Source organism: Duganella callida, assembly GCF_004614165.1.
Taxonomy (GTDB): domain Bacteria; phylum Pseudomonadota; class Gammaproteobacteria; order Burkholderiales; family Burkholderiaceae_D; genus Rugamonas; species Rugamonas callida.
Window position 1 is genome coordinate 1 of the sequence record NZ_SPVG01000180.1, and the last position, 57,671, is coordinate 57,671.

Consider the following 57,671-nt stretch of genomic DNA (forward strand, 5'->3'; position numbering starts at 1 on the left):
GCCGCCGCCTTCCACGAAGTGCCGGCCGGCTGGGCCGACGCCAACGCCGCCGCGCCGGTGCTGCCGGCCGACTGGTGGAAGATGTACCAGGACGCCCAGCTCGACCAGCTGGAGCAGCAGCTGATCGCCAACAGCCCGGACCTGGCCAGCGCGCTGGCGCGCTACCATCAGGCGCAGGCCGCCACCGGCGTGCTGCGCGCGGCCGAGTCGCCGACCTTGAACGCCTCGCTGAACGCCCAGCGCGACCGCCAGTCGGACCTGAAGCCGCTGCGCGGCGCCACCTCGCCGGCCGAGTACAACAGCGGCACGCTGGGCTTCGATCTCGGTTACGAGGTCGACCTGTGGGGCCGCATCAGCAAGCAGGTCAGCGCCGGCGTGGCGCAGGAACAGGCCAGTTACGCCGATCTGGCCGCGGCGCGGCTGTCGCTGCAGATCCAGCTGGCCGATACCCTGCTGGCCCTGCGCGGCGCCGATGCCGACATCAGGCTGCTGCGCGAAACCGAGCAGGCGTATCAACGCCAGGCCGATCTGATCAAGCAGCGCCATGATGGCGGTTCCGCCTCCGGCCTGGACCTGGCGCGCGCCGAAAACCAGGTGGAATCGACCCGCTCGCTGCTGCGCCAGCGCATCGCCCAGCGCAGCGTGCAGGAGCATGCGATTGCCGCGCTGGTCGGCGCCAGCGCGTCCGACTTCCGGCTCGACGCCGGCGTCCAGCAGTTCGTCACGCCGGCGGTGCCGGTGGGCGTGCCGTCGTTGCTGCTGCAGCGCCGTCCCGACATCTCGGCCGCACGGCTGCGCGTGGCGGCTGCCAGCGACCAGGTCGGCGTGGCGCGCACCGCGCTGTTCCCGTCGCTGACCCTGGGCGCCTCGGCCGGCTACCAGAGCAGCGAATTCGGCCGGCTGGCCCAGGCCGGCAACCTGTTCTGGGCGGTCGGACCAACGCTGGCCGTGAGCCTGCTGGATGGCGGCCGCCGCAAGGCGCAGATCGCCAATGCCGAGGCGGTGCTGGACGAAGCCGGCCAGCGTTACCGCTCGGTGGTGCTGACTGCGTTCCAGCAGGTCGAAGACCAGCTGACCCTGCTGACCAACTACGACGAGGCGGCCAAGTCCGACCATCTGGCCGCTGACGCCGCCGGCCGCGCGCTGGACCTGGCGAAGAAGCGCTACGACCAGGGCGCGGCCAGCTATCTGGAAGTGGTAACGGCGCAGACCGCGTATTTGCAGTCGCGTCGCAGCGAACTGGACCTGACCACGCGCTACCGTCAGGCCGGCGTGCAGCTGGTCAAGGCGCTGGGTGGCGGCTGGGCGGAAAGCGCGCCGACGGCCGGCTGAGCGGCCCCTCCCCATCGGGACAGGCAGACCTGTCCCGATGGCGCTACAATGGTCGGGTCTAGTTGATAAGGAGCTGCAAAATGGGCGACAAAGCCATCAAGATCGACATCGGCCTGTCCGAGGAAAGCCGCAAGACCATCGCCGACGGCCTGTCCGGGCTGCTGGCCGACAGCTACACGCTGTACCTGATGACCCACAACTTCCACTGGAACGTCAAGGGTCCGATGTTCAATTCCCTGCACCAGATGTTCATGACCCAGTACAGCGAGCAATGGGCCGCGCTGGACCTGATCGCCGAGCGCATCCGCGCGCTGGGCTACCCGGCGCCGGGCACCTATGCCCAGTTCGTCAAGCTGGCGACCATCAAGGAAGTGGAAGGCGTGCCGGCCGCGCTGGACATGGTGCGTCACCTGGTGGCCGCCCAGGAAGCCACCGCCCGCACCGCGCGCAAGCTGCTGCCGGTGGTCGACGAAGCCAACGACCAGCCGACCGCCGACCTGCTGACCCAGCGTCTGGACGTCCACGAAAAAACCGCGTGGATGCTGCGCAGCCTGCTGGAAGAGTAAGTCAGCAGCAGACAACCGGCGGCGCGGCGCACGCTTAACTGATGACCTGTTTCAGCGACTGCGCCTCCGGCAGGGCATCACACCAAGCCGCCGGTGATCCATTCGATGTTGCGCTCCTCCTCCAGCTTCAGAGGAGCCTGCCAGTAGCGTTCCTGTAACGGCGCAGGCAGGTCATCATCCAGTTGATCACTTTGAATAACACGATTATCCGCTGCTTACGTCCACTTGGCTGCGAACAGCTGTTCCGGGTCATGCCGGTTCCGCTGCGCGCGCAAATGGGCCAGCGTGATCCAGGCGAACGGATTGTCCGAAACCAGTAAATCGTCTTCGCGCGCCGCATAATCCATCAACTTGGCAGTGGGGAATGTAATGCCCATCACTGTACCCAGCACCTCGTGGCGGAAGCCGTTCGGAGGAAACGCAAATCCCGCTACAATACGCGCCATGCATACGATCCACATCACCCAAGACCTGCTGCGCGGCGCCGCCGAGCTGGAAGCCACCGCCGACGGCCTGCTGCCGCACCGCCTGCCCGCCTGGGCGCGCGCGCAGTGCGCCGATCCGCAACTCATGATGGTGGAGGCACAGCCGTCCGGCGTGCGCCTGGCGTTCCGCAGTGCGGCCAGCACCATCGAACTGGATGCGGTGCGCACCCGGCGCCTGTACGTGGGCGCGCCGGCGCGGCCCGACGGCGTCTACGACCTGCTGGTGGACGGCCGGCTGACGGCGCAAGCCAGCATCGGCGGCGGCAAGGTGATGACCATCGACATGGCCACCGGCAAGGTGAGCACCGAGGCCGGCCCGGCCGGCACGCTGCGCTTCGACGGGCTGCCGGCCGGCGACAAGGACATCGAACTCTGGCTGCCGTATAACGAGACCACGGAACTGGTGGCGTTGCGCGCCGATGCCTCGCTGACGCCGCTGCCGGCGCGCGCCGGACGGCAATGGCTGCATTATGGCAGCTCGATCAGCCACGGCTCCGACGCGGCCAGCCCGACCACCATCTGGCCGGCGCTGGCGGCCGCGCTGGCCGGCCTGGAACTGACCAACCTGGGCCTGGGCGGCAGCGCCCTGCTCGACCCGTTCGTGGCGCGCCTGATCCGCGACACACCGGCCGACTTCATCAGCCTGAAGATCGGCATCAACCTGGTCAACACCGACCTGATGCGCCTGCGCGCGCTGGGGCCGGCGATGCATGGCTTCCTCGACACCATCCGCGAACGACACGCGCACACGCCGCTGCTGCTGATCTCGCCCATCCTGTGTCCGCTGCACGAAGACACGCCGGGGCCGACGCTGCTGGACATGACCGCGGTCGGCGACGGTCAGCTACGATTCCGCGCGGCCGGCAAGCCGGCCGAACGCGCCGCCGGCAAACTGACGCTGAACGTCATCCGCGCCGAGCTGGAGAAAATCGTGCGCCAGCGCGCCGACGCCAACCTGCACTACCTCGATGGCCGCGCGCTTTACGGCGAGGCCGACGCCGCTGCGCTACCGCTGCCGGACCTGCTGCACCCCGACGCCGCCACCCACCGCCTGATGGGCGAACGCTTCGCCACCGTGGTCAGGTCCGGCAACTGGACACGAGCACAACCGTAACTCCGGGGTCAGGTCTTCCATTGCGTCACGACCTCAACCGTAAGCAGGCTTACGGTTGAGGTCGTGACGCAATGGAAGACCTGACCCCGGAGTTAGATGGCGTTCAGCGCGGCGATGGTGGCGGGGTCCAGTTGCAGCGCGCCGGCGGCCAGATTTTCGCGCAGGTGGGCCAGCGAGGAGGTGCCGGGAATGACCAGGATGTTCGGCGCGCGTTGCAGCAGCCACGCCAGCGCCACCTGTATCGTCGTGGCCCCCAGCGCCGCCGCGGTCCGCGTCAACGCCTCCGATTGCAGCGGCGAAAAGCCACCCAGCGGAAAGAACGGCACGTAGGCGATGCCTTGCGCGGCCAGCGTGTCGATCAGCGCGTCATCGCCGCGGTGCGCCAGGTTGTACTGGTTTTGCACACAAACGATGTCGGTCAGTTGCTGCGCCTCTTTCACCTGTTCGGCGGTGACGTTGCTGAGGCCGATGTGGCGTATCAGTCCTTCCTTTTTCATGCGCAACAGCACCGACAGCGGTTCGGCCAGCGGCTGGCCGTCCGGCGCCGCCGCGCCCGGGGCGCGGTAGTTGACCACGTCCAGCACCTCCAGTCCCAGGTTGCGCAGGTTGTCGTGCACCGCCGCGCGCAGTTCCTGCGCCGATGCCGCCGGCAGCCAGGATTGATCGTCGCCACGGCGGTAGCCGATCTTGGTGACGATGGTCAGGTCGTCGCGGTAGGGATGCAGCGCTTCGCGGATGATCTGGTTGGTCACGTGCGGACCGTAGAAGTCGGAGGTGTCGATGTGGTTGACGCCCCGCTCCACCGCCTCGCGCAGCACCGCCAGTGCCGCGGCGCGGTCTTTCGGCGGGCCCCAGACGTGCGGGCCGGCCAGTTGCATGGCGCCGTAGCCGATGCGGTTAAAGACGATATCGGCATGTTTGGGCTGGTATTGCTGGTTCATGTGAGCTCCTGTGTTGGGGTGTGGAGACATGATAGGCAGGAAGCGATTGTGTGATAATCGGGTCAATCACGCACAGGCTGTACGAAATTACGCACAATGACACCGACAACTCCTTCCATGGCCGATCTGGCCACCTTCGCGCTGGTGGTGCAGCATCGCGGCTTCCGCCAGGCGGCGCGCGCCAGCGGTCAGTCGGCGTCGGCGCTGAGCGAGGCGCTGCGCCGGCTCGAAAGTCAGCTCGGCATCCGCCTGCTGCTGCGCACCACCCGCAGCGTCACGCCTACCGAGGCCGGCACGCTGCTGCTCACCCGTCTGCAGCCGGCGCTGAACGAGGTGGCCGGCGCGCTCGATGTGCTGAACGAATTGCGCGAGCGCCCGCGCGGCACGCTCAAGCTGAATGTGCCGGTCAGCGCGGCGCGCTTTTTCCTGCAAGGGCTGGTGAACCGCTTCATGCAGGCGTACCCGGAAATCGTGGTGGAGATCGTGGTGGACAATAATTTTGTCGATATCGTCGCCAGCGGCTGCGATGCCGGCATCCGCTACGGCGAGCGCATGGAGCAGGACATGATCGCCCTGCCGATCGGCCCGCGCCGCGAGCGCTTTGCGGTGGCGGCGTCGCCCGATTATCTGCGCCGGCGCGGGGTGCCGGAGCATCCGCGCGACCTGCTGCGGCATGCCTGTCTGCGCGGCCGTTTTCTCAGCGGCGCGATGACCACCTGGGAATTTGAAAAGGATGGGCAGACGCTGACGGTGGAGCCCAGCGGCCCGCTGATCGTCACGCCCACCGTGTCCGACCTGGCGATCAGCGCCGCGGTGGCCGGGCATGGCGTGATCTATCTGTTCGAGCAATGGTTACAGCCGTACCTGGAAGCGGGCCAGCTGCAGCCGGTGCTCCAGGACTGGTGGCTGAGCTTTCCCGGCCCGTTCCTGTACTACTCGGGACGGCGCCATCTGCCGGCGCCGCTGCGCGCCTTCGTCGACTTCATCAAGGCTGCCTGAGGAAGGCGTCCATCGCCTTGGTCGGGCGGCCGTCGGCACCCCAGGCGCTCAGCGCGTAGTGACTCCAGCTGCGCGCGCCCTGCGGCTCCCAGTAGATCACGCCCAGCCCTTTCCCGCCCGGCACCGCGCGCACCTTGGCCTGCACGGCCACCAGCATATCGTAAGTGTTCTGCGGCCGGTCATCCTCGCCGCCGACCTCCACCACCATCACTTCGCTGCCGTAGCGCGCCGCCATGTCGTTCAGGTTGCGTCCCAGATCATCGATGGAGGCGGTGTAGTCCGGCCGCCCCGGCAGCCAGTAAGGATAATAGGACATGCCGATCACGTCCCACTTGGCGCCATTGGCTTTGGCGTTATCGAACCAGGTGCGGAACCACTGGTTGTCGTTGCCGCGGTCCAGGTGCAGCACCACCTTGGACGACGGACTGACCGCCTTGACCGCCGCATAGCCCTGGTTGATCAGCTTTGCCAGCTGCGGCCAGTTGTCGGTGTGCCCTTCCGGGTAGATCATGCCGGTGCGGGTCTCGTTCCCGACCTGCACCCACTCGGGCGCTACGCCCGCGCTTTGCAGCGCGCGCATGACGTCATAGGTGTAGTCGTAGACGTCCTTCTGCAGCTGCGCGAAGTCGTGGCCCCGCCAGGCCGCCGGCTTGACCTGCTTTTCCGGATCGGCCCAGCTGTCGCTGTAGTGGAAATCGATCATGATGCGCATGCCCATCCGCTGCGCGCGCACCGCCATGGCGACGGTTTCGTCGCGGCTGTTATGGCCACTGCCCTTGTCCTGCGACGGGTTGACCCAGGTGCGCAAGCGGATGGTGTTGATGCCGTAGTCCTTGAGGATCCGCAGCGCATCCTGCCGCTTGCCGTCGCGGTTGCGGAACTGGTAACCGCTGGCTTCCATCTGCGGCAGCCAGCCGACGTCGGCGCCCTTGACGAAGCTCTCGGTCGTGGTACAAGCCGACAACGAGGCGGCCGTCAGCAATGCGATCAGGAGTTTTTTCATGCCTGCATGCTAGCCCAAAGGCCGGCCGTGCAGGCATGAGAAAAATGCACCAAGCTATGCGCTTTCGATATGGCCTCAGAAGCGCGCCTTGACACGCAGGCCCACGGTGCGCGGACGGATCATGTACAGATTGTCGCCCGGCTGGATGGCGATGGTGTTGGTGGTCACATCGCTGATCTTGGCGCCATTGGTCAGGTTGGTGCCGAACAGGCCGAATTCATATGGCCCGGTCTTGTAGACCACCGTCGCATTCAGGGTATTCGAGGACGGAATGCGCGAATAGCTGCCCTGAGAAGCGGCGAAGTTGGTGTACGACTCGCCGCGGTGCGCGAAGTTGGCCGACAGGTCGATCGCCTGGCTGCCCTGCAACGGGATGCTGTAATTGGCCGTCACCACGCCGGAGAATTTGGGTGAATATGGCACCCGCGCGTCGGCCGGGATGTTCTGCGCCGGAATGCCGGTGACCACCGTGTCGACCGCGTAGGCGTGGTTGTACGACGCGCTGACGCCGACCGAGGCCTGGCGCGACAGCTTGATGGCCGTTTCCAGCTCCAGCCCTTCGCTGCGGATCTTGCCGGCGTTCTGGGTGAAGTAGTAGGTGCACGGCAGCTTGTCGAACACCTGCACGTCCTTCCAGTTGATCAGGTAGGCGCTGGCGTTGAATACCACGCGACGATCCAGCAGCGTGTTTTTCGAGCCCACCTCGAAGTTCCACAAACTGTCCGGCGAGAAGGTGGACGGCGCGTTGACGCCGCAGAACGCGTAGGGCACCGGCTGATTGTTGCCACCGTAGCGGAAGCCCTTGCCGGCCGAAGTGTACACGGTGTGGTCGTCATCGATGTGATAGGCCGCCGCGAAGCGCGGATTGCCGCCGCGCGAAGTCTGGCTGCTGGTGCTGACTTCCGGCTGGGCACTGCGCGGCGCCGCCGGGGTCGAGTTGACCAGGTTGCCGAACAGGCCCGTGAACTTCAGGTCGAAATCCTGGGTGCCGCGGAACAGGCGCAGGCCGGCCGTCAGGTCCAGCTTCTCGTACACGGTGTAGGTCGCCTCGGCGAACAGCGCTGCCTCGCGTGACTTGATGTTCTGGGTGCCGGAGAAGTAATCGTCCGGCGTGAAAGCGTTGTCGTTCAGCTGCGAGTTATAGCCGGGGAAGTTGTGGGTGGCGGCGAAGCGCGCGTCGAAGCCCGGCGTCGGCTGGTCCTGGCGCAGATCGCGCTTGCCCGACTCGAAGAAGGCGCCGGCGGTCCATTTCAGCGGTCCGCCCGGCTTGGACTGGAAGCGGAATTCCTGGGCGAAGTCCTTGATCGCGTTGCCGATCACGTAGGATGAGCCGATCAGCGGCGCCTGGCCGCCGAAGATGAAGGCGGTGGCCTTGTACTGGCCCGAATTCACATACAGCGTGTCGCGGTCCAGGTAGGAAGTCGACGACACCAGCTGGGCGAAGCCGGCATCGTAATTCAGCGTCAGGTTGTACAGCTGCAGATTGTCGTTGCTGTTTTGCGGCGTCAGCGAGGTGGTGGTGTAAGGCGCCAGTCCGGAGTAGGCGTCGTTGATGCCGCCCTTGATGTTGGAGGCGGTGATGCTGGCATCGATCAGCAAGTCCGGCGACGCCTTCAGGCGCGCGGCCACCCGGCCCTGGTTGGTGGAGACGGCGTTGGCGGTGGCGCCGGTCTGCTGGTTGCGCACATAGCCCGAGTCGTTGCCGGTATAGCCGGTGACGCGCAGCGCCAGCACATCGTTCTTGACCGGCACGTTGACCGTGCCGCGCAGATTATGGTTGTCGCCGCCGAAACCGGAAGTGCGTGAGCCCACCGCTTCCACCGAGCCGAAGAAGTCGTTGAACTCGGGTTTCTGCGTAATCTGGCGCACCGTGCCGGCCATGGCGCCGGCGCCGAACAGCGTGCCCTGCGGACCTTGCAGCACTTCCACGCGCTCCAGGTCCAGCACCTTCAGATCCGGATTGGCGGATTTCAAGGTCACCGGCATCTCGTCGATGTACACCGCCACCAGCGAAGCGTCCTGCACCTCGGACGGCACGATGCCGCGCACCACCAGGCCGCGCATGGTGATGTTGTTGACGCCCGGCCCCTGCTCCTGCACCGACATGGCCGGCACCAGATTGGCGATGTCGCTCAACGTGCCCTGTCCATATCTGGTCAGGCTGTCCGGCTTGAGCACCGTGATCGCGGCCGGCACCTGCTGCACGTCGACCGCGCCGGTGCGGGTGGCGGTCACTTCGACTTTTTCGATCTTGTCGGAAGCGCTGTCCTGCGCATGCGCCACCAGCGCACCGGCCGACAGCATCAATCCCATTAAATGTTTACTCATCACCGTCCTGGTTGTTTTTATAAAATTATATAGAAGCCAAAAAATGCTGCACACGAAGATAAATGTGCTTGGTTATGAAGGCAGCGACTAAAGGGACAGGCCCCCGCCCGGCTCCGCGGGTAAGATAGCCCCCCATGAACACCCCGCTCACCACCGATCCGCACCAGCGTCTGGGCAAACCGGCCGCCGGCTGGCGCGCGCAACTGTACGCCATCATCTTCGAATCCGATACCCCAAAAGGAAGGGCCTTCGATCTGACCCTGATCGGCGCCATCCTGTTGAGCGTGCTGGTGGTGGTGCTGGCCAGCGTGCGGCCGCTGGCGCAGCAGTACGGCGGCTGGCTGGAAACCGGCGAGTGGTTTTTCACCGTGCTGTTCACCATCGAATATGTGGCGCGCCTGCTGTGCGTGCAGCGGCCGGTGGTGTATGCGCGCAGCTTCTTTGGCGTGATCGACCTGCTGTCCATCCTGCCCAGCTATGTGTCGCTGTTCATTCCGGCCGCGCACGTGGTGCTGACCGTGCGCATCCTGCGCCTGCTGCGCATCTTCCGGATACTGAAACTGACGCTGTACATCCAGGAATACAGCATGCTGGGCGACGCATTGCTGGCCAGCCGCCGCAAGATCTTCGTATTCCTGTCGGTGGTGTTTCTGATCGTGTTCCTGCTGGGGACGGTGATGTATGTGGTGGAGGGGCCGGAGAATGGCTATACCAGCATTCCAGTGGCCGTGTACTGGGCCATTTCGACCATGACCACGGTCGGCTTCGGCGACCTGGTGCCCAAGACCGACATCGGCCGCACGATCGCGTCCTTCATGATGTTGCTGGGCTGGGGCATCCTGGCGGTGCCGACCGGCATCATCAGTTCGGAAATCAGTTACCAGCGCGGCCGGCCCACGCTCAAGCTGCGCGCCTGCCCCAGCTGCGGCAGCGACGGCCACGACGACAGCGCCACCTATTGCAAGGATTGCGGCGCGGCGCTTCCGGCAACAGCCGCGGCCGACAGGTAGGCGGCGCGCGTCCGCGCCGCCTCACTGCTGCGCCAGGACGTCCCCGCGCATGCCCGGCCAGTCGGCGTAGCCGGTGGCGTCGCCGCCATACCAGTATTCCCTGGGCGCCTCGGCCAGCGGCGCGCCGTCGCGCAAGCGGCTGACCAGGTCCGGATTGGCGATGAACCGACGGCCGATGCTGAACAGGTCGGCGTCGCCGGCCGCCAGCGTCTGCTCGGCCAGCGCCAGCGTGTACTGGTTGTTGGCGATGTAGGCGCCGTGGAAGCGCGCGCGCAGCGCGCTGAAGCTGACGCCATCCGTGGCCTCACGGTTGAGCTGGGTCACGCCTTCGATGTCGTGAATGTACAGCAGGCCCAGCGCCGACAAGGCATCCACGTATGCGCCAAAGGTGGCCATGGTGTCGCTGTCGAGCGGGGTGTTGCCCGGCGCGGTGGTCAGCGGCGAGATGCGGATGCCGACACGGTCGGCGCCCCACACGTCCACCACCGCCTTGACCACTTCCAGCGGAAAGCGCAAGCGGTTTTCCAGCGAGCCGCCGTACTGGTCGGTGCGATGGTTGGTGCTGTCGCGTACGAACTGCTCCAGCAGGTAGTTGTTGGCCGAGTGCACCTCGACGCCGTCGAAGCCGGCCAGCTTGGCGTTCTCGGCCGCGCGACGGTAATCCGCGATGATGGCGGAGAGCTCGTGCGTCTCCAGCGCGCGCGGCGTGACGAAATCCTTCATGCCATCGTGCACGCGGATCTGGCCCTCGGGCTTGATGGCCGACGGCGCCACCGGCAGTGCGCCACCCGCATGCAGGTCCGGATGCGACATGCGCCCGGTGTGCCACAGCTGCAGGAAGATCTTGCCGTCGCGGCGGTGCACGGCGGCCGTGACCTGCCGCCAGGCGGCGATCTGCTCGCCGGTCCAGATGCCCGGGGTGCGCGGGTAGCCGCGCGCCTGGGCCGAGATGTTGGTGGCTTCGGTGACGATCAGGCCGGCCTCGGCGCGCTGGGCATAGTAGTCGGCCGCATAGTCCGGCGGCACGCCGGCGTCATCCGCCCGGCTGCGGGTCATGGGCGCCATGACGATACGGTTTTTCAGCTGCAGCCGGCCGATGGTCACCGGTTGCAGGACGGGGCTGTTGACGTTCTTGCTCATGATCCGCTCCTTAAACTTGTTTGACCCACACTGCCTGGGCATTGGTGAATTCGCGCAGGCCGAAGTGCGACAGCTCGCGGCCATAACCGCTTTTCTTCACGCCGCCGGTCGGGATGCGCGGATCGGTCAGCGAGAAGCCGTTGACGAACACGCCACCGGTTTCCAGCCGTCGCGCCAGACGCTGGGCGCGGGCGGTATCGCCGGTCCACAGCGCGCCGCCCAGACCGTATTCGCTGGTGTTGGCCAGAGCGATCGCCTGTTCGACGCTGTCGGCAACCGTGATCGCCGCCACCGGACCAAAGGTTTCCTCGTCAAACGCGGCCATGCCGGGCGTGACGCCGGTCAGCACCGTCGGCGCATAGAAATAGCCGGGACCATCGATTTTCCGGCCGCCCAGCAGCAGCGTGGCGCCGGCTTGCAGCGTGCGTTCGACCTGGTGGTGCAGCTCGTCACGCAGATCGGCGCGCGCCATCGGCCCGACCACGGTGGCCGGATCGGTGGGATCGCCGACCTTGATCTGGCGCGCCGCCTGCACGAACTTGCGGGTGAATGCTTCGGCGATCGGCCGTTCCAGAATGAAGCGCTTGGCGGCCAGGCAGACCTGGCCGGCGTTCTGGAAGCGCGCGTGGATCGCCGTCTTCACCGCCGCATCGATATCGGCGTCGGCCAGCACGATGAAGGCGTCGGCGCCACCCAGCTCCAGCAGGCTCTTTTTCAGCGCCTTGCCGGCGATGGCCGCCACCGCCGAACCGGCGCGCGCGCTGCCGGTCAGCGTGACGGCGGCGATGCGCGGATCTTCGATGACCTGCGCCACCACCTCATTGCCGGCGTTCAGATTGGCAAACAAGCCCTTGGGAAAACCGGCCGTCTCAAAGATCTGCTGCAGCGCATAGGCCGAGCCCATCACGTTGGGCGCATGCTTGAGCACGAAGCCGTTGCCGGAAAACATGATCGGACCGGCCGCGCGGATCACCTGCCACAGCGGGAAATTCCACGGCATCACGGCCAGGATGCTGCCGAGCGGCAGATACGAGATGTAGATCTGGTCATCGCCATCGATGGGCGCCGGTTCGTCGGCCAGCACGCCCGGACCGTTATCGGCCACCCATTCGATGCTGCTGGCGCACTTTTCCACCTCGGCGCGCGCGGCGGCCAGGGTCTTGCCCATTTCCGCCGTCATCAGGGCCGCCAGCGATTCGGCGTTCTCGCGCAGCGCTGCGGCCAGCCGGCGGTAGGCGGCGATGCGCTCGCCCACCGGCGTGGCGCGCCACAGGCGCTGGGCGGCGGCGTTATCGGCCAGCAGACGGTCGACCTGCCCGGGAGTCTGGAACGGGTAATCGGCGATCAGTGCGCCGGTGGCGGGATTGCGCGATACCGCGCCAGTGGTGTTCAGTTGCGACATATTGCCTCCGTGAGTGGTCAAGTAAGACTGCTTGACCACCACTGTAGGCAATTCATCGCAAGGCAAGAAGGCGTCTTGTTATCCTATGAGTGGCGCTCATAGTCAGAATGTTCAGGGATGTACGTGACCAGCGACAGGTCCGGCCGACCGACCGGCGTCAGCGCCATGTAGGTATAGCGGATCTGGCCGCCCGTGGGCAGGCGCAAGCTCTTGCCGCCTTCGTCGAACACGGCCACGTCGGTGTCCTGCCACCAGGCGCGGAATTCGGGACTGAGGTCGCGCAATTCCTCGATCAGACTATCGAACGGCGCCTTGTCGTCCGCCTGCGCGCGGGCCGCGCGGAAGATCGACACCATGCCGCGCGCATGCTGTTCCCAGTCGATGATCTGGCTGCGGTAGGGCTGGTGGGTGAACAGCAGACGCAGCGTGTTGCGCTCGTGCGGCCGCAGCTCGGCGTAGTCGATCAGCATGTCGACCACGGCGTCGTTCCAGACCAGGATGTCGAGCCGGGTATTGCGTACATAGGCCGGCAGGTCGATGGCGCGCACCAGCAGTTCCAGGCCGTCGCTGACCTGGCCGTTGCCGGTCACCAGCGGCGCCTCGCGCGCCGACAGCGCGAACAGGTGCGCCGACTCGGTGCCATCCAGCTTGAGCACCTTGCTGATGCGGCGCAGCGCGTCGGCCGAGGGCTGGATTTCGCGTCCCTGCTCCAGCCAGGTGTACCAGCTGACGCTGACGCCGGCCAGCATGGCCACTTCCTCGCGGCGCAGGCCGGGCGTGCGGCGCGGACCGGCCGGCAGTCCGTATTCAGCCGGCTGCAGGCGCGCGCGCCGGCTGCTGAGGAAGGCGCCCAGTTCGCGCCGCTGTTCGGGGGTGGGTCGTTTAGGCATGGGGCTGGGACGATGACTGTCGATCCGGCGGTTATAACCCATATCGGCCCCGGCCACAACCGCTGCAGCCGCCAGGACCTGGCGACTCTGCGCCACCACCGCCGCGCCCCTCGCCCACGGCGGCCACCCGCCCGGTCGAACGGGCGCCCACGTCGCCGATGGCGAACACGAGGAACACCGCGCCCTGTCCGGCCGAATTGCCGCCGCCGACCGGCACGATTGCCTCGCCCTTGCACAGCGGACAACATCGCCAGGGCCGTAACCGCGCCTGCCGCCCGAGGTCAGCGATGACAGCGGCGCACTGGCCATGCCACGCCGCCCGCTAGGGACACTCGCGCGCGCAGCTCAGGGCCCGTCCCGCAGCCGATGTTCCAGCGTGGCCAGATCGACCGCGCCCGGCAACAACTGGCCTTGAGGCAGCACCAGGGTCGGCGTGGCCCTGACGCCGAGCGCCTCACCCAGCTTGCGGTTGGCCGCCAGCGGCGGCAGGCAGACGCCGGCCTGCGGCAATTGCCCGTCGCGCATCCAGCGATCCCAGGCACCCGCCCGGTCGGGCGCGCACCAGATCAGGCGGGCCTTGCGTGCCGCATCGTCATGCTGGTCCAGCGGGAACAGAAACACGTAAATGGTGACGTCATCCAGTCTGCTCAGCGTGTCGCGCTCCAGCCGCTGGCAGTAGCGGCAGTCGGGATCGGAGAACAGGGCCAAGCGGCGCCTGCCATTGCCGTGCACCAGCTTGATCGCCTGCTGCAGCGGCAGACTGGCGAAATCGAGGTCAGCGGCGGGCCGCGGTTCGCTCGCGCCGGCCGCGCCGGCAAGGCACAGCGTTGCCGCGAGCAGGCAGCGCATGAGTACGGTGCGGAAAGGCATACGGTTCCTTGTGTCCGTGGTCAGAGCGGAACAGTATGCGTGGCGCGAACGGGCGGGTCCATCGACATTTTGTGCACGATTGCTTGGCCTCAATCGAACAGTCCAGCCGACGCGAATTCTCCTGCCGGGCGGCGAAAGCGGTAAAATGACGGGTTAATCAATGCATCATTTTTTCAGAACCAATGACCACCGTCCCGAACGAAATCAACGCCGCCGCAGTCAAGAATAGCGCTACCGAGAAGCTTACGCCCATGATGCAGCAGTATTCGCGACAATTAAAGTAAGCCTTATGGAATAAGGACGTCTGCGAATTAATGGGGACGTAGTCCCCTTATGGGTCACTTGGAAGAAATTTTGTCGCACTTCGTGGAATGCCGGCATTCCGAAGATGGAACAGTCACAGCACTCTACAGATCATAGATGGCCGTTGCAATATTTTTTATGAGACGGCTTTCTCTAACGGTCAATGACAGCGCTACGCAAGCCACCTGCGATTAAGAATTCTGCTATCGCATGATCGGTCGCTTCAGTTTGCGGGGAAGGCAGTGTTGCGAGCGCAGTGCTACCTACCCCACACATTTCACATGTTTAGCTTGCGGAGAACTTCGCTCCGTCAACTTCGATCAGCTGATCAAGCCGGATGGTCTCTCCTGTACTGAGCGTCAGGTAGTCAGCGCCGCTTCTGGCGTAGACGTCCGTGACGATGGCGTCGCGCGTTTGTACCTTTCCGTCGGTCTCGCGGAACTGGATAACTATAGATTGACGCTTTATTGCAAGAGCTTCCAGCCGGTCGTGGTAGTCGCAACTAATTGGTTGGTACATTTCGGTAGTCATAACATCGCCTTATTGCTGCTTTTCTCAAATGCCAGATCAGACTGATTTAACTTCACCACCGTCGAAACGCACTACAGAACCTGTCATCCATTTCGCCTTCTGCGAAACCATAAACGCCATTAGTTCAGCGATTTCCTCTGGCTCGCCGAAACGCCGTATGCCAGCCTGAGCCAAGAATGACTGCTTTGCCTGTTCGAGCGTTACTCCCTTCGCCGCTGCCGCCTTTTCTAACATTCCCACCCGCCTGCTCGTAATAATGGCTCCCGGCGATACACTGTTTACCTGCACCCCGTCTTCTACTCCACGTTCAGCAAATGCTTTTGCTAGCGCTTCTATCGCTGCGTTAATTGCGCCAACCGCTGCCGCCCCTGGTTTGGGATTAATTGCTGCAGTTCCAGAGACGAACACCACCGCACCTGTTGATGCTTTCAGCGCATCCCATGCATGTATCGTCAGCCGCCGTGCGCCATGAAATTTTAATTCCATGCCGGCGGCCCATTGCTCGTCCGTCATTTGGAACACGTCGATTCCTGGTACAGCACCCGCAATGTTAACCAAGGCATCTATTCGACCAAACCGCGCCATCGTTGCGCTAACGATGGTCTCCGCCGCCTTCGACGCCGATAAATCCAACTCAAGTACTAACGGCTCGGCTCCGATCGCTCTGACCTGTTCAGCAACCTCCGCCAAACGCTCTCCGTCCCGCGCGACCAGCACGACGCCCCCGAAGTCACGCGCGAACCGCAACGCAGTTGCTCTGCCAATTCCCGAACTAGCGCCCGTTACAATAGATACAGATTTCATGTTCTCTCCTGATAATTAGATCCAGTGACTAACGCTTCACTGCTTTGATGGCTTCAAAAATAATGTCGGTCACCACATCCGGTTCAGTGACTGCGGGGGTGTGGTCAACGCTGCGAGACCAAACTTGCGCCTGCATTCGCTCACTCATAAATCGCTGAGTTTCGAACGGGATCATTCGATCTTCTTCTGCGATCAAGAACCAAGAAGGAACCTTCTTCCACAGCGGGCTATCAACAGGACTCGTGATACATGCGGGAGCGATCGGCCGCTGTACCGCAGCCAGCACTGCCAGCTCATCATCCGAAGCGTTCTGAGCAAACGCTCGCGCAAACGCCCCATCTGGCAACCAAATTAGCCCGTGAATGTCTGGGGCCAACTGCGGAGACATTGGATGTGGCGGCGAGCGATAAAAAACATCAGTAACTTTTTCGCCAAGGTCGGGAGCCAACGCTGCGACATACACCAGCGCACTAACTTTGCTTGATGTGCATGCTCCTATGACGGCACCACCATACGCATGCCCAACCAGTACAACCGGACCTTTCGCTCGTTCGATAACTTGCTCGACCACGTCAACATCGTTAGAAAGCGACATCAACGGTAGCTGCGGGGCTGCGACTGCTATTCCCTTTGCACTAAGCGCACTGATCACTTTACTCCAGCTAGAACCGTCGGCCCACGCTCCATGAACCAACACTACACTAACCCCATCACCCGACATAATTTCTCCAATAAAAATAGATATACCAAACCACTTTACGCAAAGTTAAGTAACCGGTCAAGATATTTTTAATAGGCTACCCTGAGTGTAACGTCTTACCTGGCGTAATCTGATAGGTCTAACAGGACATCCAGAGCCTTAACGCAAAAAATGCCTCACAATGAATCGGCTGATCAAGCACAGAAGTGACTACGTTTTTATTCTTTGCGGCGGCGCCAATAGAAGGAGCTGCGTAGCTGAGAGAGTGTTACAGCCATTAAAGGTCGAGCTCAACATTACCACTTGGCTTCGCGCAGCAGATTAGTGCGGTCCCCATAGCAGGAGGCGAAAGTGGTTCAGGTCCATATGTGAACTGCCCCTCCAAAACATTGGTTTGGCAGCTGTGGCAGACTCCAGATCTACAAGACCATTGAGTTGGAACATTACAAGCTTCAGCTAAATCAAGAAGACTTGCGAAGCGCTCGCTCCAGCTAACGACAAGTCCGCTGCGAGCGAAAGTAACAAGCGCCCCCTCTGCTACAGCGTCGGCTGATGCATCTATTGCTTCCAAAGTAGATTTGGTGCCGGCTATTACGCTCGCGCGGGAACCGAAGGATTCGGTATGTATGCGGGAGGCGATAATACCGAGTTGACCGAGCAAGTGCTGCATTGCTGAGAGAAAGCCCGCAGGTCCGCACACGTAGAAATCTGCGTCAACGGGCAAGGCTAAAGTCCGCAACAATCTGGAATCGAACCTGCCTACAGACTGTGAGAAAGTCGGTAACCGATCAGCGTCGAGAGGTCGGGTATAAACAATGTGTGATTTTCCGCCAGGTATGCTCTTGAGAAGATCCTGTACCTCGGACTGGAATGGATGATGCTTCCCATCCCGCGCACTATGAAGCCACCAAACTTCACGCGGCTTGCCGTCGACGAGCGAATGCAACATTGAGACCATCGGCGTCACTCCAATACCCCCACTGAGCAAAACAATAGGCCGCTGACCATCCTCAAGCGTGAACTGCCCTTGGGGCGCAGACACCTCTAAAACTGCTCCAATCGTTGCCCAATGATGCAGGTACGCGCTCGCAGAGCCGTCATGCTCGCGCTTTATGCTAATCCGATATCTTCCGCTCTTCAATCCTCCTGAGATTGAATAAAACCTCGTCGCATACCTTTTCCCCGGCCCTATGAACTTTATAGCAATGTGCTGCCCAGGTTTTGGACTCGGCAATAGTGAATCGTCCAACGTTCCCAATTCGAACGATTTAACGTCGTCACTTTCCTGGTGTATCGCGATAATACGGAGCGGCCTGAAACCAACCCATTCTTTCGAATCCCTCGACTGTCTGAGCCCTGCATTGCCAGTCGTCACGCCATCACGCTGAGCATTAAGCAGCTCCCGGAACGATCCCTTCCACCCGGGACTGAGCGCAGAGATCTTCAACGCTCTCGTTAGCTTATCGATCGGACGATCATTTTTATACAGCAACCCATCAATTTCGGTCACGGTCATTTGTTCATTTCCAGACGCAATTTTCACGATCGCATCCCCTTCACCTATCTCTCCTTCATGCACCACACGCATGTAAAAGCCGGGTTTGCCGTGCGCGACCAATAGACCTGCCAGCCCAGGGCTATTCAGGCGCATCCCGAGTTTGAAGCAGGTAACGCGCGGCTGAGAAACCTCGAAGACGGCGGTGCCAATCTGGTACCGATCACCTATGCACACTTCATCGTCCGCCAAACCCTCGACCGTCAAATTTTCGCCAAATTGGCCATACTCAAATCCGTCTCGTTTAAGGATCCGGTTCCAATACTCGTATGAAGCCATCTGGTAGACCAAGACTGCTCGAACTTCTCCACCATGGCCTACAAAGTCCGCCACTCCATCCCCTTCTAAGCCGAGCCGAGACGCCCATACTCGTCCTTTTCTAGATGTCTTCCAGATAGCAGAAAGGATGGCTCTGCCGTTCCGTTTGATCATTCGAGGGAGACCGACATTAACTGACAACAGCGTTGGCATGGGACATTCCTTTCTGGCTAAAAAGCCATAACGTAGCGACAACTGATAGGTTGGCGATCACTAACAGGCTTTGCGATTGATCCGGTTTGGGAATCGAGGTGAAGCCTACGCCTATGTACTCAGAGACATACTCTCACTAATTGCTTGACGTCAAAGCCCTCATTATATAACCTATGTATTACCATCACACAGGTTACTTAGTGTAAATTCCTCGTGTGACTCAACGGCATCAATTCTTGGGAGATCACGAATGCTGGCACTTGAAGTCATCTCAGTAGCAGTTAGCGACATTGACCGTTCTCTGGAGTTCTACACCAAGAACGTTGGGTTTGGATTGGATGTTGACTATCGCCCAACACCAAGTTTTCGCGTCGTTCAACTCACGCCTCCCGGCTCTGCCTGTTCGATTCACCTTATAAAGTCTGGCGACGCAGGACGGATTAGAAACCTGACGTTAGTCACGACGGACTTAGTAACGGAACGAGACAGGTTGTTGAAGTCCGGAGTCAATGTAGAAAAAATTCGTCATAAAACTCCGTTGGCAACATGGGCTGGTGAATGGGCTGATGGTGTGGATCCGGAGAGGCATGACTATGCGAGCTTTGCGAATTTCCTGGACCCGGACGGCAATGAGTGGACACTGCAAGAGCGCGGATTTCAGTCGATTTACTAAATAAATTGGAGGATGAAATGGGACTTTCGTGGCAACAAGGCCCACTGGGTGCAACAGTGGGACGATTCTTAATCCCTGATTGGCAGCCTCAGCGATTATTGTTCGCAGAGCCGGCGAGACGCCGCATGCGGGTAGAGTTAGCTGGTGAATGGATCGCCGATAGTGAAGAAGTGATTCTGCTCCATGAACCGGGACGTTACCCGGTGGCCTACTTTCCGATTTCAAGCATAAGTTCGACGGCTCTGATCCCCGAAGAGCGCAAGACACAACATAAGGATCTCGGGGAGACTTCTTGGTTCACTGTAAGTGTGGGCGGGAAAGAGAGCCGACACGCGGCCTGGCAACATACTGGGCTTCCAGAACATGCGTCAATCCTGGACGGATTTGTAGCCTTTGCATGGCGTGCTATGGATGGGTTTTACGAAGAGGATGAAAGAATCTTTGGACACGCGGCAGATCCATATCACCGTATCGATATTCGGCAGACCTCTCGCCACTTGGTTGTCCAAGATAGCGGCCAGACTATTGCGGAAACCAGACGCCCTCTAGTGCTATATGAGTCTGGATTTGCACCACGTTGGTATGTACCTCGTGCAGATGTCGATGAATCTTTTCTGCGCATGGTCGAAGGACAGACATTCTGTCCTTACAAGGGCTTGGCGAGCTACTACGATATTGGCGAACGTCACAAAGCCGCATGGTCATACCAAGAAGCATGGCCTGAGGCGGCAAGAATTTCTGACTACATTTCATTCGAGGCCGACAAAATTGATGTCTTCATTGATGAGAAAAAATTGGATTTGGAACCTGGTCAGAAAGTGACCCCGCACGGTATTGACCGGGGACTCGATCCTGCTGAGTTGATGGAGCGGGCGAAGGATCGACAGTGAGGCACCGCCGACGCAGAGTACGTGGTTCGAACGGCCGAGCCATAGAGACATCAGGCTAGCCGATAAAACAATTGGCAGGTGGGCGAACTTAACAGCCGGCGGAGAGGTGTTTTGGGGGTTCACCTGTCCCGCCTCTTCCCAAGTAAGGCAAGTAATAATTTCTTGGAACAGAATGTGCCAACTTCCAGAAAAACAACAAGAAAATTACGCGAAGCGATAGTCACTTTACGTTACCTACCGGTTGGGCTATTTGGAGGCGTAATGGGATTGGTCGCTTTATCCACAGCGTGGAAATTGGCTAACCAGAATTTCGGTTTGCCACTTGTCGTTAGTGAGACGATAGGTGGTGCTGCAATTCTGCTATTTTTCGCACTGCTTATTTCTTATTGCATAAAAATAAAATTTAATATAATTTCGGTGCGCGCAGAACTCAATCATTCTGTATCCAGAAACTTGTTCGCTACGCCATCGATCTGCTTTTTATTGATTCCAACCTTGACCGCACACTATAGCTTGCACATCTCCAGAATATTGTGGGCATTTGGTGCAGTCTCTACAACGATATTTACGCTAGTCACTATTAAGCGATGGTTAAGCGTACGACAAAAATTAGCGTGCATAACCCCAGCTTTGATGATACCGGCAGTTGGAATGTTGGATATACCGTTAGCGGTCCCGCAACTTCAATGGAACGTAGCAAACGAATTAATGGCATTCGGTTTATCTATTGGTTTATTTTTTTCGATCCCTTTATTTAGTTTGATATTTGAAAGAATACTTTTAGAAGAGCCATTACCACCCTCGCTACAGCCAACCTTACTAATATTACTTACCCCTTTTTCTGTTGGATTTAGCGCATACATAACCACTGTCGGAAGCATCGACTTTTTTGCCGAAATTCTTTACATGATAATGATCTTTCTCCTATGCGTCCTGTTAGGGAAACTAAGGTACTTGCCCCGATGCTCACCTTTTCACATATCGTGGTGGGCAGCGAGTCTGCCCCTAGCCTCCTCTGCGGTCGCGGCCATACGGTTCGCTGCGCACGACCACAACCCAGCAACAGATCTAATTGCCTTAACAACACTTGCAATAGCAACTCTTTCTATTTTATTTTTACTGTTTCAAACATTACACGGAATTACAAAGGGAGAATTTAAAAACCTGACTTAAAAACCAATCGGCAAAAACCCTACTATCTCTTCATATTTAAAAATGAGGCAGTGGAGGCAAAAGCATTTCTAATGTTATCGCATCAGTTGCGAAGCAAACATTCAGTTAATAATAGGAACCAAATGAAAACAATAAAACAAAATTTTTCTGCGATGGCATTATTTGCCGCGAGCGCATTATTCATTATTGATGCGGGCGCTCAACAATCGCCTCAGATTACACAAGAGCGACTCAAGGAAGCGCCAATTTCACGCGGACTCGTGGTAACTCCCGTACTCAAAGCTTCAACAACAGTTTTAGGACAACCAATTGAATATACCAAGACGGATAGCCCGGAAGTCGTTTCCGTCACTCAGTCTTTCGAAAAAGGTGGTGAGACCGGCTGGCATTACCATATCCATTCGAGCCATATTTATGTACTTGAAGGAACTTTAGAACTGGAAATGCTCGATGGCACAAAAAAGAGTTTCACAACCGGACAAGCGTACATGGAGAGCGTTAACACCTGGCATAACGGGCGAAACAAAGGCAGTGGCCCCTTGAAACTTCTTGTCGTCAGCTTTATCGAGAAGGGTAAATCAAACAACGTGTTTGGGGAAGTCAAATAGCCTGAACCGCTTCCGAGAAAGCAAAGGAGATTTGCCCGGCGCCTTGCACTTCAGCGTACCGACCGGTGTGGACGGCGCCAGATGCTGCTTTCTGATGATGGCTCGTTGTTGGAGTTGGCAGCTCGCGGGGCGAACGACTGAGCGGCTCTTCCGTCATTCTCTGAACCAATAGCTCCGGTTTGTCTTCCAGGAACATTCGATCACGCAGGGCGGCTCCGCGACCACAGTGCATTTGACTGAGTTCCGGAGCTCATCGCGAGACCAATGCCGGGGGACTGCCGCCGCCACGGGTGCGTTGATGGAAACGTACCAGCGGTTCGGGTCACAGCGCTGCTGGAGCCATTGCGCGTTTACGCCACCAGTATCAACTTATCAAATGGCCGTCAATCTCGGCTTGATGACAACGTGAACAACCCTCGAGCATAGCGGACTATGTGCCTAGCTAAGTCAGGTATATCAAGGCGAACGAAAAACAAGCTCTTTCAATGAGACCTTCGAGCACGAAGTTGAGGATATTCGAACTGAGCAACATGCTCGGGTTGCTTTAAAGTGGAACGCTGATCCCCAGTAAGGCGCTAAATCATGAGTCATTTCATCGTTGCCGTTGTGTCGCTACAAGAGCTAGCGTGAAGTAGTAGCGGGACTCAGACGAACCAACAATCACTGTAACCTCAAAATTACAAACATGACGGTTACTATAAATGTATATTTGACCTTGAAATTTATTATGTTGCCTCCGGATATTGCAGGCCATCCTGCGCTAGATTTGTTGAACACGTATGACACGACAAACGATTTCCTAAGAACAGATGAGGACGTGATAGCGTGGCTGCGGCGAAAGAAGTTTTTGGGTGACGCCCCTGTCCCGGACTATGCCGAAGGTACATTGGTTAATGCTGCAATTCAATTACGGGAAATCACGCAAGCTGTCGTACGCTCATTGTTGGAGCGATCGGTACCCGACGTGCTGGCTTTAAACAGGTTTCTAGCGTGCGGTACACGGCATCTGCAGATTATTTGCGACCACAGTGGACTACGTGCAGAGGACTGTTATGACGCGAAAACACCAGAACAATTGTTGGCACGCGTCGGTCAAACTGTGGCGGACCTGGTGATTCATTGCGAGCCATCGGCAATACTGCAGTGCGCAAATGAGGGATGTCGGCTATTTTTCTATAACTGGAGCGACAGCGGAAGAGACCGATGTGGGTGGAGTGGTTGTAACAGCCGGGGAACCGTGTAGCACCCGGCCGTGAAAACCCATTAATACATATTACTGCGAACAGTTAGACGGCTATAGGGGCGACGTTACCGAAGAGTGGCCCAAGTCCTTCTGCCACCGTCAAGTGTGCGAAAACAGCGTCGCGTAGTTTGGTGTACGGGAGCCCCGCCAACATCGCGGTTTGGATGACGGCCATAACTTCGCCTGCTTCCGACCCAATCATCGTAAAGCCGAGAATGCTGTCGTCATGTGCGCTGACCAGCACTTTCATAAAGCCCAGAGTTTCGTCCGTCGCTGCAGTACGCAAAACATTCCCCATAGGCAGCTGAGCTACTCGAACTTCTATACTCCGTTGACGCGCTTCGGTCTCAGACAGGCCAACGCGAGCGAGCGGCGGATCCGTGAACATAACATACGGTATCAATCGCTCATCGGTACGTCGGTTTCCACCGGACATATTCTCTCTAACAATCCGGAAATCATCAACCGACACGTGTGTGAACTGAGGGCTTCCGGCACACTCACCAATTGCCCACACACCTTCTGCTGATGTTTGCAACTTTTCGCTAACGCGAATAAACCCGCGTGCATTGGTATCGATATTGGCTGTCTCTAAACCGATTCCAGCAGTATTGGGCACTCGACCTGCGGCGACCAGCAGATCACTGCCCTCAATTTTGCGCTCTCCGACAGGTGTCGTCAGGACCACAACAATCTTGTCTCCCGATGTTCCTGACACGCTGCTTACCTGAGCATTCAGCAGCACCTCGATACCTTCATCTTGCAAAACACGTTGCATGCCGTCGGCAACATCTTGGTCTTCGCGCCCCATCAATTGGCTACCTGACTCCAGGATAGTGACTTTGCTGCCAAAGCGACGGTAGGCTTGTGCCATCTCGATCCCGACGTATCCACCTCCCAGCACCACCAAATGCTGTGGCAAGTAACTTAGCTCCAGCGCTTCGATATGCGTTAATGGCTTCGCAGCCGCTAGCCCTGGGACATCCGGTATCGCGGCTCGGCTTCCAACATTGATTACGATTTCTGCACCTTTGAGAACCCGACTACCACCGTCGTTTAGCGCAACCTCAATAGTCTTCGGCGCAATAAAACGCCCACTCCCCGAAATCAGCTCGGCTCCGCTATTTTTATAGGCGCCAACATGGAAGTCGATCTCTCGATCAATCATACTCTGCTTGCGAGCGCGGACTCTTGCCATGTCGGTACTAACGCTACCGGTCATGGTGCCGAATTGCTCCGCATGTTGCACCAAGTGCGCCACACGTGCACTCCAAAGCTCGTTTTTCGATGGCAGACAAGCCACAGCCGGGCATGACCCGCCAACCCATTGGCGCTCCACGACCGCTACCTTTTTGCCAGTACGGCCAAGGTGCCAGGCAAGTAATTTTCCGCCTTGACCGCTACCAAGGATCACAACATCGAAATTTTCGGTCTGAGACATGATGTTCCTTTGCTTTCAGAAATGTTTTTATAAAGACAACCTACTCGGTATGCCATCAAATACACCATCCATTTAGTAACCTACCGAAATAAGTTTTATAGGTTATCTCATAGGTATCGAAAACATGTCAATACGTTTTTACCAACACCCCTCAAGGGCATCAGAAAAAGTCGAAAAGCGCGGCATGACGAACGGTCTAAGATCCGTCAATTGGCGAAGCCACGTTCTTCCTCAACCGAAAAGCCGCGACCTTGGCACGATTACCACAGGCACGTGAACTGCAATACTGGCGACGATGTGCTCTGGTTTTATCTTCGAACCAGAGGACACATGAGGGGTTCGCGCATTTTTTTATGAGTCCGAGATCGTTGCGGTTAAATAGGAGAGCAATGTTTTCTGCCAATACGGACAACACCTGCTCGGCGTTTTCCCAAACTCTACGCGAGCACACATGCGTCGTGCCGTTAAACAGCTCTACCGCCAAGTAACGCGCATCTTTTGACAGGATCAGGTTCAATTGCTGGACAAGGGAGTCTAGTACGAGATCTCCATCGCCAACCTTGCGCTGCTCCAATGCGACCCGGAAAGACTCACGCAATCTTCGAGTATGGCTGGCTAGGAGGTCTATTTCTGCGATACCAAAGCGCCGCTTCAGAGCATCAGATTCGACTTGCGTGAGCACACCTCCAGCGACAAGCCAGTGGAGCAAGGATTCGCCATCGGGAATGCATTCAACGGTTTGGCCGCGTGACGCAACAATCGTGTTTAGCAAGTTAAGACTGACGTTGTCAGCCAGGAAGGGAGCTTTGGAAGTCACGGGCGCACCTGATCAAGAAGAAGTGCGAGCACTTTAGCACGATTCCGATTTTGAAACCTATAAAAAACGCTTTAACTGGTTACTCATACAACATCGATCCGCCTCCTTTTTGGACAGAAATGACAAAAAGAGCTTTACACCTGCAATAACTTTGAGTAACCTGTTATTTGCTTTTTGATAGGTTACCAACTTAACTGAACGGAGTTCTTATGAAGATCGATATGCGCACCGCATCGTTTGATGGACATGACATTTTTTATCGCCAAGCTGGCGATGTCAAAGCACCAACCGTCCTGCTCTTGCACGGATTCCCGACATCTAGCCATATGTTTAGAAATCTCATTCCCGAACTTGCCGGTAGATTCAACGTTATCGCGCCAGATCTACCAGGCTTCGGATTTACGAAATCGCCAGCTGGTTTTGTACATACTTTCGATAACCTTGCTACAGTGATAGGGAAGTTCACAGAGGTCTTGGGACTTGATGCTTATGCTGTGTACTTCTTTGATTACGGCGCCCCAGTTGGACTACGCCTTGCCGTTAATCACCCTGAGCGCATCACTGCCCTCATCAGTCAGAATGGGAATGCATATGTTGCGGGTCTGAGCGAGGGCTGGAACCCAATTCAGAAGTATTGGGAAGAACCGAGCGCAGCGAATCGCGAAGCGTTGCGTGGCTTTTTGACGCCTGAAACGACGCAATGGCAATATACTCATGGCGTGACGGACCCAAGCATGGTGGCTCCAGAGAGCTACACGCTGGATAGCGCGCTCATGGCTCGTCCAGGCAACGATGAGATACAGCTCGACTTATTTGGCGACTATAAATCGAATGTCGCGCTGTATCCAACATTCCAGAAGTATTTCCGGGACCATCAGCCGCCGCTGTTGGCCGTGTGGGGTAAGAATGATCCGTTCTTCTTGCCAGCTGGAGCTGAGGCGTTCCAGCGAGATCTACCTAAAGCGAAAGTGCGTTTTTATGAAACAGGACACTTTGCACTTGAGACGCACCTCGCCGAGATAGGAAAAGAGATCAACGAATTTTTGGTCGCCAATCTCGCAGAATCCTAATATGTTCCATTCGTAGGACGAGTGATAGCGACTAAGGTGTTGGGGCGTCACGCTAATGCGTGGCGTCGCCATTTCAAGCTCCGCCCTTTTGCTTACGAGCTCGGTGAGCGGCTTGCTTGGCACGATTGCCGCATGTGGCCATGCTGCACCACCGGCGCGCGCGGCGGCTAGTGCGGTCGACGAACAATAACGAGCAAGTTGGATTTTCGCATTGTTTGACATAGGTAAAATCTGCTGTGCAAACAAGTTCCGCCAATGCCCGAGCGATCGGCAATAATAAGGTCTCAGGCGAACGCCAGTGACGTTGCAGGCGCCACTCCAAGTGCGGACCACCGGCATCATCCTTGTCCAGCTTATTGACTACGATTTGACCAAACTGCTCTTCCCGCTCAAGCATCTTGTTCAACGGTGCCAGCTGCTTAATTACATGCGCTCCCAATGGCTTGCCACGATGTGATTGCACGAAACCTCGAAACCATTCGCGGAAGGCGCGAGCCTGGGCAGCAACTGCATCAAGTTCGCCAGGCACAGTTCCAGTCTTAAACGACTTCAGGATATCTGGTGACACGAGTTTCGTCTGGTCTAGCCAACGCAACAACCCCGGGCCATCACTGAGCCATTCGATAGGGGTATCTACCGGAGTGGCAATGGTATTTAAAAAGTCGAGACCCAAGTCATCTGCGATCAAGAATGCGGGCATGAAATTATCGGTCATTTTTTTTCCAACCTTCCGAAGACGTTCCCCACGCTGGAGCAGAGTTCAATAACCTCCACTTGCGGAGTTGACAAGTTATCTCGCCTTCAATAAAATGGTATTAGCCAAGTGTAATTCAATACAACACTGGGGGAAGGCCGCATCCGGCCTTCCCGTGGCAACTGATAATTATAGCATTCCTAGAAACTCACATCCGCACTGCGCCCAACATGCTGCATCGCCCTCTGTTCAGGTTGGTATGTTCCTGTACAAGTATGTGTGTAGACGACCGGCTCAGGTCAACGCCCTAACCTGTCCGATTAGCTCCACTAGTTATCAGCCGGGGTATGATCAACTCATGTTTCTACTTTCTGGCAGAGACAACATTGGTCTCGACGATCTTAACCGGCCGCCGGTTGGCAGGACAGACGCACCACGTCTCGTCGCAAAGCGACCCGGCCTAGAAGTGTCGTGGTTTTATCTATACGCCTGACTAACCGCGCGCCCCGTAGGCTAACGCTGCCGGCCGCCACCATCATTAGCGCCCAAGTGGAACGTACAGACGAGTTTAGTCAGCTCGGCTGCCTGACCGGTGAGAGACGTAGCGGCGGCAGCGGCTTCTTCAACCAATGCCGCGTTCTGCTGAGTCACATTGTCGATCTGCTTGATGGCTTCGTTGATGAGTTCGATGCCTGTGGCCTGCTGCTCAGTTGCACCTGCTATGTCGGCCATTATCTGGGCAACCCGTCGAATGCAGCTTGTAATCTCTTGCATTGCGTCGCCTGCCTCATTCACCTGCTTGCACCCGCCTCTCGCTTCAGAAACTGAATCGACGATCAACGTCTTGATTTCTTTTGCTGCCAACGCCGCTCGTTGCGCCAGCGTTCTTACCTCCGTGGCGACGACAGCGAAACCCCTACCTTGCTCGCCTGCTCGAGCGGCCTCTACCGCTGCATTCAGCGCCAATATATTCGTTTGAAAAGCGATCCCGTCGATGACACCAATAATGTCGGAGATTTTGCTGGACATAGAATTTATTCGATTCATCCTCTCGATCACTTGATCTACCACGATCTGCCCCTTCTCCGCAGCGACAGAAGCTACCGTTGCCAGCTCTCGAGCATGTCGGCCATCCTCAGCATTCTTCCGCACTACCGACGTCAGCTCCTCCATTGCAGACGCTGTCTCTTCCAGCGAACCCGCTTGCTGCTCGGTGCGCGACGACAAATCCATATTGCCAGATGCAATCTGCCCGGAGGCTGCCGCGATGCTGTTGGCGCTCAGGCGAACCTGCGAGACAATTCCAGCCAACCCATAGCGCATTTTCTTGATAGCGTTCATTAAGCTGGCGTTGTCACCTTGATCGACATAAGGCTCAATACTTAAGTCGCCTGCTGCAATGCGCTCTGCGACCATAACCGCGACCCTCGGTTCCCCGCCAAGCTCCTCTATCAGACTATGGGTAATCGCCCAAGAGGCCAGTCCTCCAACTATCGCGGCAATACAGCCGAAGATAATCATTGAACTGCGGGCGCTAACGTACGCCTCCTCGGCCTCAGAGACCGCATGCTGACTCGCCTGCGCCTCAAGCTCGCTCATTTGATTTAACAACGTCCACCATTCACGCTGCAGAGGACGTAGTTCGTCCATCAATACCGTCAATGCAGCGTCAACTTTTCTTTGCTGACCAAGAGCTAATACCCGCTCCAGCACGGGCTCGGTGCGTCGTGCCTGTTCCCTGATCCTCTCGAAAAGCACCAGTTTTTCTTTAGCATCTGGATCAGTCATTAATAGCCGGGCCAATTTCTCATCGGCCTCAGCGTACCTTTTTGCTTGTGCTGGAAAACGTGCGTACTCGGCCTCAAGCTGACTTGGCGCAGACACCAGCAAAATATTGCGCGCCGCCAGGGCCCGTTCAACAGTAGATAGGTACATTGACGACACAAGCCCGACCTCCACGTTGTTGACATTGGTAATTTCATTTGTACGCGACTGCATCAGGGACATATGTCGCAGGGACAGCGCAATGACCGCAAACATCATTAGGGACACCAAAGCAAAGCCTGATACCAAACGGGTTGATACCTTGAATCTGCCCATGTTCATTCGAACTCCTCTCATTGTTTATTGTTATTCGCTCCGAATGCAGCAACGCAACCACCACAATCGCAGCTGATGATTGCATGCAATAAGTAACTTGTCAAACACCATTTATCAGGTTATTGTTGCGACTTGGTGACTAAGAAATCACGAGATAAATTATGGAAGACTTGAATCTAACCACCGCTGAAACAAAGGCAATCGGCAACTCCATTGAAAGATCGCGCACAGCATTAATGTCCCAGTTCGTCCGAGTCCGAGCACTCACAACAGCGTTGGCTATGCCCCTTTCTGATGCCGACGCAAGTGCACAGTCGATGCCGGACGCATCTCCAGCGAAATGGCACCTGGCGCATACAACCTGGTTCTTTGAATCTTTTGTACTTCAAGAGTTCGTCTCTGGCTATGTGCCCTATGACACAGCATTCAGTTACCTGTTCAATAGCTACTACGAGGGCAAAGGCGAGCGTATTGCCCGCCACATGCGTGGGCTACTAACGAGGCCCTCATTAGAAGAGGTGCTGCAATATCGGGAACACGTAGACGCTGCAATCGTTGCGGCGGCCGCGTCGATGTCCAATGAGGTGATGGAATTAGTTAAATTAGGATGCAATCATGAGCAGCAGCATCAAGAACTACTGATAACGGACGTACTACACCTCTTTTACCAAAACCCGCTTCTGCCTGCCGCATATAGCACAGAGCCGCTGAACAACGAAGGCCGACCGCAGCCCATGGCATGGGTGAAAATCGATGGCGGTATGAAGGTACTGGGCCATGGCGGCGAGGGGTTCTCTTTCGATTGCGAAAGACCTCGACACTCCGTATGGTTACCGCCGTACTTGTTGGCGGATCGTCTCGTCACCAACCATGAGTGGTTAGCGTTCATCAATTCCGGCGGTTATGAAAAGTCTGAATATTGGCTGTCAGACGGATGGGCTTGGGTCCAACAAAATCAGATACGCGCACCACTGTACTGGATTTACTCGGAGGGGGAAGGATGGCCCCACCGATTCGGGTTGGCTGGCCCGGAGAAATTAGCTCTTACCGCACCAGTCAGTCATATTTGTTTTTACGAGGCTGATGCGTACGCGCGATGGGCGGGTGCTCGGCTGCCTACCGAGGCCGAATGGGAAAACGCAGCGGCAGGATATGTTCCTGAACAAGGTGTATTTCTGGACGACGCACTTTCTGTGCGGCCAATGCCTGCGTCGGCAGGTGATGGGCTTAAGCAGCTATTCGGTGATCTCTGGGAATGGACGGGATCCGCGTTTCTACCCCATCCAGGGTTCCGGCCCGAGGCGGGAGCTGTTGGGGAGTACAACGGAAAATTCATGTCGGGACAATTCGTCCTCAAAGGCGGCAGTTGTGCAACTCCTCGCAATCACATTCGTGCCAGCTATCGGAACTTTTTTTACCCTCATCAACGCTGGCAATTTACCGGCGTAAGACTCGCAAAGGATATCTGATGTCAACTTCCTATGAAATTGATGTAGCACCTGTCGCTCCTTCGTACAACTCTGCATTTGCTGCAGACGTGCTGGCGGGACTGGGAGCCTCGCAACGTCAAATTCCGGCGCGCTGGTTCTACGACAAAAGGGGGTCTGAATTGTTCGAGCAGATTACCCAATTGCCGGAGTATTACCCCACTCGGACAGAGCGTCGGATTTTGCGGCAATATGCGAAAGCGATTGCCGCGAAGACCGGTCTGGGCCGTGCAGTTGTGGAATTCGGATCAGGCTCTTCCGCGAAGACACCTCTGTTATTGTCGGCTGTTGCGCCCTCGGCTTACGTGCCTGTCGACATCTCGGGTGAATTCCTTTATGAGTCCGCCGCAGCGCTTGGAACGGTATTTCCTAAGCTACCCATCTATCCGGTTGAAGGCGATTTCATGCACCCACTTGTCATGCCTGAGGTTGTTGAGGGTATGCCTCGACTAGGCTTTTTCCCAGGATCTACTATAGGCAATCTCTTGGCAACGGAAGCCGTGGATTTATTGCGAACAATGGCGTCGACGCTCGGGTCAGATGGCATGCTGCTTATTGGTATAGACCGAGTAAAGAGCGCTGACGTTCTAGTTCCAGCGTATGACGACGCACAGGGCGTAACGGCTGCATTCAACCTAAATATGATAAGGCGGATCAATCGGGAGTTGGCCGGCACTATACCGTTGAGTGACTTCAGGCATGTGGCACGCTGGAATGCTGAATTCTCGCGAATAGAAATGCACCTAGAGGCAAAGCGTGACCTCCGCTTCACGGTGAAAGGCTATGAATTTTCAATGCTTGCCGGCGAAACGATCCACACTGAAAACAGTCACAAGTACAGCTTACAGGGGGCAGAACTTTTGCTGCGAGCCGGTGGATGGTCTCCCATAGAAAATTGGACCGACGAAAATGCTCTCTTCTCAGTGATACTCGCGTCGGTCTCAGAATCTCCATTGTTTCGTTAGTGCTGTGTTTTCCCAAACAGCAGCAATAGCTCAACACTTAACCATTCCAAGAATACGCCATCAAAAATGCCGGTAACATTAAGTCGGGCCACATCGGTTAGGAGAGATTTATGAATGCAGGTAACGACGTAACCGGCATGAGGAAGCAAGTCATCCTCGGGAAACTACTCCATCCAGGAAAAGGGTCTCGACGTTTTTTGGTGGAGTCGAGATCGGTAGTTTATGGGTTTCTAGTCGTCCTGATGGCGTTAAGCGTAGGACTGTCGTGGACGTTCGAGCGGACGGCAAATACCATCAGGAAAAATGCCGATCCGGCTATACACGAAGACATTCCGCAGCTGCGTTTTTTGCTCGACATGGACAGCGCAATTCTGCGTTATGAGCAGGTCTTGGATGGGTACTACAGCCAGACGATAAACGTCGCGCAATATCTCTACGCTGGCACAATTGCGCGTAAAGAGATGGAGAGCGCTCTAGAAGGGCTACGTCGCCTGCAGAGGGGGGATCCTAGCATCGATGCATTGTACTTGGGTTACCTGTCGCTGGAGCGTGCAGCGAGCAAACTCGAACGGACGGCTACCAACGACGGGTCTCCGAGAGCGGCAAGTGTTCAGAAATTAATTTTTGACCATAATGAAAATGCTAAAGCTCTGCGCCTGCAGATTAATTCTCTAAAGAACTCAGCTCAGCAAGCACTTTCCGGAAGTGGCGACAAAGTCGACTCGAACATCAAGGGTTTAGCTTACCTCGTGCATTGGTATGATGCCTTCGCCTTACTTAGTTGTGGCCTGATGATTTATCACATTCGGGAGAAATTTCGAGTGGAAAAAGAACTGCACCACCAGGCGGGCCATGACCCGTTGACGGGACTACCGCATCGCAGAGCGTTCGTCGCCAGGCTGAAGTCTATGTCGTGCGAGCCGTCTATCGTCGTATTAGGAACCATAGATGGCTATTCGAGGTTGGTAGGTGGCTATGGCCATGCCTTCGCCGACCAGGTAATGGTAAATATCGCATTACTTATAGAACGGGCGGCTAAGTTGCATGGTGGGGAAGTGTATCGTCTCGATGGCGCGAATTTCGCTATCCTCTACGGAGTCGGTTCGAGTGGGGATGAACTCGGCGACTCCACGGAGCGTTTAAGGGAGACGGTGCGATATGCAAACTGCCACGAGGGCAAGGAACTCCACGTTACTTTAAGTCTGGGTACCGCGCGATATCCAGAAGATGGGTTGGAGCCTGACGTTCTTTTACGCAATGCCGATGCCGCTTTGCAGGCTGCAAGCAAAGCAGGTGGCGATGTGACTATCGAATACGGAAAAAAACTTAACGAACAACTGTTGAGCCGTCTGCAGTTAGAGACTGACCTGAGGCATGCGATTGAACGTGGCGAGCTGGAGCTTTACTATCAGCCACAACAGTCAATGAACGACGAAGGTTTGATTGGATTTGAAGCATTGATCCGTTGGCGCCGAAATGGTGAGCTGGTCTCACCAGCCAGCTTCATACCGTTAGCGGAAGAAACAGGACTGATCGTCACAATCGGAGATTGGGTATTAGAACAAAGCTGTTTGCAGTTGCAAAAATGGATGACTGATGCCAAGTGCCGTATCACGGTCGCAGTGAACATATCGCCCTTGCAGTTTGCAGATCCGTTTTTCGTCAATAAGGTCGAGCGCATCATCACGGCTAGCGGCGTAAACCCAGCCTGTATTGAGCTGGAAATCACGGAAGGCGTCATGGTCAATGATATTGGTGCGACCACGAAAATGTTGAAAGCCTTACAGAATATAGGAGTAAGGCTGGCGATCGATGATTTCGGTACCGGATATTCCAGCCTTTCCTACCTGACCCAACTGCCCGTTGAAAAACTGAAAATTGATCAGTCTTTTGTAAGAGATATCACGGTCGCCTCCCCTCAACAGACCGTCGTACAAGCGACCATTGGCCTAGCTCACAATTTAGGGATGATAGTTATCGCCGAAGGTGTCGAAACCGAAGTTCAACAGCGACTGCTAAAAAGCTGGGGCTGCGATGAAATCCAAGGCTATTACTATAGCCGGCCCCTGCAGGCATCGGCCGCATCAGTTTTTCTCTACTCTAGGAAAATCACCACGATCGTAGACACAGCTTAACTAATCCGCAGTTCATGCGCAGGCGTATAGCGGTAAGTAAGCATCAACACCACCGCCAAAGACACCTAACAGAATAGTCTTTATAGGTTATCTTCTTGTTTTAGATAGATTGCCATCCGTTATACTCACATCGGCTACCATCCGACGGCGCGCACCTAACGAAGCCTAACCCTTTAACTTAGTCAAAGGATAGTGACATGGCAATCTCCCCTCTCAACTCTAGAACTTCATACCCCCCAAGTGCACTGGCGCTCAGCAAAGAGGCACAAAGCATCTCGAGCCTAGCTTCAAAGGGCATAACCTTTACCACTATCTATAACGGTCGGGAAGTATCGCAGTCTCTGATAAACGGCACACGCCCTCCAGCCGGGAGTATCCCGCTTGGGCTCGGCGGGTCGATGTCTACATCAGATTTCGATGAAATAATGCTACAGATTGGAGCATCACAGTCGCAAGCCGATGCGATCAAAAATGGATTCGATTCAAACAAAGATGGTTCGATCACTAATGATGAAATCTTGCAGGGACTTGCGAGCCTTGGCTCAGCTACAAATAGCGCAAATGCGCAGTTGCTGATGGGTTTAATGGACGCCAGAGGAAACCGTGATGGTGTTGTACAGCAGGAGGAGTTCGCAAGCGTAGAGACATCGCTGGCGTCAGGACTGAAAAAATAAACACAACTTCATATAAACGCTCGAATCTCTTGCAGCAAGCTGGCGCGTAAGCTTCCGCGCCGGCATTACAAACTTATACGTGCGCTGACAAAGTCAATGATCTCGATTCCGTGCGCTGGCAGTTCAGGACTATCGCGGCCCTCCTGCCGTACGCCTTATCAGATCGATTACGCTTCATGCACAACAACCATCTTTCCCCTTGCCTCACCTGCCTCCATGATGCGTTGCGCCTCCGGCACCCCATCGAAGGAGAAAACTCGCCACGGCTTTGCCACATATTTGCCAGCTTCTACGTCGTCAACAATTTCTTGCAGTGGCACTTCCGATAATGGGAAGCCAGGAGTTCCAAACACGAAACTGCCAAAAAAGGTCAAGTCGACGCCGCTAGGCATTTGTAACAACGGATTGAAGTCAACAATCGGTGCCAAGCCGCCGAGCCATCCCGCCAAGCACACTTTGCCATCTCGGCGCACCATTTTTAAAGAATCCAACATAGTGCTATTACCGACGAGGTCCAATACTGCATCAATTTTTTTGCTCTCAACGATATGTTGAGCCAAGTCAGACCGCTCGACCTCACAACGGCTAACTCCTAACGCCAGCAAAGGCTGGAACTGAGCCTCGCTGACAGTTGTCCCGATTACTGTCAGACCCGCATTCACTGCCATGTTGACTGCCGCAATACCGAACGCAGACGATGCACCTCGAATCACTATTGTTTGTCCTCGCTGAATTTTTAAATTCCGGAAAAGACATGTCCAAGCTGTCGCATAGGACTGAGGAATCGCGGCTAATTCAGCCCACGAAAGATCCGATTCGATCACGGCCACGTTGCTCGCATTCACACGTGTGTATTCGGCATAACTGCCGTTGATTGTCCGTCCGAGCCCCCCCATCAGCGTCGCCACCTTCGTACCCACCGCGAACTCACCACCAGGACACGAATCAACAATTCCAACACACTCAATACCGCTAACTGGCGCCGCTTCCGCCCACTCCCCTCGCCTCATGTGCATCTCTGCGTGATTGATACCGAACGCTTTGATTTTAATGACTACCATTCCAGCCTTTGGTTCAGGCTTCGGAATATCTTTGTAAACCAATGCTTCTAGACCACCAAAGCCTTCCAATACGATTGCTTTCACAATACTCTCCCGCGACGTAATTCGAACGATAACCCTGATCTCTACCAGCACATCGACCTATCCGATGTCGAAGAAAGGTTACCACGATTGATGTAACCAGTCAACCAAGTTTAAACAGGTTACTAGTGAATCAAATAGACCGTGGTTGACGATCGAGCAGCGTTTCGTAGCGGATACTGCATTTTTCCACTAGTGCCCACCCAATCTTTCTGGAGGTAGGCCGTGAGAAAAAGTAAAAAGGGGAATTCGCGGGGAACTGCGTCCCAAACGAATCCCCCTTTCCCAAGCGAATAGTTAACGATATAAACTATTTACATCATTAACCATCCACCTCCCCGCCCCACCTGGTACATTTCGAGAACTTGAATGAAATGACTATTTTTGTGACTCAATCACTCTGACAACGTCCTGCTTAAGAAGGTAGACAGACACTGTTAGCAAGACAAGATCCTTTAACAAAAATGCCGCAACTATCGTCATTGCCGGGAACCCTCCGGCCTCGGGATGCCATGCGCCAGGTGCGAACGGCATAATAGTGAGTGTCCCGATGAAAGTAACAATGCTACCCAGCGCACCTAGCACACCTAATTTCTTGTTCCAGTACCCCAACATCAACAACGAACCAAAGGTCCATTCTGCAGTGCCCAAAAGCACACTCGTGCCACCGATACCCAGTACCGGTATCATCCACGAGATGAACGGCCCGTGGGTAATTAGTGGAACCAAGTCCCGAATCTCAACGTTGAACCATTTATCGTAGCCGAACCAAGCGAAGATAATTACCATTGAGGCACGAAGCAAATGGTAGTCCAGATCACGTTTAAGAAGGCCCGAGCGAGCAACTAAGTTGACTAGAAAATTCACAATTATTCTCCTTAAATAGCGGCTGGGAAATCGATGGACGTATCGTTGATACGATTGAAAACATTCGTGAAAGTAGTCACCGCTATCACCAGGCTAATCTCCACAATCTGCTCGTCGGTGTAGCCCACCGTCTTGACGGCATCGAACTCCGGCTGCGGGATCGTCCCACTGGTTTGCTGCAACAAGCGAACAAAACGCACCAGCGCATCGTGCTTAACGTCACCAATCGTCTCAAAACGCCGGATTTTTCTCATCGATTCAGGCGTCAGGCCAACTATCTTGCCCAGCATATAGTGCGCAGCCACGCAATAGTCGCAGCCGGCGATTTCACTGACCAACAACTTAATGATCTCTTGATCTTGCTTGCTTAACGAAGTTACCGCCCCATCCGCCGCCAGCACTGCTTTAAGGGCGTTGGGACTATGTGCGCCGATTGTGGCGAACGTATTGGGCACAACGCCCGCTGCCCTCTTGATTTGTGCGTACACTTCAGCAGTAGCGCCGCTAGCCTCGGCAATAGCAGGGGTTACGATACGAGTCATGATTTTTTCCTTTACGAGATTGGTTGCGATGGAACTACTTTATGCCGAGTGGCTGAGTGTGACTACGGCTACAATGCTCAATGTCGTGCTAATTCGTCTCACAAACCTATGTCAACTATCGATTGGTTAACTCGTCTTCTGGAACTCTCGCCTGTAAGTGGCTACTTGCAAGTGCGGTGTCTTTATGGTGCGCCGTGGCGCGTCGTGTATGAAGATTCCGGCCCTGGAGAGATCCCCTACCATATAGTTATGGAAGGACGCGCAGCAGTGGATGATCCAGCGGGCGGCCCGCCGGAAATCCTGTATGCGGGAGATGTCATACTTTTGCCGCACGGGTCAGCACACCGCTTGCACGATGGCAGCGGCAAAAAGCCTGCAGCAGTCCGCAATCGCGAAGCAAGCAATTTAACTGTGAGTGAGAATGTCGGGAGTGGTGCGCGACTCGACATGCTGTGCGGCTGCTTCATCTTGCCTCAACACGCCGACCGTTTGATGCGCGCTTACCTACCTGAACTTTTGATAGTGCGTGGCGGCGATAGTGCTGGCCAACTGGCGGGCCTGGTAGCCCTGATACGGCATGAATCAGATAGCGGCAACCTGGGTGGACAGGCGATGCTTAAAGCGCTGTCTTCTGCGTTATTCGCCCTCGTCATGCGCCTAGCGAGTGAAGCGCAGAATGCACCTGTAGGGCTTATGGCGCTGGCAGCGTCGCCGCGCCTGGCACCGGCACTGGAAGCGATGATGCGTGAACCGTCTGGCGATTGGACACTGCCACGCTTAGCTCAGTTATGCAATATGTCGCGTGCAACGATGGCACGTCAATTCCAAGAGAAGCTGGGACGATCAGCTAATAGTTTTTTAACCGATATCCGTATGTCGCTCGCCACCTCAGAGCTGCGTCGCCCGGGCGGTACAACCGAGCGCGTAGCAGAGTTGGTCGGCTACCAATCCACAGCGGCGTTTAAGCGAGTATTTAAAGCGCAGACAGGTTATACGCCCGCAGCTTGGCGCCGCTCAAGTATTTCGGAGTAGTCGCAGCAAGGGAATGAGCGGCTTTTCCTATGAACGAGAACTCGGTCAGCAACTCCCGGACATCGTCGACTTTTTGACGCCTGGCGGAGCAATGCCGCATAAATGCACAGGTTTTGCGAATGATCATGCCATCACTCAGCGTTATGTCCGCAAGTATCACTACATAGCCTTGTCGCGTCTACGCAAATATTGAACAACGCATCCCGGCCCGTTAGGATATTTTTCAACAGCTATTCGCAGTTAATCTTCTAGAGACATTTGAAGGGCTTTAGATCACTCCAATGAGGTGACTGTGCGTTTTCACCAGTATCACCGCCGAAAGCGTTAACGCAGCAGTATTCGCGACTACTAAAGTAAGCCTTATAGAATAAGGTCTTCTGCGAATTGATGAGGACGTAGTCCCCTTATGGGTCACTTGGAAAAGTATTTGTCGCACTCCGTGGAATGCCTGCATTCCGAAGATGGAGCAGTCACAACACTCTACAGTCCAGAAATATCTCGTGCAATATTTTTCTTCCGCTACCCGTCTCTGCCACATGGCTCATCATGGCGACCGTTGTGAGTTGCTCGGCATTGCATGCGCATAGAGATTGGCGAGCCAAAAGCATCACTTTATTTCGGCGGACAAGTCAGCGAGCGTAACCGGTTTCGCGCAAAAACGCCGCAGATCCATCGACCAGACTGACCTCCCCAGGTGCTGGCGCCCTAACCGTAGGCATAGACGGAGTGGGCAACATCCCTCCCACGAAAAGACTTTCTAGATTCGTTTCTTTAAGCGCCTCGTGATAGGAAGTCATTGGCTTCCGTCCCGACCAGGCGAGTAACGCATCGGTGCATGCCCCGGCGATGATGTCGGCAATCTGGAGCTGCGCAAAATCACGTGAATCGGCGAAAGAGAAGTCATTGACCCTCAATGGCATTTCAACTTGGTGATCGCCATAGCCGATGAAGCGTGTCGGCGCATCTACGATGAGCGCTCGAAAGAAAGCTTCGTTCCTCGCTAACGGCTTTGACTTGTCGTGGGTAATCGCAAATTTTCCAGGATAGTCATCCATCCACTTATGAATCATCGCGGTGAAGAGGTCGGGGGCGGGATCGAATACAACGCCCCCACGATAGCAGCCGATAAACTCCTCCAGTCGGCCCTTCGCCATCAACAGCCCGGTCGCAAAGTCCCGACAATCGTGCGGGGTGAGGCTGCAGGCGCGCAGCAACGTAGTGTCAAACTCCGAGAATGCACGGCTTGTTGGGCATCGTACCGAGTGTTCAAAAGCAGACAGTACCCTCTCCCAATGTCCATTGGGAAAAATGGTCGCTCCAGCGTAATACCACACATTGACCAATCCTACGTGCCCGTCCTTCGCATAAAGATCCCGCCCATTTTCGTATAGAGTTGGCTCGATGAGCTTATCGACTAGGTGCGTGATGAGATAGTAGCGCTTATCCGCCTGCGTAAATTTTGCAGTCGATAAGCTAAGCTCTGGACACGAAAGGAATTCAATCAACGCCTTCTGCCCTGATACGGAATTCTTCAACTTGCTGTACTTAGCTTCTTTTTGTCCTTGTCGCTTTAGCGGACCGATCAACCTCTGCGCTACCCCCTCTTCTAAACATGTAGATGCAAGGGCGAAAAGTGGCTGTTCCTTGTTTAGCAAATCGCTACCAGTGTTACCCGACTCATCAAAAAATACATGCATAATGCCATCCTCAGGTGACCTACAGAAGCACGCCCACCTCACCGCGTAGGTAAGTGCCGTTCCGAACCAATGATTGTGAGAGACTTCGATCCACGCGTCATGGCAACATATAGGTCTTTGGCGTCCAGTGCATCCGCATCAAGTATGACTGCATGGTCATATTCCAATCCTTTCACCAGCAAAGTGGTTCCCTATAAGCTTTCGATGATTGATTGGTCGTCCTGAGTGCCTCATATTGCGTTGATAATGATTTGCGGCTTCTGAGATATTTGCTCCTACACCGTCAATGTGGATCTTGAGCACATTGAAGAAACGATATAGAAGATCACGACGATATACCGAGGTTTCTGGGTTTGCCTTTATTTCAAGGAAAAAGGCTTTTAGACGGGCAGTTGTCGGATCTTGGAGGTAGGCATTCGCTGCATCCAAGACCAAAGGGTACTTGGTCGCTTTGGTCTGTTTTGCGACCTGTCCCTTCTTTGTGCCAGCCGTAAGCGCGTCACTCACACCAGTGAAGCATTTCTTGGCGAAGTCCAATACGAGCGTGAATGCTTCTTTGATCGTCTTTGCTGCGTCGAGCTTCTTCACGAATGAGTGGAGCGCCTTGCCTTCAACTTCTTCGATAGAAGAGAAGCGACCTGCTAATCGCTGGGCAAGTTTGTGCGTCTTATTCTTTGACTCCTGATCGCCACCGTGTAGAGCAATTACACTCTCGTTATGCCCCAACAGCCCCAACAGCGAGTTGTACTGTTTGACTGACAGATACTCTGGAGCGGTGTAGACTCGTTTCACACATTGAGGAAGGCCGTTCGTGAGGTCAATCTTCTGCCCCTGCTCCAGCTTCGCTCTCGTGTCCTTCAACCAGGCGCCGAGCTTTGGCTCCCCTGCCTTCTCCCAGCGCCATGGGATGTCCAACTGACCTAGACATGTAAATACTGGATAGACACTCGCGGTCCAGTCGACAGGCTTGCCTTCGTCAAAGTCAAAGATAGCTTGCATTGGGTCGCCCAGGATGCGGCAAGGAAGAAAGTCTCCCAAGGCACAGGCTAGAGAGTGCTGCAGATCCGAACAATCCTGATACTCATCCACATAAACCCCTGCGTAGGAGACACTGATAACGCGACGAATAAACTGCTTCTTCAGCAACCCTGAACAGCAATCGTATAGTTTGGACCATTGCTTCCCAGTTGGGTGTTCAATCTTCCACCCCGAGGTCTTGGGATACGCCAAACACAAGCGAAGTGACCAACTTGCAATCGTATCAATCTGGTACTTGGACGAAGGAACACCCAAAGCGATCATTTTCGTCTTGATTGAGTTAACGCCCGCGAAGGTGTGGGTCAAGATCAACTGCCGTTTGATAGAGGATTTCACTGCAAGGGCTATAAGATGCGTCTTACCATATCCGGCAGGTGCAATTACATACCCCTTCGCAGGAAAATCGTTGAGCTTGAGCGCAAGTTCATCAGACATGTTCAGCCCACGCCCAAAGGGCTCCCAGTTTGAGAGCCAAGTCCCTCTTCAAAAATGCTCCGTCCTTGAAAGCAGGGCTCACCGTCTTGAACCACTCATCTCCCCTCGTAGTGTCCTTGAACCACCCTCCTTTCTTCGCTGCGACGCCGATGGCGGCTCGCAGCTTCGCGCTTTCAGTCCAACTTCCAATGTCACCATCAAGCGCGTCTTGAAATTTGGATCGTACCTGATCGTAAACAGGAAAACCCAGTTCAGACTGCGCAAGTTTTACGCTAGCCAAAACACTATCCCAAGGCAAATCCTGAAACGCCCTTTCTTCTAACGAAAGCTTGTCACTCCAGACATGTACTGGCACACCAAGTGACAAAAGTTCAGTAACATCAGCAGTTGAGAACTGATCCTCAGCGTCTGCATCCGCGAGGACTGAAACGTCGTAGCGGAGCGATTTAAACGCCTTGGCCAGCTCTTTGATCTTACTGGCGCCTTTTGCGTCCAACAGCGCAATGCCATTGAACGAAAGCGAATCCTTTGCATTGCCGATCTGGTGATCGTCAAAGCCCCTCAGAAACCCCACCTCGGTAGCTCCTTCACACACTACAACTTTCTTCGCAAGGAACGCTTCTGTACTTGACCGAATCTTCCCCTGAACCTCAAATTCTTCAAGTCCTTTTTTTGTCGCAGAAATAATCTCAACAACACCTCCCTTGTTGTGGACAATGTGCAGCTCTTTGACGGTAAGCTCTCGCAATACAGTAGGTGAGTGTGTCGTCAGGAAGTATTGGCCCCGCTTGTCGTCCCTGATGTGTTTGATGAGCCTGGTGATCCGATGAGGCTCCAAACCGAACTCCACCTCATCGAACAAAGTGATATGCCCCTCCTCCAGTCCCATCTTTTGAATGCCACACAGAAGCATTCGGCGCGACCCAAGACCCAACTGACGTAGAGGAATGTCGCCATCATGAAGGGCCAACCCGCCAACCTTCAGATTGATCGAGGCGAGATCGAGGTGAGCCTTGTAAGCATTTGAAACTGGCACCCCCAGCAATTTCGCAATCTCCTGCGACTTCTCGGCAGCAGCGTCGAAGTTTTTGAGTGAAACTGGCCGGTCAGCATCCAATGAGGCCCTGGCCGTTCTTGAAGCAACTGCTAGGAGCTCGCTAAGACTTTGTGCCTCGGTGAGTTTCGCCAAAGCAGTGCCGGTAGCCCACGAGAGCTGTTTCTCGCTGTAAGTACCAATCAGCCCCACGCTAACCTTGTTCCGGTCGGCATACTTAAAATGAACACCCTCAGGCAAGCGGTCACAGTACACCACCCACTTCGGCTCAAGATCCTTCTCTACCGTGAGTCGCACAGTCAGGACGTTTTCCAAATGATCGTCGGGCTCGTCGGTAAGCTTCAGGGCGACTGCGTCCCATCCCCGGAGGTGATGACCGTACTTGTCCAGCGAGCAAAACTCTTCAACCAATTCGCCAATGGTGATTTCAATGACGATGGCATCGTCCACCTTACATTGGTAGAAATCTGCATCGGTTAGCGTAAGGTTCCACTGCGGATAGAAGGCATATCTGAGGGCGTCCAAGATTGTAGACTTTGAAGAGTCCCCTTTACCAATCAGACAGAAAACATCGCCCATTGGAAGACTCCAGTCAAGCTCTTTTATTCCTCGAAAATTCTTAATCCCTATTTTTCTAATTTTCACGCGTCAGCCCCTCAGAAAATATACGCCTCGTCGCCATCGGTATCCTTGCCCTGAGTCCTCCCAACACTCAATTGAAACTCAGAGAGTTCGCCCGAAAAGTGCATGTGCTGCGCAAGCGAGCTACCTGAGTCATGGGTGCCGGCAACTGGCGCGCATATACTGGCGCGCGAACTTAGGCATGCCAACAAATTCCAAGTTGCAATATATGCCATAATTCTTGCAACTGCAAATCGCATAAATCCTTGGAACAAGCTTTTACCAGAAGAAGAGAAATACGAAATGGACGAAGCAATTGTTGTCTTTTCCCGGAAAGGCATTTTCCAGACCAAGATCCCCGCACGAGACGTACGAAGTCGTGAGCATGCTCGTAAGCTCTGGCCCCTAGTGTCATCAGGTGACTCAAGGCAAATGGTGACATGGGTCAGCCCCTCCTTTGAAAATGGGCAGTTGCGTCGACGATCGCACTTTCGTGTGCTTCCAGCACCGCATGCATTCAACCCAAAGGCACACTTTGATCAGGAAGAAGCCGGCAGGCGGGGTGCAGTTCAGGAGAGCCCAGAACACAAGCAGGCGAAAGAAGTCGTCGCCGCAGAGCTTGCGCGGCGCTTGCGTGCAGGGCTTGCCATGCCATGGGCGTTCAAGGACGCCGATGCGTCAGACTACGCACTGGAAGGGAACTTATTGCTCGGAGCAGATCAGATTACAACCGAGTACACCTTGCGGACGCCTTTTGGCAGTGAATTCCGGCTTGATATAGCCGTGCTCGGGCGGCCTGTCCAAACTGAGCGAATGATAATGGCTGGCGTTGAAATCGAATTTGGTCACGCCTTTGATGGCCGTAAAGCTCTGATTGGCAAATCCCTCGGATTTCCTCTCATCTCTATTGACATTACGGAGATGGCGCTAGCCGAGCTCACTGCGGAGTGGGCGAATCAAGTATTAACTGCGACTACACGAAGCCACGAACAAGGGCGCCGGCAGACTTACATGTATGTTCATGATCTGCTCTATCCACTCTATGCCCAATTACCGGCATTTCTCGATGAGGAGCAGCGACATCAATTTCTTGTATTTGCTAACGATCAGACTTTAAACAAGCTGGTGCGTTGGATGAACGCACTCGCTGAAAAGCTAGGGTATCCGAATGGCGCCGTTGCAGTTGCGATTGTCAACGGGAGGAATGACCAGTCACGCAAGATGCTTGAGCGCGCGGGCGAAGTTGTGGGGCCTGACTGGCGTGAATTCAACGACCAGCGCTGTCTGCGTATTACTTTGCCTCGATCACGTGGCCTAGCGGATCTTCAGGCCCATCGCCTCCACATGACGATGGTGCGCTTTATTCTGTCGTACTCGGACGCGCTTGTTGGATACAAGTATTGTAACGGCGTGGACAACAACCATCCAGAAGACGACGTATGGATTGCACATCGCTGGCTTCCTGATCTGAAAACGTTCACTCAACATCGAGTGCTACCAAAACGGCTTGCCGAACCTATCAACAGACTGATGGCGATGGTTTCAGAGTTGCATCGGAATCATGCAGCAAGCCAAAAAGCGTAGTGCGATTTCTGCCATCACGACTGAATCCTTGACTATCAGTTTCTCATCAACAGAATGTTTTAACGACAGATCATGCATATAGCTCACGAGTATGAGATCTCTGGCGAGCATTTGAGCGATGCTGATTTTTTGAACGAGTCACGGAGACAGTTTATGCTAAGCAGACAACACAATACTCAACTAACGACGAGTAAGTTTTTCAAGAACTTTTTGATATAAACAGTATAAATCTTTTTTATTACATGACATGAAGCATGGTCACTCGTCGTTTTTCGAGCAACATCCCAGGTAATTTGAAGGACTAGGCAACGCAAATTGCTCTGGATAGTGCAGCAGACCTAAGAGATATAGAGGGTAGTTGAAGACAGACTTCTCCCAACGCTTTGAAGAGTTTAATAGCCATAACGGACATGCGACAAAAACGGCGAAAGACATCGTCGCGTCCTACAAGTTTCAGCTCAAACCGTAGTTCTATCACTAAGGCAATCTCATGATATTTACTGAATACGAGCGAACCGACACCAGCCCTAAAAAGCTGAACGAACCAGACTTTGCTTTTCTTGATCGCTCTGCTCGTCCGGAGATTGGAGTCGTTCGCAGTTTTGTTGAACGATTGCTAGAGGCTTACCCTCAAGAGGAAGTGGCTGAAATGGTGGCTCGTCTTCAGTCTGGTAATGGCGTTGCTTTCCGTTCTGCTGGCTTTGAACTTCTCATCTACGAATTCCTCACACGGCTAGGCTACAAGCTAAAGCCTCATCCAGTGCTAAAAAATGGCTCTGAAAAAAAGCCTGACTTCCTTGTGACTGCGCGTGATGGAAGCCAGTTCTATCTTGAGGCTGTGTTAGCTACTGAAGACAAGGGCGAAAACTGGTCAACGAATGCAATGATAAATGCGACATTGGACATCCTCAACTCAACACCTCACCCCGATTACTTCATCTCCATCACCAGCAAGGGCGAACCTACAACGCAGCCCGCTGGACGCAAAATTCAACGTCGCGTTCTTTCATGGCTGAACGCCTTAGATCCCTCCACTGTTTCAAGAGAAGGTAATTTCTTAGATACAAATCCATCCTTTGATGTCGTTCATGAAGGCTGGACTCTGAACGTACAAGCTCTTTGCGCAGGTCCCGACAAAGTTGAAAAGACCGAACGCCTAATTGGCGTGAGTTCTATACCTGCCGGCTTTGTTGATTCTTGGACGCCAATTCGTGACAACCTGAGACAATGTTACAAAGGCACAGGCCATATGAAAATTTCATTATGCAACATTTATTGCATTTAAGCACCACCCCAAACAATTTCCCGCACACCACAGCTACATACCACCTCACAAAATCAAAAATGCGTTATGCGACGTGGCCTTGAGCGACTTGCAACGGAGGCGCGATATTTAGCCCCTCCACCGTATTGCCAACTATCTTTCGTTTTCAATGAACGTGAGTGACTTCAAGCAAGGCTCAGGGAAAAGTAGCGTCTACCTCGCCGCTATCGTCCGCATATCCCTGAAATTTCTGGATGCCGTTCTCTATTTGATGCCCCACAAAATAACTAAGGCCAGTACCCGACTGGAGTTCCAATGGAATATCAGAATTCTTTAGATATTGGTGAAGGGCGTTATTTTCAAACGGAATGACGTTCCAAAACGACTTGAGAATTTCGTCACTTTTAGTGCTTCTCGGGTTTACAACTGCAAAATTAAATGCTTCATGAAGAGCCCAATGCTGCGAAATTCGCCTTTTTTTCTTCAAGTCAGAGTGCCTGTGGTACAAATTTGAAAATACAACCAGATCGACATTTTTATAATTATCTGCCGCCTCAAACGATTCATCTGTAAAAAGTCCTTGAGTGCCCTTAAGGTAGGCAATCCACTTAGTCATATCCATCTGGCAATCCACTGCCACAAACAAAACGTTTAGATGATGCTGCTCGATACTAGAGCCAAACTTTTCTTGAGCGCTAAGCAAATAATCTTTCATCTTGCAATCCATGTGATGGGATGCACCCACGGATGCCGGCTTGGCGGCACCATCAAAAAGCTGCTGGAGGTTGCCCACAAGATCAGAGTAGTCGGTTAACCGTCCTAAGCCATGCACTACAAAATCAGAGCTTGTAACAATCTGTTTTTGTTTAGAATAATCTGCGCATTTGATCTCGATGTTAAATTGATATTCTTTGTACCATAGAGCGCAGTCAACATCTTTCGGAGGCGATAGCTTCAGTTCGTAGACGTACTTGCCGCGCGTTTGCCGGGCTATGAACGCGAACCAAGCGCAAACCGTCAGTTCACACGCCGCTTGAATGTACGCGCCCTGATCAGCATCGGCCCTTTCCAGCATCAGCTTTCTGTACAAAAGATCGTTCTTCTCACGATTGTTGAGAAACGGAAAAAGATGGCTTAGAGGAACTCTTATCCCATCTCGATATGCGCCCGACGGAACATACGGATTTTGGACTTTAATCGTGTATTGCTGAGGCTCTTGGGATTGCGCAGTTGCTGCGGATTGGGAATCGGAAGTCATCGCTTTGCTTTCATGCAATTATTGTCCTTCGGTGGTGGAGCGCTAGTGCTAAAAAATCTGATTGTACTTCCGCGCATACCAACGCGATCAGAAGGGATCATGCACGCGCGATTCTCAAGCACAACCTCATCGCCAAACTGCCTCGGCGCACGTACGCGCTGGCAGGATCGCCACCTGGTCGGGACGCACGGGAACAACCTGATATACAAGCTAACCAGAGTCAAAATTTCTTAACGGAAACACAAAAATACAACGAAACTTACTTTTGGCTGGGACTATTAGTGCAATGCAAATCCTGCTATGGCACCATTGCCGTGTGGATACAAAATTAAACTTGCATCTGCAACAACCTCTAGAGAAAGGAATTGTATGAGCCATAGGTCTAGCAGTAACGATAGTGCCATCCTGTTCGGTTTGGTACTTCTCGTGGTCGGAATCATAGTATGGAATTTTGTAAAGTCAGTCGCGGGTGTAATTGGCGCCGATCCGTTTGCTACCGGCAAGCTGATGTTGGTCGGGTTGTTGGCAAGCGCGGCTGCCGGGTGTTTGGCTTATGCCGGCTGGATCTCAATCCGAACGGCAGCACTGGCAACGCTGAGCGTAGTCGCTATCAGCTCCCACAAAGTGCTGATCAGCATCGCAAATGACGGCCGAGCACCGGATGACATCTCGGAGATGTTCGGATATGTGGAAACTTGGTACACGTCGTGGCCTGTGTTCTTCTTTCTTTGCGGTTGCGTAGTCGCAGCAACCATCTATTCCCATTGCTCAGGGGACAGATAGACTTTATCGGCTCGAAATTGAGGGGGTATGCGATGTCAGCGAGAGGCATCACCTATCCTCACAAGAGCGGGCCCTATTTCTAGCTCTATGTCATTGTTTATAAAGCATTTTCACAAAGAATGCTGAATTATTCGAAATTCTTGTGAAAACGCAATTGAATCAATTAGTTAGCATTTTCGCTCAAAAATTTAAGAAGTTTATTGCTTGTAGATTAAGGCGCTGTTTAATCAGTTTTTCAGCGTTTTTTCCTGCCAAACCCGCTCAAACACTGGTAGCATGTTGCTCCCAAGAATCCTTGATGCAGAGCATCATAGTCAATGAGCGCAGAACCAGCTATCGGATCATTTTTTGCCGTTTCACTTGAGGAAATCCACGAGATTGCCGAGAAGTCAGGCAACGCAGACTGCATACTTGCGATGATTGCACTTCGCCGTGGTCAAGGCCGAAAAGCAAATACCGGCTGGGGTAGGATTTCCATTAAGAAACACATGGCACTGCCTCACTCCCGTGCTAATAAAGCGATTGACTGGTTGCTGGAGAATCGTTTTTTCGTTGAAGGACGACGCGAAACCAAACGCAAAGGCAAAGACGACGGCAAAAGCGAAGCTGAAGGCAAAGCACATCTCTTCCCGGTTCGCGCCCTGCCCGATATCGCAAACAAGATTTACCTCCCGAACCGCCTTGTCGACAACGTAGACGGAGGAAAGGATGGAGGTTCGCTAGGCCAGCTAATGCGAAACATTCAGACTGATCTATGGAATAAGATCTCCACGGACCAAGCTCAACTAGATGCGCTGTTGGTATTAATTGCTCTTTATAAGCAACATCAAGAGGGAAAGGCCCGCGAAGATTTGGTTTGGTGGCATTGGGATACGCAAACGGCAAAGGGAAAAGCCAAGTCACTTGAGACGTCTGACAAGCAAAAGTTGTGCGTGCTTGACGCAACTAAGGGTGCGCTGCAATTTAATCCGGTTGAGGCTAAAAAAGCATTCGGCAACACGGCTTCAGCTCATGAAATCCTACCGCGAATTACGCTAGCGATCGATAACCTGAAAGAACTGGGTCTTATCTATACCTTAACCAGTGTGTGGCGGGTGACGTTGTCTGGCAAAGCGAAGTGCCTTGAGCAAAAGTTTGAAAGGGCTTATGTCCTTGATTCGGACTTTGTCGGCCCAGCTGAACCACTACGTATATCTCCGCTTAAAGAGTTAGTACGGGATTTCTCTGAGCATCTGAACCGCAAGGATGGAACTTCGCTTCGCCCTGCTTTTTCCTCGGAGCATGTTGAATTTATCTCATCGAGCGTAGGGTGGTATGTTCCACGTTCGACAATTGAGCCTGCACATTTACCAGATAGTGAAGATCTGATTGAAATTTCAGCTCAGCTAAATAAACTCTGCACTACTTGGAGTAATGCGATTAAGGATGCAATCAACAATGATCTAATCTTGCACTAATGTCATTTCCTTTTTTTGGAAAAGTGGCCCAACGAAGAAATGCGGCTTTCAGGGCCTTTTTTTTCATATAAAGGGGTAAAGGTAGAAAGGTAAAAAGGCAGAAAGAAATAATTTTTATAGCTCTAACACCGCTAACAACGAATAAGAGTTTTTTCTAGCGGGCGGGTTCACAATGGATCTGCTTTTTCGACAAATTCAGGCGCTAAGGCAATTATTGAAGCGATTGCCGACTGCACGAATCTGTCTTGCGTTTCATTCCAAACCTTGGCACTGCAAACAGCTCAATACCACAACTATCGGGAAGCGCAAGAATTTTCTCTGGCGAAGTAAAAATAATTTCGTTGCATTAGGGAAAAATATGCATATGATAGTTCTCCTGTCCAAATGTCAGGAGAATGATTTGCAGATCTTTACTGCCCCATCCAATGCCGTCCAACCTAAACTGGAACTAGTAAACTCGACCGGCCCCTCTCTGCGGGAGCCCGCTCAGAAATTAAACCCCTTCGAGTTGCGCAATGATCCTGGACAGGATTCGTTGTTCTCCACTCAAGAACCTCCCGAACGCAGCTCTGTCAGTCTCCAGCCAGAAATTCAGGAGGACGCGACCTCAAAAGACATAGAGCTGAACTACATGCTCTCTGAACAGTATCCTGAGCCACTTGAACTCTACACAGGCCCCAAAATCCGACTCTTCCAGAAAAAGGACGCAATCGCGGCTGTGAATGCCGCACAGCTGTGCGATCCGGAATCATGCGCCCGCATCTCCAAAGTCATCAAAACGTTGGCAAGCCACGGCGAATACAGGAAACTCGGTCAGATACAAACGGACTTCCACTATTCGCTACGTCGCCTTCTGGACAAGTATCAGCAGTTTCAGGAAGTTATCGAATATGTGGTCAACTGCGCGGCCCTCTCGCAGCATCGCGGCGACAATGTATTGCGTATGTCTCCGATCCTCTTGATTGGGGAAGCTGGTGTCGGAAAGACGCAATTCGTACAAGAGTTTGCAGCCTTGCTCAAAGTCGGATTCAAGAAGATTGACCTTAGCGCAAGTCAATCTAACTCCGAACTAGCCGGATCATCAAGTTTTTGGAGCAATTCGGCGCCATCCAAAATTTTCCTCATGGCCAGCCAGGGAGTAAAGGGTGAATCTCTCGCAAATCCAATTTTCCTGCTCGACGAGATCGACAAGCCGGCGCGCTCCTTAGGCTTCACCAATGCCGATCCGTTAGGCGTGCTCCACACGCTGCTAGAAAGGCATTCGGCAGCCTGCTTCACTGATCTAGCAATCGACATCCCGTTAGACGTTTCAAACTACACATTCTTCGCGACATGCAATGATGTGGATTTAGTTCCTCCCCCCCTGAGGTCTAGGTTCAGGGAGTTCGTCATTAAGATTTCAAAAAATCAAATGAAGGACATTGCTGTTTCTATTACACACGATCTGATTGATGAGCTACCTCATACAGAGGTTGTATTTCATCCGTCGGCAATTGAGAAGCTATCAGAGTTAGAATCGCCCAGGATCATGAAGAAATATGCCGAGGATGCATTGGGACGTACTCTTTTGGGTGGTCGAGATATCGTTGAACCGAAGGATATAAAAACAATCGTACATGCAAAACCCAAAATGGGTTTTCTGTAAATTGATAACCAGTCTGTTTAGCAAACATCACCTTGTCATAAAAATACTTAGATTATCCTTAAAAAGCAAAAAATCATTGCAGTTTTATTGTTTTTCAGCGCGGATGAAAAAATACCTCCTCCGCTATGTGATTCAATATGCCATGACACTAATTCAGAGGATAAAATGCACACAAAACGATCTTTAGACATGATTCCCGATGCAAACAGTCAGATGGTTTTCAAAAAAACACCCAACTCATATCCAATACGAGATGGTTGGGTCAAAATTATTTCAGATCATTGCAGACTTCCGCTTCCTTCTGCCGTCGAATATCCGAGTCATATACCAGGGCGTATATTTTCAGGCGATTTTTACGTCCCAAAATCTGATGAAATAATTATTGAAGGATACTCATACGGAACGTTCAAAACAAGAAGCGGCATCACAATCAGCCTGTGGAATTACCGAGTTTCGGGAATAGACTCTCGTGGAGAGTTTTTTTCTTACAATGGTAACTGGATGAGTCTGAAGAAACAGATGCGTAGTCAAGGCATGGATAAAACGCTGTTGGACGGAACGAAAGAGCTAGCTGCTCTCGTTCGCGTTGGGCACGCAATCAGGTTGGGCATGAACCTGATAAATGAAGTACCTCAGCCTGAGGCAAACCAAAGTGCCGACTCGAGGCCGCCTCGGCTTCGAAAGTAAATCACAATCCCAGTCCGAAGCGGTGACCTCGTATAACACCTTCTTAGCGAACGCTAAATCACCTCTGCCGCTCCGGCCATAACTCCCGCTGTACTCTCACGCCCCCCTGCTGGAGGGGCCAACGGCCGCTCAAAGCCGGTCCCGCGTCTCTGGCATATCCCTGACAGCTTCCCTTGCCAGTTCCCCTTGGCAGTTCCCCAGGCAGTTCCCCAGGCAGTTCCTCTTGGCAGTTCCCGGCACTTCAGTGGCATTTCAGTGGCATTTCAGCGGCATTTCAGCAGCATTTCAGTGGCACTTCAGCGGCATTTCAGCGGCACTTCGGTGGCAATTCAGTGGCACTTCGGTGGCACTTCGGTGGCACTTCGGTGGCACTTCGGTGGCACTTCGGTGGCACTTCAACGCCGGTGGCAGGCATTCTGGGGACGTCTTCATCCAATCAAAGTTAATCAAATAAAATTTTATAACTATAAATCAACATAAATCATTTCCCCTAATAAAAATAATTCGTCAAAACACAGAAATTCCGCTTTATTTTCTCGCCTTACAAAAATTGAGCAATGCAATCGTTTTATACTATTTCGTATAGCAGCTCTAAGCCAAAGTATAAAAATATCGTGGCAAGGCACGCCAAACGTATATCACACACTGACGTGTCTGCTATACGTTATGTGCCAAAGGCTGCGCCTTTGAATCCAATTACGCCCCTGACGTGGCCAGAGAAACATGAAAACTAAACAAGTCAACATCAGATTAACGGAGGAAGAGCGAGATCAATTCAAAGCACTTGCTTTCGCTCATGGTTTAGATGCCTCTGATTACTTTAGATCAAGAGTCTTATCTCTCGATGTCATTTCAACCACATCGATAATCGAATCATCTGAAGAGCTAACTAAAAGAGCAATTGCAGCAGACAGGATAATAAAGAAGCGAGAACTGGAAAAACATATCCCAGAGCACGTTCTGCGTCGATTATCTTATTTAAGCTCAATGAACCAGAAGTTGGATGACATGTTGAAACTGCTCTATGCGTTCCAACATGGAGCAGCTACCGAATCGGTGGCCACTAAGCTCACCGCTTACCTAGAAGAGTTACAACAGGCTATTCAAGGGGAATTTTGAAAAACATCTATTTCAAGATCAATACCTCACAAGGATTTTACAATGACGTTAATAAGAGTCACCGGAGCGAGTAAAGGAATTAAAAATTACTTGATCAATGGTACAAAAAATGGAAGAGAGTTCACGAGAAATGAACTTGATGAAAGAATCCCTATCGGGAATATTGACCTCGTGGACGAAATAATAGGCAGCATCACGTCAAATCGAATCAAATACCACCACATCACGTTATCGCTAAAAGAGGATATGGTTGATGCTGCAATATTTAGTGGCATGCTAAAGGATTTCGAGAAATTTATGTTCTCTGCTTATCATCCCGATGAATACAATATTTATGCAGAAATCCACATGCCTAAGAAAAAAAGTATCCTAACAATTGATGGGAAACAATTGATTCGACTACCGCATATGCATATTGTCGTTCCCAACCTTAATTTACTTAGCGGCAAAGCATTGAATCCGTGGGGGAAATATGACCATAACATCTCATACTTTGACGCTTTTCAAGAATATCTAAATCGAAAATACGGAACAATCTCACCGCGACACAGCGTTAGAAGTGACTTCACTATGGAATCAACTATTCTACAACGCTCAAAGGGAGACGTATTTCTAGGAAATGGCGATCAATTGAAGGGCGAGATACTGCGTTACATAATGGATAACAATATATCTGCATTATCCGAATTCCGCAGGTATCTTAAGAGTATTGGAGAACACAAGATAGTGAACTTGGGGCGTGCAAACGAACATGAGGCGATAAGGAAGTCTGGGCGCGAGCGCTTCGTGAATCTGCGGCACAATGTCTTCAAAGAAGCGTTTTTGATACTCAGCCTCGATGAGAAGAAGAAGTATCTATCCGCGTTCGACAATGACAGTTACGTAGCGATCGGGAGTCCGCGAAACACGGATGAGGCGCTCATGACGCTGATCAGCGAATGGCACTCAATACGCGCCAGAGAGATCAAATATTTCCCTGGTGGCTTACCTAAGGCGTACAAAGCGCTAGCGCGCGAAGAAAAGCTCGATGCTCTCAGGAGGAAGGAAATCGCCTTCTACAATAAGATCGGATCTTCTATATCTTTTCAAAAACAGCTATCCGATCTCGACAAAAGGCCGACGCTGCGCTTGCCTCGTCTCGAACTGCCCTCCCCTTCAACAGCCACGGGCAGGCGATACGATACGACAATTTCCCAACAGGTTCGGGACAAAGCTGAGTTCACGCTGAGTCAACAAGAAGAACATAGGATCATTGTCGCTAGATGGAACCAAGCCGTGGACCTGGAGTTTCTCCTTCAGGAGATGGTCGACAAGGTTGGCTTGGTGCGGTCCAAATATCAGATTGCAGGCCAAGAAAATCAGGGCGAGCCGCCAGTGCCGCCTAGGCGGATTCGCTGCGGCGCCAGGCATCTAAACGCAATCGACTTCTTGACACAAGAATTGCGAATGCCATTCGTCGCGGCACTATCCACACTAAAGAATACTGTAGCGCGTCAAAGCCATTTTGAAGCCAACTGCCATCCCGACAAGAACACTCCTGAGCCGATCCTTTGGAGACAGTTTTCTATGGTTCGACGCTCACTTCGAGTGCGCGTTCTGGAAGAATATCGGTTGGAGCTAGATCAATTGCGGAACTGCTCGCAGGAAGAACGTTCTGATATGCAGAAGGAACGGAGCGATCGAAGATTCGCTCTCTACCTCAACAGGATGCCTCGACACTTTAGAGAGTTGTTTTTGGCAGACATTGAACGGGAGTACCAAACTCGCAGGACAAGCCAGCGATTCGTTGACCGACAAAAGGAGTTCGTACTCAAGCGAAAAAAGTTGCAGATCAAAGACTGGGCACTGTATCAGATCTTTCTGCGATCGCGTGGCGATGAAGAATGCGTGGGGGAGTTGCGCCGCATTGCAGTCGCCCGTGAAATACTTCCGGACGCATGCTTCATCAAAGGCAAGAACATGGGTGACTCTATCATCGATGACAGTAGGATCGTCTCGAAGTACGGCTGCATGCGAGATGTCTTGATCAACGGCGACATCATTTACTCCCAAAATGGTCGCACGCTTCTACACGACCAAGGCGACCGGTTGTTGATTATCGATCGAGACCACGGGGTTTCGATTGGCTTGGCGTTGGCTCAAAAAAAATGGGGTGTTCAACTAGCCATAAGCGGCTCAGCAGATTTCCTCAAGCAAATGGCACAGGACGTGAGGGAATATAATCGACATGTCTCAAACATGGTGAACATGCGAACCTCGTGAGCATTTGTTGTCACGAAAGTCCGATATGGCGGCCACAATCCTGTACAGGCTTAAGCTGTGGCCGGCGCTGCTGAGCTACTGCGACGACGGCGCTATCGAGATTGATAACTCGGCGGCCGAACGCGCCTTGCGTGGCGTCGCCATTGGGCTCCGTAACTACCTGTTCGCTGGCGCCGACAGCGGCGGCGAACGGACTGCTGCGATCTACTCGCTGATCGGCGCGGCCAAGATGAACGGTGTCGCACCCGAAGCCTGATTGCGCCACGTGCTGACGCATATTGCCGATCATCCCGTTAACCGGGTTGATGATTTCTTGCCTTCGAACTCCACCTGCTCGCCGGCCTCCGAGATAACTCCGCTTCCCTGAGGTGTGATGCCATCATCGATTAAATTGCGGCACCACCCAAGACGTCACTGAGCATACGCTTACTGTCGAACAGGGTTGTGATGCACAACTACATCTTCGCCGCTGGATTGGGAATTGTCCACCACCTACCTTCAAGACGAAAAAAAAAGGAACAGCCTTGTGAAAGACTGCTCCTTGAGGTAGTGAAGCTCCGTTGAGGGAGCTGGGTCAGCTTAGTACCGTGGTGAAGTTTCGTCAGGATCGTCCTGCAACTTCATATCGGACGGCAAAATCAAACCCTCACCTTTAACGAAGCCGGCAATCTCAATATTTGCGGCAGCGTTAGTCAGGTCGTCAGGCTGGATGTTCATGGGATGGTTACGATACAGATATTGATAGTATTCGTTGATGTAATACTGATCCATGCCCATGTCAGACGGTTGGATGATGGAGTTGAGTAGATGTTGATACTCGTCCCACGTCAGCCTTCTATCCGAATACATCCTTTTAATCTCGTCCATGCACTCGTAATAGGTGTGAACACCAGTGCGAGGATTGACGAGATAGGTCAAAACGTGACGGTACTTACCATTGAGGAGGGGCATGATAATTTCGTCCCTGACATTGGAAGTAATCGCCTTCACTTGAAGACTAGCCGTCGCGGTCGAGCCATTGATCGTCAGAGGTTCAAACTCCACGATTCGGCTACGTTTTTTTGGAACTGCACGAACAAACATCACGTCCGTGTTAGCGCCAGGTTCAAAGTAGAAGCTGTGCCGTTTTGAAGTATCAACGGAACCTGTACCGATAGCCTCAAATTGCTTGATGTACTTGTCGGTCGGGGTGCTTCTACCAGTGCGGTGCGAAATCCAGCAGAGGACATTCTTACCTATCGTTGACAGGTTGTCGTTAATCATCCTCACGGTCATGGCTTCAAACACATAGCCGATGAACTGGCTCTTACCAATTTTTGAATTGAACTCTGCCAAACCCGTTTGACGGTTAAAGGTCAAGTGTCCAGTTTGCAAACCATCAGCTAAATAGTTACCGAAGTGGCGTTGCCGTAAGATGGCATCACTCAGGAACTTAGGAAGATTCGGGTAGTAAGGGTCAATGCTACCAACAGGGATGTTGGCGGGTATACCCAAATGTAACGAACCATTCTTGTAGTAAAAATCGGTACCATTCAGCGGAATAATGATGTTGCTCATGATGTAGCCTACAACAATCAAATCGATCCCCCGCCTGTATATGTTGTGTGGGCTAAGGTTCAGCGCAAATGACTGAGGTTCTATGTCAAGGTTGAACTACTAATTGAATCTGCACTGATTGTTAGTCCAGTCAGATGATGTGCATAAATAAGAAAACCCTTTCAGTGTTGGTGCAGCCACTTCGGTTAAGCTTCTAGAATTGCTTTGTCAGAGCAATGATTTTGAAACGGTTTCCGGCTTACGTTGCCATCTCCTTCGCTAGTCAAAACCTGGTATGACAGACTGCAACAGCGTCACATCACCAGGGAAGTACGGTGGAAGCGCCTGAGGATTTCGTTTCAGCGCCAGCTTGACGAACTTTTCATCACCCTCCTCTACATACAAGTGTTTGAACTCGGTGACACCCATCTTCAATCCTCGGTCACGGTCAAAAGTGGCTTTGGCTTTGAAGGCGATGTACCGCATAAGTATGGTGTACAGGGGATACCCTATGCCGTTTGATATCTGTTCTTCCTTCTCCTTCCATAACTTCGTTGAGTTCAAATTCGGTAGCGATTGCGCCAGCTCCAAGAGTTCTTTCTTCTTAGCTTTTGGTGGAATCTCTCCCCCTTGCGACTCGATGAACTCCTTCAAGTCAGCGACCTTCAAATCTTTAAGAACCTTATCAGCAGTAAGCTCAAAAGTTCGATCAAGTGGCAATGCTAAACCAGTGGGGAAACGCAAAGGAGCGCTGCCCATCTTGGCGTAGGTCTTTTCCCAATAATCGTATTCAACCCATGCCCAATGACGGCCGGCAAAGTAGTTATTGAAGACATGCCTGTGGTAATGGTGCATGTTCATGTAACCGCCCTCGCCCTCGGAGATGAATTTGACCATCTCGCTGAACTCTTCTGGTGAGAAGCCATCAACATCAGCCATGACCTCATGAAAGACCACGGCATAGGTGCTGAACAATTCAGACTCAGCTTGAACAGTTGGAATGCTGCTTAACTTCAATTGGGGCTTTGGCTCTTCCTTCTTCTTTGAGAAAAAACTGAACAGTCCCATGCAACTACACCTTCCCCGTATTGGCTTTCTTCGTCACCTCATAAGCACCAGGCAAAGACGCGCTCAAAAATGACTTGCGCATGTAGGTGGTGGCTTCCTGAACTTTGGTCAGCTCCAAGGGCTGCCATGTGCTGCTTTGCGTCCAAATTAGGGACTTTTTATTGTA

General features: G+C 53.8%; 49 protein-coding genes and 1 pseudogene. 25 read left to right on the forward strand and 25 right to left on the reverse strand.

Features of this window, described 5'->3' with window-relative positions:
* Nucleotides 1-1,332, forward strand: a 1,332-nt coding sequence (locus E4L98_RS17415) for an efflux transporter outer membrane subunit (RefSeq protein WP_135202814.1), incomplete at its 5' end; no start/stop codon positions are given.
* Nucleotides 1,333-1,412: 80 nt separating this feature from the next.
* Entirely contained in the window at nucleotides 1,413-1,898 is a 486-nt protein-coding gene (locus E4L98_RS17420; RefSeq protein ID WP_135202815.1) for a Dps family protein, read from the forward strand.
* Nucleotides 1,899-2,113: 215 nt separating this feature from the next.
* Here the strand turns inward: E4L98_RS17420 and E4L98_RS17425 are convergent, their stop codons facing one another.
* Nucleotides 2,114-2,344 carry a hypothetical protein gene (locus tag E4L98_RS17425; RefSeq protein ID WP_135202816.1) on the reverse strand — a complete coding sequence of 77 codons (231 nt, stop codon included), beginning with the start codon at nucleotides 2,342-2,344 and terminating at the stop codon, nucleotides 2,114-2,116.
* Here E4L98_RS17425 and E4L98_RS17430 point away from each other — a divergent pair.
* Entirely contained in the window at nucleotides 2,343-3,497 is a 1,155-nt protein-coding gene (locus E4L98_RS17430) for a GDSL-type esterase/lipase family protein (RefSeq protein ID WP_135202817.1), read from the forward strand. The genes E4L98_RS17425 and E4L98_RS17430 overlap by 2 nt on opposite strands.
* A gap of 92 nt (nucleotides 3,498-3,589) precedes the next feature.
* Here the strand turns inward: E4L98_RS17430 and E4L98_RS17435 are convergent, their stop codons facing one another.
* On the reverse strand, nucleotides 3,590-4,438 hold the full coding sequence (locus E4L98_RS17435; RefSeq protein ID WP_135202818.1) for an oxidoreductase: 849 nt from the start codon (nucleotides 4,436-4,438) through the stop codon (nucleotides 3,590-3,592).
* A 96-nt stretch (nucleotides 4,439-4,534) separates the two neighbouring features.
* Between E4L98_RS17435 and E4L98_RS17440 the strand changes: the two genes are divergently transcribed.
* On the forward strand, nucleotides 4,535-5,437 hold the full coding sequence (locus E4L98_RS17440) for a LysR family transcriptional regulator (protein WP_229257429.1): 903 nt from the start codon (nucleotides 4,535-4,537) through the stop codon (nucleotides 5,435-5,437).
* Here the strand turns inward: E4L98_RS17440 and E4L98_RS17445 are convergent.
* Complete coding sequence (locus tag E4L98_RS17445) at nucleotides 5,424-6,440, reverse strand: glycoside hydrolase family 53 protein (protein ID WP_135202819.1); 1,017 nt, start codon at nucleotides 6,438-6,440, stop codon at nucleotides 5,424-5,426. The genes E4L98_RS17440 and E4L98_RS17445 overlap by 14 nt on opposite strands.
* Nucleotides 6,441-6,515: 75 nt before the next feature.
* Entirely contained in the window at nucleotides 6,516-8,768 is a 2,253-nt protein-coding gene (locus tag E4L98_RS17450) for a TonB-dependent receptor (RefSeq protein WP_135202820.1), read from the reverse strand.
* 134 nt (nucleotides 8,769-8,902) lie between these two features.
* On the opposite strand from E4L98_RS17450, the gene E4L98_RS17455 reads away from it, so the two are divergent.
* The gene (locus tag E4L98_RS17455; RefSeq protein WP_135202821.1) at nucleotides 8,903-9,778 is read left to right on the forward strand and encodes an ion transporter; all 876 of its coding nucleotides are present in this window, start codon (nucleotides 8,903-8,905) and stop codon (nucleotides 9,776-9,778) included.
* A 21-nt stretch (nucleotides 9,779-9,799) separates the two neighbouring features.
* Here E4L98_RS17455 and E4L98_RS17460 read toward each other — a convergent pair whose 3' ends face one another.
* The 8 genes from E4L98_RS17460 to E4L98_RS17495 form a co-directional block, all read right to left on the reverse strand.
* The gene (locus tag E4L98_RS17460; RefSeq protein ID WP_135202822.1) at nucleotides 9,800-10,918 is read right to left on the reverse strand and encodes an alkene reductase; all 1,119 of its coding nucleotides are present in this window, start codon (nucleotides 10,916-10,918) and stop codon (nucleotides 9,800-9,802) included.
* Between the two features lie 10 nt (nucleotides 10,919-10,928).
* On the reverse strand, nucleotides 10,929-12,320 hold the full coding sequence (locus E4L98_RS17465; protein WP_135202900.1) for an NAD-dependent succinate-semialdehyde dehydrogenase: 1,392 nt from the start codon (nucleotides 12,318-12,320) through the stop codon (nucleotides 10,929-10,931).
* A gap of 83 nt (nucleotides 12,321-12,403) precedes the next feature.
* On the reverse strand, nucleotides 12,404-13,210 hold the full coding sequence (locus E4L98_RS17470; RefSeq protein WP_135202823.1) for a helix-turn-helix transcriptional regulator: 807 nt from the start codon (nucleotides 13,208-13,210) through the stop codon (nucleotides 12,404-12,406).
* Between the two features lie 345 nt (nucleotides 13,211-13,555).
* Complete coding sequence (locus E4L98_RS17475) at nucleotides 13,556-14,080, reverse strand: DsbC family protein (protein ID WP_135202824.1); 525 nt, start codon at nucleotides 14,078-14,080, stop codon at nucleotides 13,556-13,558.
* Between the two features lie 588 nt (nucleotides 14,081-14,668).
* Nucleotides 14,669-14,914 (reverse strand): hypothetical protein, encoded by a 246-nt coding sequence (locus tag E4L98_RS17480; protein ID WP_135202825.1) that lies wholly within the window; start codon nucleotides 14,912-14,914, stop codon nucleotides 14,669-14,671.
* Between the two features lie 36 nt (nucleotides 14,915-14,950).
* A complete protein-coding gene (locus tag E4L98_RS17485; RefSeq protein WP_135202826.1) occupies nucleotides 14,951-15,718 on the reverse strand; it encodes an SDR family oxidoreductase in 768 nt (255 codons plus the stop codon).
* A 28-nt stretch (nucleotides 15,719-15,746) separates the two neighbouring features.
* Nucleotides 15,747-16,439 carry an alpha/beta fold hydrolase gene (locus tag E4L98_RS17490; RefSeq protein ID WP_135202827.1) on the reverse strand — a complete coding sequence of 231 codons (693 nt, stop codon included), beginning with the start codon at nucleotides 16,437-16,439 and terminating at the stop codon, nucleotides 15,747-15,749.
* A gap of 256 nt (nucleotides 16,440-16,695) precedes the next feature.
* Nucleotides 16,696-18,444 (reverse strand): MOSC and FAD-binding oxidoreductase domain-containing protein, encoded by a 1,749-nt coding sequence (locus tag E4L98_RS17495; protein WP_135202828.1) that lies wholly within the window; start codon nucleotides 18,442-18,444, stop codon nucleotides 16,696-16,698.
* 250 nt (nucleotides 18,445-18,694) lie between these two features.
* On the opposite strand from E4L98_RS17495, the gene E4L98_RS17500 reads away from it, so the two are divergent.
* From E4L98_RS17500 to E4L98_RS31295, 5 genes are all read left to right on the forward strand, one after another.
* Nucleotides 18,695-19,117, forward strand: coding sequence for a VOC family protein (locus tag E4L98_RS17500; RefSeq protein WP_205746761.1), 423 nt, complete (start codon nucleotides 18,695-18,697; stop codon nucleotides 19,115-19,117).
* Between the two features lie 17 nt (nucleotides 19,118-19,134).
* Nucleotides 19,135-20,007, forward strand: coding sequence for a DUF427 domain-containing protein (locus E4L98_RS17505; protein WP_135202902.1), 873 nt, complete (start codon nucleotides 19,135-19,137; stop codon nucleotides 20,005-20,007).
* A gap of 111 nt (nucleotides 20,008-20,118) precedes the next feature.
* Nucleotides 20,119-21,180 (forward strand): SLAC1 anion channel family protein, encoded by a 1,062-nt coding sequence (locus E4L98_RS17510; RefSeq protein ID WP_167761362.1) that lies wholly within the window; start codon nucleotides 20,119-20,121, stop codon nucleotides 21,178-21,180.
* A gap of 122 nt (nucleotides 21,181-21,302) precedes the next feature.
* A complete protein-coding gene (locus E4L98_RS17515; protein WP_167761363.1) occupies nucleotides 21,303-21,788 on the forward strand; it encodes a cupin domain-containing protein in 486 nt (161 codons plus the stop codon).
* A 727-nt stretch (nucleotides 21,789-22,515) separates the two neighbouring features.
* The gene (locus E4L98_RS31295; RefSeq protein ID WP_371857247.1) at nucleotides 22,516-23,031 is read left to right on the forward strand and encodes a CGNR zinc finger domain-containing protein; all 516 of its coding nucleotides are present in this window, start codon (nucleotides 22,516-22,518) and stop codon (nucleotides 23,029-23,031) included.
* A 43-nt stretch (nucleotides 23,032-23,074) separates the two neighbouring features.
* Here E4L98_RS31295 and E4L98_RS17525 read toward each other — a convergent pair whose 3' ends face one another.
* Nucleotides 23,075-24,472, reverse strand: a complete 1,398-nt coding sequence (locus E4L98_RS17525; RefSeq protein WP_135202832.1) for a mercuric reductase — start codon at nucleotides 24,470-24,472, stop codon at nucleotides 23,075-23,077.
* Between the two features lie 196 nt (nucleotides 24,473-24,668).
* Nucleotides 24,669-25,289, reverse strand: coding sequence for a CGNR zinc finger domain-containing protein (locus tag E4L98_RS17530; RefSeq protein ID WP_135202833.1), 621 nt, complete (start codon nucleotides 25,287-25,289; stop codon nucleotides 24,669-24,671).
* Between the two features lie 209 nt (nucleotides 25,290-25,498).
* On the opposite strand from E4L98_RS17530, the gene E4L98_RS17535 reads away from it, so the two are divergent.
* A complete protein-coding gene (locus E4L98_RS17535; RefSeq protein WP_135202834.1) occupies nucleotides 25,499-26,359 on the forward strand; it encodes an alpha/beta fold hydrolase in 861 nt (286 codons plus the stop codon).
* A gap of 73 nt (nucleotides 26,360-26,432) precedes the next feature.
* On the opposite strand, the gene E4L98_RS17540 is transcribed toward E4L98_RS17535, so the two are convergent.
* Together E4L98_RS17540 and E4L98_RS31190 are read right to left on the reverse strand one after the other, a co-directional pair.
* Entirely contained in the window at nucleotides 26,433-27,074 is a 642-nt protein-coding gene (locus E4L98_RS17540) for a CGNR zinc finger domain-containing protein (protein WP_135202835.1), read from the reverse strand.
* 492 nt (nucleotides 27,075-27,566) lie between these two features.
* Nucleotides 27,567-29,159, reverse strand: a complete 1,593-nt coding sequence (locus E4L98_RS31190; protein WP_135202836.1) for a methyl-accepting chemotaxis protein — start codon at nucleotides 29,157-29,159, stop codon at nucleotides 27,567-27,569.
* 230 nt (nucleotides 29,160-29,389) lie between these two features.
* On the opposite strand from E4L98_RS31190, the gene egtB reads away from it, so the two are divergent.
* From egtB to E4L98_RS17565, 4 genes are all read left to right on the forward strand, one after another.
* Nucleotides 29,390-30,622, forward strand: a complete 1,233-nt coding sequence (egtB, locus tag E4L98_RS17550; RefSeq protein WP_229257438.1) for an ergothioneine biosynthesis protein EgtB — start codon at nucleotides 29,390-29,392, stop codon at nucleotides 30,620-30,622.
* Nucleotides 30,622-31,605 (forward strand): L-histidine N(alpha)-methyltransferase, encoded by a 984-nt coding sequence (egtD, locus tag E4L98_RS17555; RefSeq protein ID WP_135202838.1) that lies wholly within the window; start codon nucleotides 30,622-30,624, stop codon nucleotides 31,603-31,605. Before egtB ends, egtD begins: the two co-directional genes overlap by 1 nt.
* 110 nt (nucleotides 31,606-31,715) lie before the next feature.
* Nucleotides 31,716-33,740 (forward strand): putative bifunctional diguanylate cyclase/phosphodiesterase, encoded by a 2,025-nt coding sequence (locus tag E4L98_RS17560; RefSeq protein ID WP_229257430.1) that lies wholly within the window; start codon nucleotides 31,716-31,718, stop codon nucleotides 33,738-33,740.
* Between the two features lie 197 nt (nucleotides 33,741-33,937).
* On the forward strand, nucleotides 33,938-34,414 hold the full coding sequence (locus E4L98_RS17565; RefSeq protein WP_135202839.1) for an EF-hand domain-containing protein: 477 nt from the start codon (nucleotides 33,938-33,940) through the stop codon (nucleotides 34,412-34,414).
* Nucleotides 34,415-34,581: 167 nt separating this feature from the next.
* Here the strand turns inward: E4L98_RS17565 and E4L98_RS17570 are convergent, their stop codons facing one another.
* From E4L98_RS17570 to E4L98_RS17580, 3 genes are all read right to left on the reverse strand, one after another.
* Nucleotides 34,582-35,559: a zinc-binding dehydrogenase gene (locus E4L98_RS17570; RefSeq protein WP_135202840.1), complete on the reverse strand. Its 978-nt coding sequence runs from the start codon at nucleotides 35,557-35,559 to the stop codon at nucleotides 34,582-34,584.
* Between the two features lie 375 nt (nucleotides 35,560-35,934).
* On the reverse strand, nucleotides 35,935-36,423 hold the full coding sequence (locus tag E4L98_RS17575) for a YkgB family protein (protein ID WP_135202841.1): 489 nt from the start codon (nucleotides 36,421-36,423) through the stop codon (nucleotides 35,935-35,937).
* An 11-nt stretch (nucleotides 36,424-36,434) separates the two neighbouring features.
* Nucleotides 36,435-36,965: a carboxymuconolactone decarboxylase family protein gene (locus E4L98_RS17580; protein WP_135202842.1), complete on the reverse strand. Its 531-nt coding sequence runs from the start codon at nucleotides 36,963-36,965 to the stop codon at nucleotides 36,435-36,437.
* A 108-nt stretch (nucleotides 36,966-37,073) separates the two neighbouring features.
* Between E4L98_RS17580 and E4L98_RS17585 the strand changes: the two genes are divergently transcribed.
* Both E4L98_RS17585 and E4L98_RS31395 read left to right on the forward strand, forming a co-directional pair.
* Nucleotides 37,074-37,997 (forward strand): cupin domain-containing protein, encoded by a 924-nt coding sequence (locus E4L98_RS17585; RefSeq protein WP_135202843.1) that lies wholly within the window; start codon nucleotides 37,074-37,076, stop codon nucleotides 37,995-37,997.
* A 13-nt stretch (nucleotides 37,998-38,010) separates the two neighbouring features.
* The gene (locus E4L98_RS31395) at nucleotides 38,011-38,190 is read left to right on the forward strand and encodes a hypothetical protein (protein ID WP_503826142.1); all 180 of its coding nucleotides are present in this window, start codon (nucleotides 38,011-38,013) and stop codon (nucleotides 38,188-38,190) included.
* 436 nt (nucleotides 38,191-38,626) lie between these two features.
* On the opposite strand, the gene E4L98_RS17590 is transcribed toward E4L98_RS31395, so the two are convergent.
* From E4L98_RS17590 to E4L98_RS17600, 3 genes are all read right to left on the reverse strand, one after another.
* Nucleotides 38,627-39,694 carry a DUF3800 domain-containing protein gene (locus E4L98_RS17590; protein WP_135202844.1) on the reverse strand — a complete coding sequence of 356 codons (1,068 nt, stop codon included), beginning with the start codon at nucleotides 39,692-39,694 and terminating at the stop codon, nucleotides 38,627-38,629.
* 156 nt (nucleotides 39,695-39,850) lie between these two features.
* On the reverse strand, nucleotides 39,851-41,167 hold the full coding sequence (locus E4L98_RS17595) for a DEAD/DEAH box helicase family protein (protein WP_229257431.1): 1,317 nt from the start codon (nucleotides 41,165-41,167) through the stop codon (nucleotides 39,851-39,853).
* On the reverse strand, nucleotides 41,160-42,866 hold the full coding sequence (locus E4L98_RS17600; RefSeq protein WP_135202845.1) for an ATP-dependent nuclease: 1,707 nt from the start codon (nucleotides 42,864-42,866) through the stop codon (nucleotides 41,160-41,162). Before E4L98_RS17600 ends, E4L98_RS17595 begins: the two co-directional genes overlap by 8 nt.
* Before the next feature lie 135 nt (nucleotides 42,867-43,001).
* Here E4L98_RS17600 and E4L98_RS17605 point away from each other — a divergent pair, with 135 nt between their 5' ends.
* Entirely contained in the window at nucleotides 43,002-44,426 is a 1,425-nt protein-coding gene (locus E4L98_RS17605; protein WP_229257432.1) for a hypothetical protein, read from the forward strand.
* Between the two features lie 490 nt (nucleotides 44,427-44,916).
* Nucleotides 44,917-45,711, forward strand: a complete 795-nt coding sequence (locus E4L98_RS17610) for a hypothetical protein (protein WP_135202846.1) — start codon at nucleotides 44,917-44,919, stop codon at nucleotides 45,709-45,711.
* A 175-nt stretch (nucleotides 45,712-45,886) separates the two neighbouring features.
* Here the strand turns inward: E4L98_RS17610 and E4L98_RS17615 are convergent, their stop codons facing one another.
* A complete protein-coding gene (locus tag E4L98_RS17615; protein WP_135202847.1) occupies nucleotides 45,887-46,948 on the reverse strand; it encodes a hypothetical protein in 1,062 nt (353 codons plus the stop codon).
* Nucleotides 46,949-48,048: 1,100 nt separating this feature from the next.
* Between E4L98_RS17615 and E4L98_RS17620 the strand changes: the two genes are divergently transcribed.
* The 6 genes and pseudogenes from E4L98_RS17620 to E4L98_RS17650 form a co-directional block, all read left to right on the forward strand.
* Nucleotides 48,049-49,188 (forward strand): hypothetical protein, encoded by a 1,140-nt coding sequence (locus E4L98_RS17620; RefSeq protein WP_135202848.1) that lies wholly within the window; start codon nucleotides 48,049-48,051, stop codon nucleotides 49,186-49,188.
* Nucleotides 49,189-49,360: 172 nt separating this feature from the next.
* Nucleotides 49,361-50,833, forward strand: coding sequence for an AAA family ATPase (locus E4L98_RS17625; protein ID WP_135202849.1), 1,473 nt, complete (start codon nucleotides 49,361-49,363; stop codon nucleotides 50,831-50,833).
* Between the two features lie 165 nt (nucleotides 50,834-50,998).
* Entirely contained in the window at nucleotides 50,999-51,520 is a 522-nt protein-coding gene (locus tag E4L98_RS17630) for a hypothetical protein (protein ID WP_167761364.1), read from the forward strand.
* Between the two features lie 723 nt (nucleotides 51,521-52,243).
* Nucleotides 52,244-52,639 (forward strand): plasmid mobilization protein, encoded by a 396-nt coding sequence (locus E4L98_RS17640; RefSeq protein WP_135202852.1) that lies wholly within the window; start codon nucleotides 52,244-52,246, stop codon nucleotides 52,637-52,639.
* 42 nt (nucleotides 52,640-52,681) lie between these two features.
* Nucleotides 52,682-54,901, forward strand: a complete 2,220-nt coding sequence (locus E4L98_RS17645) for an LPD7 domain-containing protein (protein ID WP_135202853.1) — start codon at nucleotides 52,682-52,684, stop codon at nucleotides 54,899-54,901.
* Between the two features lie 7 nt (nucleotides 54,902-54,908).
* Nucleotides 54,909-55,268: pseudogene (locus E4L98_RS17650) on the forward strand (IS66 family transposase); the annotation flags it as partial.
* 212 nt (nucleotides 55,269-55,480) lie between these two features.
* Here the strand turns inward: E4L98_RS17650 and E4L98_RS17655 are convergent.
* Nucleotides 55,481-56,458, reverse strand: coding sequence for a hypothetical protein (locus E4L98_RS17655; protein ID WP_135202854.1), 978 nt, complete (start codon nucleotides 56,456-56,458; stop codon nucleotides 55,481-55,483).
* Nucleotides 56,459-56,716: 258 nt separating this feature from the next.
* The gene (locus E4L98_RS17660) at nucleotides 56,717-57,505 is read right to left on the reverse strand and encodes a hypothetical protein (RefSeq protein WP_135202855.1); all 789 of its coding nucleotides are present in this window, start codon (nucleotides 57,503-57,505) and stop codon (nucleotides 56,717-56,719) included.
* Nucleotides 57,506-57,671 lie beyond the last annotated feature (166 nt).

Bases quoted from the DNA above. Each gene is read 5' to 3' on its own strand.
- E4L98_RS17490 (WP_135202827.1), bottom strand. From the start codon at position 16,439: ATGTCGGGTGATGGGGTTAGTGTAGTGTTGGTTCATGGAGCGTGGGCC.
- E4L98_RS17455 (WP_135202821.1), top strand. From the start codon at position 8,903: ATGAACACCCCGCTCACCACCGATCCGCACCAGCGTCTGGGCAAACCG.
- E4L98_RS17560 (WP_229257430.1), top strand. From the start codon at position 31,716: ATGAATGCAGGTAACGACGTAACCGGCATGAGGAAGCAAGTCATCCTC.
- egtB (WP_229257438.1), top strand. From the start codon at position 29,390: ATGTCCCAGTTCGTCCGAGTCCGAGCACTCACAACAGCGTTGGCTATG.
- E4L98_RS17450 (WP_135202820.1), bottom strand. From the start codon at position 8,768: ATGAGTAAACATTTAATGGGATTGATGCTGTCGGCCGGTGCGCTGGTG.
- E4L98_RS17495 (WP_135202828.1), bottom strand. From the start codon at position 18,444: ATGCCAACGCTGTTGTCAGTTAATGTCGGTCTCCCTCGAATGATCAAA.
- E4L98_RS17655 (WP_135202854.1), bottom strand. From the start codon at position 56,458: ATGAGCAACATCATTATTCCGCTGAATGGTACCGATTTTTACTACAAG.
- E4L98_RS17645 (WP_135202853.1), top strand. From the start codon at position 52,682: ATGACGTTAATAAGAGTCACCGGAGCGAGTAAAGGAATTAAAAATTAC.
- E4L98_RS17660 (WP_135202855.1), bottom strand. From the start codon at position 57,505: ATGGGACTGTTCAGTTTTTTCTCAAAGAAGAAGGAAGAGCCAAAGCCC.
- E4L98_RS17430 (WP_135202817.1), top strand. From the start codon at position 2,343: ATGCATACGATCCACATCACCCAAGACCTGCTGCGCGGCGCCGCCGAG.
- E4L98_RS17500 (WP_205746761.1), top strand. From the start codon at position 18,695: ATGCTGGCACTTGAAGTCATCTCAGTAGCAGTTAGCGACATTGACCGT.
- E4L98_RS17475 (WP_135202824.1), bottom strand. From the start codon at position 14,080: ATGCCTTTCCGCACCGTACTCATGCGCTGCCTGCTCGCGGCAACGCTG.
- E4L98_RS17615 (WP_135202847.1), bottom strand. From the start codon at position 46,948: ATGACTTCCGATTCCCAATCCGCAGCAACTGCGCAATCCCAAGAGCCT.
- E4L98_RS17595 (WP_229257431.1), bottom strand. From the start codon at position 41,167: ATGTCTGATGAACTTGCGCTCAAGCTCAACGATTTTCCTGCGAAGGGG.
- E4L98_RS17470 (WP_135202823.1), bottom strand. From the start codon at position 13,210: ATGCCTAAACGACCCACCCCCGAACAGCGGCGCGAACTGGGCGCCTTC.
- E4L98_RS17515 (WP_167761363.1), top strand. From the start codon at position 21,303: ATGAAAACAATAAAACAAAATTTTTCTGCGATGGCATTATTTGCCGCG.
- E4L98_RS17445 (WP_135202819.1), bottom strand. From the start codon at position 6,440: ATGAAAAAACTCCTGATCGCATTGCTGACGGCCGCCTCGTTGTCGGCT.
- E4L98_RS17590 (WP_135202844.1), bottom strand. From the start codon at position 39,694: ATGCATGTATTTTTTGATGAGTCGGGTAACACTGGTAGCGATTTGCTA.
- E4L98_RS17610 (WP_135202846.1), top strand. From the start codon at position 44,917: ATGATATTTACTGAATACGAGCGAACCGACACCAGCCCTAAAAAGCTG.
- E4L98_RS31395 (WP_503826142.1), top strand. From the start codon at position 38,011: ATGAGCGGCTTTTCCTATGAACGAGAACTCGGTCAGCAACTCCCGGAC.
- E4L98_RS17505 (WP_135202902.1), top strand. From the start codon at position 19,135: ATGGGACTTTCGTGGCAACAAGGCCCACTGGGTGCAACAGTGGGACGA.
- E4L98_RS17465 (WP_135202900.1), bottom strand. From the start codon at position 12,320: ATGTCGCAACTGAACACCACTGGCGCGGTATCGCGCAATCCCGCCACC.
- E4L98_RS17630 (WP_167761364.1), top strand. From the start codon at position 50,999: ATGCACACAAAACGATCTTTAGACATGATTCCCGATGCAAACAGTCAG.
- E4L98_RS17535 (WP_135202834.1), top strand. From the start codon at position 25,499: ATGAAGATCGATATGCGCACCGCATCGTTTGATGGACATGACATTTTT.
- E4L98_RS17440 (WP_229257429.1), top strand. From the start codon at position 4,535: ATGACACCGACAACTCCTTCCATGGCCGATCTGGCCACCTTCGCGCTG.
- E4L98_RS17620 (WP_135202848.1), top strand. From the start codon at position 48,049: ATGAGCGCAGAACCAGCTATCGGATCATTTTTTGCCGTTTCACTTGAG.
- egtD (WP_135202838.1), top strand. From the start codon at position 30,622: ATGTCAACTTCCTATGAAATTGATGTAGCACCTGTCGCTCCTTCGTAC.
- E4L98_RS17580 (WP_135202842.1), bottom strand. From the start codon at position 36,965: ATGACTCGTATCGTAACCCCTGCTATTGCCGAGGCTAGCGGCGCTACT.
- E4L98_RS17460 (WP_135202822.1), bottom strand. From the start codon at position 10,918: ATGAGCAAGAACGTCAACAGCCCCGTCCTGCAACCGGTGACCATCGGC.
- E4L98_RS17585 (WP_135202843.1), top strand. From the start codon at position 37,074: ATGTCAACTATCGATTGGTTAACTCGTCTTCTGGAACTCTCGCCTGTA.
- E4L98_RS17625 (WP_135202849.1), top strand. From the start codon at position 49,361: ATGGATCTGCTTTTTCGACAAATTCAGGCGCTAAGGCAATTATTGAAG.
- E4L98_RS17565 (WP_135202839.1), top strand. From the start codon at position 33,938: ATGGCAATCTCCCCTCTCAACTCTAGAACTTCATACCCCCCAAGTGCA.
- E4L98_RS31190 (WP_135202836.1), bottom strand. From the start codon at position 29,159: ATGAACATGGGCAGATTCAAGGTATCAACCCGTTTGGTATCAGGCTTT.
- E4L98_RS17640 (WP_135202852.1), top strand. From the start codon at position 52,244: ATGAAAACTAAACAAGTCAACATCAGATTAACGGAGGAAGAGCGAGAT.
- E4L98_RS17540 (WP_135202835.1), bottom strand. From the start codon at position 27,074: ATGACCGATAATTTCATGCCCGCATTCTTGATCGCAGATGACTTGGGT.
- E4L98_RS17525 (WP_135202832.1), bottom strand. From the start codon at position 24,472: ATGTCTCAGACCGAAAATTTCGATGTTGTGATCCTTGGTAGCGGTCAA.
- E4L98_RS31295 (WP_371857247.1), top strand. From the start codon at position 22,516: ATGTTGCCTCCGGATATTGCAGGCCATCCTGCGCTAGATTTGTTGAAC.
- E4L98_RS17420 (WP_135202815.1), top strand. From the start codon at position 1,413: ATGGGCGACAAAGCCATCAAGATCGACATCGGCCTGTCCGAGGAAAGC.
- E4L98_RS17425 (WP_135202816.1), bottom strand. From the start codon at position 2,344: ATGGCGCGTATTGTAGCGGGATTTGCGTTTCCTCCGAACGGCTTCCGC.
- E4L98_RS17435 (WP_135202818.1), bottom strand. From the start codon at position 4,438: ATGAACCAGCAATACCAGCCCAAACATGCCGATATCGTCTTTAACCGC.
- E4L98_RS17485 (WP_135202826.1), bottom strand. From the start codon at position 15,718: ATGAAATCTGTATCTATTGTAACGGGCGCTAGTTCGGGAATTGGCAGA.
- E4L98_RS17480 (WP_135202825.1), bottom strand. From the start codon at position 14,914: ATGACTACCGAAATGTACCAACCAATTAGTTGCGACTACCACGACCGG.